This is a genomic window from Hydrogenophaga sp. (genome assembly GCF_018780075.1).
Taxonomy (GTDB): Bacteria; Pseudomonadota; Gammaproteobacteria; order Burkholderiales; family Burkholderiaceae_C; genus Hydrogenophaga.
On the sequence record NZ_JADMKB010000005.1, the window covers coordinates 56,189 to 113,859 of the forward strand.

The window sequence follows — 57,671 nt, forward strand, 5'->3', positions numbered from 1 at the left end:
CGGTAATGCGCAGGCTTGGCTGCAAATAGATTCGTCGAAGGGACTGCCACTCGGGGTGGCAGGGTGAAAAGCTCAGAGGTCTTCGGCGCCCAATGTCATCTCGGTGATGCCCTTGCCGGCACGCACCATGGGGAAGACGTTTTCCGTGGGGTCGGTGCGGAAGTCCATGAAGACGGTGCGGTCCTTGAGCTTGCGCGCTTCGCGCAGAGCACCTTCCACGTCCTGCGGGCGCTCGATCAGCATGCCGACGTGGCCATAGGCCTCGGCGAGCTTCACGAAGTTGGGCAACGCATCCATGTAGCTGTGGCTGTAGCGCCCCTCGTAGTCGAGCTCCTGCCACTGGCGAACCATGCCGAGGTAACGGTTGTTCAGCGCCACGATCTTGATCGGCGTGTTGTATTGCAGGCAGGTGGAGAGTTCCTGGATGCACATCTGCACCGAGCCTTCGCCGGTCACGCAGAACACTTCGCTCTCGGGCTTGGCCAGCTTGATGCCCATGGCGTAGGGAATGCCCACACCCATGGTGCCCAACCCCCCGGAGTTGATCCAGCGGCGCGGCTCGTTGAACTTGTAGTACTGCGCGGCCCACATCTGGTGCTGACCGACGTCGGACGTGATGTAAGCGTCGGCGTCCTTGGTCATGTTCCAGAGCGTTTCCACCACGTGCTGCGGCTTGATCACGTCCTTGTTGCCACGGTCGTACTTCAGGCAGTCGGTCGAACGCCAGCCTTCGATGGTTTCCCACCAGCCCGCCAGCGCCTTTTCTTCGGCCCGGGTGCTGGTCTCGCGCACCATGTTGATCAGCTCGGTCAACACATCTTTCACGTCACCCACGATGGGCACGTCCACCTTGACGCGCTTGGAGATGCTCGACGGGTCGATGTCGATGTGGATGATCTTGCGTTCGTTTTGAGCGAAGTGCTTGGGGTTGCCGATCACGCGGTCATCGAAACGCGCGCCCACGGCCAGCAGCACGTCGCAGTTCTGCATCGCATTGTTGGCCTCCACCGTGCCGTGCATGCCCAGCATGCCGAGGAACTTGCGGTCGGAGGCAGGATAGGCGCCCAGGCCCATCAGGGTGTTGGTGACCGGGTAACCCAGCAAGTCCACCAGCGTACGCAGTTCCTGCACCGCATTGCCCAGCAGCACGCCGCCGCCCGTGTAGATGTAAGGACGCTTCGCGGTGAGCAACAGCTGCAGGGCCTTGCGGATCTGGCCTCCGTGGCCTTTGCGCACCGGGTTGTACGAGCGCATCTCCACCGATTCGGGGTAGCCCGAGTAGGCGGTTTTGTTGAACGACACGTCCTTCGGGATGTCCACCACCACAGGGCCCGGGCGGCCGGTGCGCGCGATGTGAAAGGCCTTCTTCATCACCACCGCCAGGTCGCGCACATCCTTCACCAGGAAGTTGTGCTTGACGATGGGGCGCGTGATGCCGACGGTGTCGCACTCCTGGAAGGCGTCCAGACCGATCGCGGCTGTGGGCACCTGACCGGCGATGATCACCATCGGGATGCTGTCCATGTAGGCGGTGGCGATGCCGGTCACGGCATTGGTCAGGCCGGGGCCCGAGGTGACCAGGGACACGCCCACATCGCCAGTGGCGCGGGCATACCCATCGGCGGCGTGAACGGCGGCCTGCTCATGGCGCACCAGCACATGCTGGATGGTGTCCTGTTTGTAGAACGCGTCGTAGATGTGCAGCACAGCACCACCGGGATAGCCCCAGATGTACTTCACGCCTTCAGCCTGGAGGGCCTTGACGAGGATCTCTGCCCCGCGGAGTTCTTGGGTGGCTGCGCCGGACGCGGCGGCAGCGGAGGCCAGTTCGGCCTTGTTGATTTCCATGATGAACCTTTCGAGAATTTCTCTGACGAAATACCTTGGGTGCCCCTCCACCCACTCTTGTGAAGCGGTGTCAGGACTTGAGGCCAATGGACATGAGCGGACACATACCCCGCCGGACCTTGACCCGTTTGCCTTTTTGAATTGCAGCCTGACATTATCGCACTGCAACAGACGTCGCGATCCGTCTTTGATGGGTCTGACAGACTTGGGGGCAAAAAAAGCCAGGGCCCGCGGTGCGACAATCCGCCCCAGGATCCAACCACCGCCCGATGACAGACCCCGCTTCGCCCCCCCTTCTGACCACCGCAGCCAATCTGACGGCCCCTCCACTGCGGCGCCGAATGGCCTGCTGGTTGTACGAAGGCATGCTGTTGTTTGGGGTGGTCTTCATCGCCGGCTACCTGTTTTCCACGCTCACCCAGACCAGACACGCGCTGGACAACCGCCACTTGCAACAGGCCTTCCTATTTGTGGTGTTCGGGATCTACTTCGCTTGGTTCTGGGCCAAAGGCCAGACCCTGGCCATGAAAACCTGGCACATCCGCGTGGTGGACAACCAAGGTCGGCCACTCACACAGGCACGTGCCCTGTGGCGCTATGTGTTGAGCTGGTTGTGGTTTCTGCCACCACTGGCCGTGGGCGCGGCCTTTTCGCTGCCGGGCGGAGAGCTGGCGTTGATCGTGGTCGGATGGGTGTTGGTCTGGGCCCTGCTGTCGCGGTTTCATGCCCAGCGGCAATTCGTTCACGACGCGTTGGCCGGCACCCGCCTGGTGCACTTCCAGCCCGTCGAAACACCCAAGCGCAACAAACGTTGATGCTCCCTTCATGAACCCCTCCACGCCGCGAGAAGCTCCGGACGCGCAAAAAGGTCGAACGGGTCTGCAGCGCATGTGGCACGCCTTCGGCTATTCCCTGGCTGGCCTGCGCGCCGGATGGCGCGAAACCGCGTTCCGGCAGGAGGCCATGGCAGCACTGGTCATGCTGCCCCTGGCCTTCTGGCTGGGGCGGACCTGGGTCGAAGTGGTGTTGCTGACCGGCGTGGTGCTGCTGGTCATGATCGTCGAACTGCTCAACACGGGTGTGGAATCGGCCGTGGACCGCATCGGGCCGGAATGGCACACCCTGTCCAAACGGGCCAAAGACATGGGCAGCGCCGCCGTGCTGCTGAGCCTGCTGCTGTGCGCGGGCACCTGGGGCGCCGCGATCTGGGCCCGCTGGCTTTGACCCCACCCCTCTCTCCCGACCCATGAGCACTCCCACGTTTTCCTTGTGCGTCTACTGTGGCTCCCGACCGGGAGCCGACCCCGCCTTCGCAGACGCTGCCCGCGCCGTGGGCGAATGGATCGGGCGTCACGGTGGTCAACTGGTGTACGGCGGAGGTCGCAATGGCCTGATGGGCTTGGTGGCCGACGCCACCATGGCAGCCGGCGGACGGGTGATCGGCATCATTCCCAAGGCGCTGGTGGAAAAAGAGTGGGCGCACCACGGTTGCAGCGAGCTGCATGTCGTGGACACCATGCACGAACGCAAACGGCTCATGGCAGAACACGCTGACGCGTTCCTGGCCTTGCCTGGCGGCATCGGCACACTGGAAGAATTTTTTGAGGTCTGGACCTGGCGCCAGCTGGGCTATCACGACAAACCGGTCGGGCTGCTCAACCTGGGCGGTTACTACGACAGCCTGTTGGCGTTCCTGCACACCGGCGTGCGACAGCAGTTCATGGGTGACTGGCAGATGAACCTGATTCGGGTCGACACAGACGCTGCGCGGCTGCTTCCCGATCTGGTTCAAGCCGCCGGTTTCTCGCCGGCGGCGCGGGTGGACGCCATCTGAGCCCGGTCAGACCGCCGTTTCGTCCTCTTCACCGGTGCGGATGCGCACCACGCGTTCGACCGAGGTCACAAAAATCTTGCCGTCGCCGATCTTGCCGGTGCGTGCGGCGCGAACGATGGCGTCCACGCAACGCTCGACATCCGCCGACTTGACCACCACCTCCAGCTTGACCTTGGGGAGAAAGTCCACCACGTACTCAGCGCCACGGTACAGCTCGGTGTGCCCCTTTTGCCGGCCAAAGCCCTTGACCTCGGTCACCGTCAGACCGGTCACACCCTGCTCGGCCAGCGCTTCGCGCACTTCTTCCAGCTTGAACGGTTTGATGACGGCGGTGATTTGCTTCATGGGATGTGTCTCCGGGGCGGTTCAAGAAGGGAAAAGATCATTATGCCCAAGGGTCACGAACCCGGTCATACACTCCGCCGGAACCGGAACCCTCACATGCCCACAACCCCGCCAGCCTTGACCGCCCTCCCTCGCCACATACCCATCACGGTGAGCTACCGCGGCGGTCATCCGGAGAACATCCACCACGGCTCGCTGGCCGTGGTCAATGTCCAGGGCGAGTTGCTGGCCAGCGTCGGTGACGTGGACTCGCCGCTGTTCACCCGCTCCTCGCTCAAACCGTTTCAGGCCATGCCGCTGATCGCCCTCGCCGCCGACCGGCTCGACCTGGACGATGCCGATGTGGCCCTGCTCTGTGCCAGCCACAACGGCGAGCCGATGCACGTGGAACGCGTGGCCAGCCTTCTCGCCCGCGTGGGCGCGTCCGAAGCGACCCTGGCCTGCGGCAGCCATGTGCCCTACTTCTACAGTGCGAACGGGCGCCAGCCCGAACCGGGTGCGATCTTCAACCGCCTTCACCACAACTGCTCGGGCAAACACACCGGCATGCTGCTGCTGGCCCACGCGCTGGGGCAACCGCTGAGCGGCTATCTGGACACGCAACACCCGGTCCAACGGCAGATCGCGCAGAGTGTGAGCCACTTCGCGGGCGTGCCGGTCGAGCAGCTGGTGCGGGGCACCGACGGCTGCAGTGCGCCCAACTACGCCTTGCCGCTGCGCTCGCTGGCCCATGCGTTTGCCCGGCTGACGCTGACCGACCCCGACCCCATCTACGGGCCCGCTCCACAACGCGTCGCGCACGCCATGTGCCGCCACCCCGAACTGGTCAGCGGCCAAGGCCGCAACGACCTCACACTGATGCGCGCGGGCCGGGGTGACTGGGTGAGCAAGGTCGGTGCCGACGGCGTGCAGGCCATGGCCAGCTTCAGCCGCGGCATCGGCCTCGCGGCCAAATGCAGCGAAGGGCAACTGGTGCCGTTGATGGTGGCCCTGGTGTCGGCACTGGACCAACTGGGTTGGCTCGATGCCGAGAGCCACGCCGTGCTGGCCAGCCTGGTCCCGCCACCGCTCAGAAACGCGGCGGGCATCGAGGTCGGGGAGATGCGCGCGGTGCTTCAGCTCAACGGTCCGCTCGCCTGAGCGGTTCCAGCCCAGGGATGCCGCGAACCGGCTGTTCCGGGCCACAGGCTTGGCCCCACTGGGGGCCTGCGAGGCGCAGTGGGGTCATGCCCGGTACTTGCTGGTGATCGGATAACGCCAGTCCTTGCCGAAACTGCGGTGGGTGACGCGAATGCCCACGGGAGCCTGGCGGCGCTTGTATTCGTTGACCCGGATCAGCCGCACCACTTTGTCCACATCGGCTTGCGCGTAGCCCGCGGCCACAATGCTGGCGGGGCTCTGGTCGTTCTCCATGTAGCGCTCGATGATGGCGTCGAGCACCTCGTACTCGGGCAGGCTGTCCTGGTCCTTCTGGTCGGGACGCAGCTCGGCACTGGGAGGCCGGGTGATGATGCGCTCGGGGATCGGGTTGGCGCCCGTGCCATAGGGGTCGTGTGCGTTGCGCCAGCGCGCAAGGCGAAACACCATGGTCTTGGCCACGTCCTTGATGACCGCAAAACCACCGGCCATGTCACCGTACAGCGTGCAGTAGCCAGTGGCCATTTCACTCTTGTTGCCGGTGGTCAGCACGATGCCGCCGAACTTGTTGGACAGCGCCATGAGCAAGGTGCCGCGGATGCGGGCCTGCAGGTTCTCTTCTGTCGTGTCTTCCGCCCGCCCCGCAAACTCCTGGGCCAGGCTGGCCTTGAAGGCCTCGAACTGGGGCGCGATCGCGATCTCGTCGTAGCGCACGCCCATGCGCGCCGCCATGTCGCGCGCGTCGATCCAGGAGATGTCCGCCGTGTACGGCGACGGCATCATCACCGCGCGCACACGGTCCTTGCCGAGCGCATCGACCGCGATGGCGAGCACCAGCGCAGAGTCGATACCGCCCGAGAGGCCCAGGATCGCGGCCGGGAAGCCGTTCTTGCCGATGTAGTCACGAACGCCCAGCACCAGCGCGTGCCAAAGATCGGCCTCCTGGCTGTGCGCTCGGTCCACTGCGGCATCGATCCGCCAGCCACCCGCCTGCAGCTCCATGGCCACGTCGAACAGCGTTTCCTCAAAACTGATGGCACGCCCTGCCAGCGCACCGTCGGCGCCGAGCACGAAACTGCGCCCCTCGAACACGATCTCGTCCTGCCCACCCACCAGATGCGCATAGACCAACGGCAGGCCGGTGGACAATGCGCGCTCACGCATCATTGCCTCGCGTTCGCCCCCCTTGCCAGTGTGGAACGGCGATGCGTTGATGACCGCCAGCACCTGGGCGCCCGCTGCCGCCGCATCGGCCGCTGGCGCATCGAACCAGGCGTCTTCGCAGATCAGCAGGCCCACCCGCACCGCCACGCCCTCGGCGGTCGGCACATCGAACACACAGGGTTCGGTGCCCGGCACAAAGTAGCGGCGTTCGTCAAACACCTGGTAGTTGGGCAGCTCGCGTTTGGCGTAGCGGTGCTTCACCACTCCCTCGAGCAGCACGCTCGCCGCATTGAACAAGCGCGCCACCGAGACGCTGCGCTCGCGCCGGTCTCCGGCGTCCGTCGCGCGCCAAGGGTGACCCACCACGATGTGCAGGCCTTTGAGCTGGATCGTCTCGCTCGCCACGGTTTTCAGGGCATCATCACAGGCTTCGATGAAGGCCGGGCGCAGAAACAGGTCTTCGGCCGCATAGCCGCAGATCGCGAGCTCGGGCGTGAGCAAGAGCCGTGCTCCGCGCGCATGGGCTTCATGCGCCGCGTCGATGATTTTCCGGGCGTTGCCCGGCATGTCACCCACCACGAAATTGAGCTGGGCCACACAGATTTTGAGCGTCATGAAACGGGTCAACCTCAGGAAAAACAAGGGACGCCAGGCCGTCGCGGTGCGCGTTCCCGTGGCATCGGTACAAGCCCTGCTCGGCGCTCGAACGGGCACACCACCATGGCGCTGAATGATTATGTCATCCGAGTCCTCAACACACCCACAGAGGTGCCCGCGGCGGATTGGGATGCGCTGCTCGATCAGGAGGCCGATCCGAGCCCCTTTCTGAAGCACGCCTACCTCAGCGCTCTGCACCACAGCGGCGGCGCGACGGCGCCCACCGGGTGGCAGCCACGCTTCGTGACGCTCTGGAAAGGCGCGCAACTCTGCGCAGCCTGCCCGCTGTACCTCAAGTCGCACTCCTACGGCGAATATGTGTTTGACTGGGCGTGGGCCAATGCCCATGAACAGCACGGGCTGGCGTATTACCCCAAGGCCTTGGTGGCGGTGCCGTTCACACCCGTGCCAGGCGCCAGGCTGCTCGCACGGGATGGCTCAGCGCGCTCGGCGCTGGTCACAGCCCTGCTGCAGTTCACGAAGCAGGCCTCGCTGTCGTCGTTGCACCTGCTGTTCGCTCAACCGCAGGATGTCGCGGCCTGCGAAGCGGCCGGCATGATGCTTCGGCACACGGTGCAATTCCATTGGCACAACGCGACCTACCGCGATTTCGACCACTTCCTGAGCGGCCTGCAACAGGAGAAGCGCAAGAAAATCCGGCAGGAGCGGCGCAAGGTGGCCGAGGCCGGCGTGCACTTTCGACAAGCCCAGGGCCGAGCCATCACGGCGGACGACTGGGACCTTTTTTACCGCTGCTACGAACGCACCTACCGCGAACACGGCAACCCGCCGTACCTGAACCGCGATTTTTTCCAGCGCATGGCCAATGACATGCCCGAGCACTGGCTGCTGTTCGTGGCCCAGCGCGAAGGACGCGACATCGCCTGCAGCCTGATCGGACTCGACACCGAGCACGGCGTGGCCTATGGCCGCTATTGGGGTGCGATCGAACGGGTGGACTGCCTCCACTTCGAGGCCTGCTACTACCAACCCATCGAATGGTGCATCCTTCACGGCATGCGCCGATTCGAGGGGGGCGCGCAAGGTGAACACAAGATGGCGCGCGCGCTGCTGCCCGTCCAGACGACCAGCGCACACTGGCTGGCCCATCCCGCGTTTGCCGACGCAGTGCAGCGCTTTCTGGAGCGCGAGGGAGAAGGGATCGAGAACTACCTCGAACACCTCGCTCAACGCAGCCCGCTTCGGGCGCCCCCGGCCGCGACCGGCAACGCACCCGTCACCATCGACAATCTGCCGAGCGCCCCTCCACGGAATCAGGTGTGACCAGGGCTTGGGCCACGGACAGCGGGTCTTCTTGGCGTGGCCGGCGGCTTTGTTCAGTTACATTTTCATTACACTCTCCCCATGGATGAGACCGACGCCTTTTTCACTCAAACCGTTGTGGGGGCACCCTTCACGGTCATGATGGGTCGCCGACGCTTGCCCGGAACGCCCGGCGCCGAAGGCATTGCCATCGGCCTGCGGACAGGGGAAAGCGCCCTGACCCGCATGTGGCAGGACTGGGTGGTGTTGAGCCATGCCTGTGACCCGGTCGGACACACCCGGCGGCGGCCAGGCCGCGTGCGGCGCGTGCTGGAGCGGCACGCCCTGTGGCTGGCGGTGCTGGGCATGGGCTCGCTCCTGGTCAGTCTGGTGCTGTGGGGAGCGATGCTGTGGAACTGAAGACGCCCCAAGACACCCTGACGATCGACCCGATCGCCATGAACGTGGTCAACCGCGTGGCGGCGGGTTGCCGCCTCAGTGGTGACTTCCAGTTTGAGGGCGGCCTGATCGTGCAAGGCGAGGTGTCAGGCCAGATCAAGGTCAATGGCCGCTTGATCGTCTGGAAAGGCGGTGTGGTGCGTGGCTCCATCCGGGTGCAAGGTGATTTCTACCTTTTCGGTCAGCTGGGCGCACAGGGGGCATCACCCGAAGACACCCAGCTGGAGTGCATTGGGATGGCCTATGTGGCCCAGACCGGTGTTTCCACCGGCACCCTGATGGCGAAGCGCTTGCAGCTGTACGAAGGCGCGGACCTGCGGGGTCCTTTCAAGACGCTGAAGTTGTCGGGCGCCCTGCCCGTGTTGCATGATGTGCAACCCTCGCAGCCCCTGAAAACATCAGGAAGCCGACCATGAAAGCACGCCGCCACTTTCGCCCCGACCGCCCCCCAGAACAGGACGCAGGACCTTCACCCATGAACGACAACAACGACTACTCACCCGAGCAGGAACCCGCACCGGAGTACCAGCAGGACATGCCCCAGACCCTGGAGGTCGATGTGGGCAGGGCCATGCCGCCCACGATGGCCCAGGCCATTCCGATGTTGCAGTCCGATGCCATGCAAGGCACGCCGATCGACGCCACCGAAGCGACCAATTCGCGCAGCATGCTGGCCGAGGGCATCCATTTCGTGGGCAACGCCGTGCTTCGAGGCCCCTTCAGCGTGGCCGGTCAGGTGGATGGCAATCTGGTTCAGGCCGAAGGCGTTCAGGTCTCGGTGGTGGTGACCGAAACCGGGCGGGTCAAGGGCGACATCACGGCTCACAAGATTTCCGTCATGGGTCACACCGATGGTTTGCTGGATTCGGGCCAGGGCGAGGTCTCGCTGCACGACTCGGCCAGCGTGCACGGACTGGTGCGTTACGGCCGCATTCAAGTCAATGGGGCCGACCTCAACGCCACCCTGGAGCGCGTGGCTCCAGCCCGGAAAGCGATCTGACGGTTTCCATGCTGTGGCCAAGCAACACCAGCCCGCGACCGCCCGCCACATCATCGCCACAGGTCCCAGGCGCGGAGACCGTGCGACGGGCTGCACTCGAAGCGAGCTGGCGTCGGGACAAGCGCGTGGCACGGCGCCGGCTGTTCTGGCGCTGGACGCTCTGGTACATCCGGCGTTTTTCCGCTCCCGTTCTGGTGATCTTGGCGCTGGTTTTTGCAGCCCTTCATTTTTCAGACCGTTGGCTGGTCTGGCCGAACGCCGCTGGAACGCCGATCGCTGCGCCCGCCAAGATGCCGGCGGTCGGGCCCGCCACGCCCCCCGAGACCACGGCGCCCCCTTCAGAACAGCGGCCCCCAACGGACGCCCCCGATGGGATGGACGAACCGATGACATTGCATGCCGCTCAACAGCTGGGTGTCCGGACACCCGGAGCGGCAACCCTCCCCAGCAGGCAGACCGATACACTTCCCCTCAAACCCGAAACCTGGTTGCACAGCAAGGAGCCTTGACCCCATGAGCCACAACCCCGCGTCCACCCGTCTCGTCCCCGCTGAGCGCCTTTCTGCCATCACCAGCCTGATCGCCGAAGGCGCTGTGTTCGACGGCAACTTTCACACCACACGCGACCAGGGCATCAAGGTCGACGGCCAGCTCAAGGGCAACATCACTTTTGAAGCCGGGGGTACGCTCCACGTGGGCGCCACCGGCGTGATCGAAAACACCCGCCTGGAAGCGGATTACGTGTTCATCGAAGGCAAGGTCATCGGCACCGTGATCGCCCGCAAGGCGCTGGAAATCACCGGCTCGGCCACCTTGATTGGCGACGCCAGCTACGACGAGCTGATCGACATGCACCCCCGCGCGCGCGTGCGCGGCAAGATCGAATACCGAGGCGACATCGACGCGGTACAGAACTGATCTTCTTCATCGGCTCAAAGAAAAAGCCTGCCAAGTTGCCCTGGCAGGCTTTTTCTTTGAGCAAGACCCGGGCCATGGGCCCGCAGGTCAGTCTTGCTTGGCGTTGTAGGCGGCGATGCCGTCCATGATTTCCTTGTGGGCGGCGTCCTTGCCTTCCCAGCCCAGGATCTTGACCCACTTGCCCGGCTCCAGGTCTTTGTAGTGCTCAAAGAAGTGCTGGATCGTGTTCAGGCGCATCGGGTTCAGGTCTTCGGGCTTTTGCCATTGGGTGTAGATCGACAGGATCTTGTCGATCGGCACCGCCAGCACTTTGCCGTCTTCACCGGCTTCGTCCTGCATCTTGAGGATGCCGATCGCGCGGCAGGGCACCACCACGCCGGGAATCAGCGGCACGGGCGTGATCACCAGCACGTCCACCGGATCACCGTCACCCGACAGCGTCTTGGGCACATAACCGTAGTTCGTCGGGTAGTGCATGGCGGTGCTCATGAAGCGGTCCACGAAGATCGCACCGGTTTCCTTGTCCACTTCGTACTTGATCGGATCGGCGTTCATCGGGATTTCGATGATCACGTTGAAGGATTCGGGCACGTTTTTGCCAGCGGTGACGTTGTCGAGGGACATGTTGTTTGAGGGAGGTTGGTTGAAAACTGAAGCAGCCGGTGCAGGCCTGCTGCCTTCTGGAGAGGCATCTGGCGTGTCTCATGCGACCGGCACGCCTAGGATTTACCCTGATTTTACTGATTCGAAGCTGACTTACCGGCCCGCTTTCACATGCGCACCATGAATTGCCGCTAAATTCGCCATGTTGGCCAATCGCCCTGTTTCAACGCTGTGCAACGCAGCGCAACCGGCAGCGAGGAAGCAACGCAGCGGGGGCACCCCGGAGGCGTTGCCCCTTCCAAGTCGAAACAACGAGGAGCGATTCAATGGTTGGTCAATCAGCGCTGATATTCGTGTTGGTCTGTGGGCTCGTGGCCGTGGCGTACGGTTTCTGGTCACGCAGCTGGATTCTTTCTCAGGACGCGGGCAATGCCCGCATGCAGGAAATTGCCGAGGCCATTCAAACCGGCGCGGCAGCCTACCTGGCCCGGCAATACAAGACCATCGCGATCGTGGGCGTGGTCATCACCATCCTCATCGGATTCTTCCTCGGCGCCACCACTGCCATCGGCTTCGTGCTGGGCGCGGTGCTCTCGGGCGCATGTGGCTTCATCGGCATGAACATCTCGGTGCGCGCCAACGTTCGCACCGCGCAGGCCGCCACCAGGGGCATTGGCCCGGCACTCGATGTGGCCTTCCGCGGCGGCGCCATCACCGGCATGCTGGTGGTGGGTCTGGGCCTGCTGGGCGTGGCCGGGTTCTTCTGGTTTCTGGTCGGCAACGGCAACCTGACGCCCGTCGAAGACCTCGCCAAGTTGCTCAACCCCCTGATCGGTTTTGCCTTCGGCTCTTCGCTGATCTCGATCTTCGCGCGCCTGGGTGGCGGCATCTTCACCAAGGGCGCTGACGTCGGCGCCGACCTGGTGGGCAAGGTCGAGGCCGGCATTCCGGAAGACGACCCGCGCAACCCGGCCGTGATCGCCGACAACGTGGGCGACAACGTGGGCGACTGCGCCGGCATGGCGGCCGACCTGTTCGAGACCTACGCGGTCACGCTGATCGCCACCATGGTGCTCGGCGCCCTGATGGTCGCCGCGGCGCCCATGCAGGCGGTGCTGTACCCGCTGGTGCTGGGCGGCGTGTCGATCATCGCGTCCATCATCGGCTGCTTTTTCGTCAAGGCCAGCCCGGGCATGAAGAACGTGATGCCCGCGCTTTACAAGGGCCTGGCGGTGGCCGGTGTGCTGTCGCTCATCGCCTTTTATTTCGTGACCCTCTGGATCATGCCGGACAACGCGATCAGCGCCACTGGCAGCCAGATGAAGCTGTTCGGCGCCTGCGCGGTGGGCCTGGTGCTCACGGCCGCGCTGGTCTGGATCACCGAGTTCTACACCGGCACCCAGTACTCGCCGGTGCGGCACATCGCACAAGCCTCCACCACCGGCCACGGCACCAACATCATCGCGGGCCTGGGCGTGTCCATGCGTTCCACCGCCTGGCCGGTGCTGTTCGTTTGCGTCGCCATCATCGCGGCCTATTGGCTGGCCGGCCTGTTCGGCATCGCCGTGGCCGCCACGTCCATGCTCAGCATGGCCGGCATCGTGGTCGCGCTGGACGCCTACGGTCCCATCACCGACAACGCGGGTGGCATCGCCGAAATGGCCGAGCTGCCCAAGAGCGTGCGCGACGTGACCGACCCGCTCGACGCGGTGGGCAACACCACCAAGGCGGTGACCAAGGGCTACGCCATCGGTTCGGCCGGTCTCGCCGCGCTGGTGCTGTTCGCCGACTACACCCACAAGCTGGAGTCCTACGGCCACCAGATCAGCTTCGACCTCTCCGACCCGATGGTGATCGTGGGCCTGTTCATTGGCGGCATGATCCCCTACCTGTTCGGCGCCATGGCGATGGAGGCGGTGGGCCGCGCTGCGGGCGCCGTGGTGGTGGAGGTGCGCCGCCAGTTCAAGGAGATCAAAGGCATCATGGAAGGCACGGCCAAGCCCGAATACGGCCGCGCGGTGGACATGCTGACCACGGCCGCCATCAAGGAGATGGTGATCCCCTCGCTGCTGCCGGTGGTGGTGCCGATCCTGGTCGGCCTGCTGCTCGGCCCCAAGGCGCTCGGCGGCCTGCTCATGGGCACCATCGTGACCGGCCTGTTCGTCGCCATCTCCATGTGCACCGGTGGCGGCGCCTGGGACAACGCCAAGAAGTACATCGAAGACGGCCACCATGGTGGCAAGGGCAGCGATGCGCACAAGGCTGCGGTCACCGGTGACACCGTGGGCGACCCCTACAAGGACACCGCCGGCCCGGCCGTGAACCCGCTGATCAAGATCATCAACATCGTCGCCTTGCTGATCGTGCCACTGCTGCCCGTGGCCGCTGGCTCAGGCCCTGCGGTGGCGCCGCACGCGCCTGCTGCGGTGACGGCTGCTGCAGCGCCCGCTGCGAGTGCCTCTGCCACGGCAACGCCGGCCCCTGCGGCGGCAGCGCCTGCGGCCGATGGCGCTTCTGTGGTGGTGGAAGGTGGCGTGGTCAAGTTCTTCTTTGCCAGCGGCAAGGCGGACGTGGCCGAAGGGGGCGGCAAGGCGCTGGAGCAGGTGGTTGCAGGCGTCGCCATGGGCAAGAAGGTGGTGATCAGCGGTTTCCATGACGCCGCCGGCGATCCCGCCAAAAACGCCGAACTGGCCAAGCAACGCGCCATGGCCGTGGCTGCCCTGCTCAAGGGCGCTGGCGTGGCCGACGACAAGATCGAACTCAAGAAGCCCGAGCAGGCGCAAGCCGATGGGCCGGCCCACCTCGCGCGCCGCGTCGAGGTGATGCTGAACTGATCGCCATTTGAGCCTCTGACATCCAAGCCCCGCAGGCTTTGCCTGCGGGGCTTTTCATTGAGCGATCCCAAACAGCGGACTCCAGCCATGCGCTGGATGCGACAGCGATTCAATGCCAACCGGTGTACGGTCCTATTCAAGCGGCGTACCATGAAACCGTGAACACCGACCCACGCATGCCATGACCGAACTCGTCGTCCGACGCCTGCTGATCGATCTGGACACGCCCGTGCCCCGGCACTGGTGCAACGGCGACGCGTTTCTGACCGCCTGGTTCAATGCGCTGTCGATGAGCTTTCCCGTGGGCGAGCAGTTTTTCATCGACTCGGTGCGCAACGGCCTGAAGGCCCTCCCGCCCGAGCAGCAGGCGCGGTACCGCGAAGAGGTGCAAGGCTTCATTGGCCAGGAGGCCACCCACCGCCGCATCCACGCCATGTTCAACGCACAGCTGGAGAGGCACGGTCTGGACAACGCCTGGGAGCCGCGTGCGCGGAAACGCCTGCAGCTCATGGAAGGCAGCGATCCGCGTCACGGTCTGGCCATCACCGCCGCCAACGAACACTTCACGGCCCTTTTCGCCGAATGGATGCTCTCGCATCCGCACCGGCTCGACGGCTGCGAGCCGCGCCTGAAAACCCTGTGGCTCTGGCACAGCGCCGAAGAGGCCGAGCACAAAAATACCGCCTTCGATCTGTACCAGGCGCTGGGCGGCAGCCACGGCTGGCGGGTCAAGTGGATGCGGCGCGTGACGGTGATCTTCCTGTCTGACACGCTGCGCCAGACCGCACACAACCTGAGGCGCGACGGCACGCTTTGGCGCTGGTCCACCTGGGTCAGCGGCACACGGCATCTGCTGGGGCGAGAAGGCCTGCTGCGCCAGAGCGTCAAGCCCTGGCTCGCTTACTTCCGCCCCGACTTTCACCCCCGCCAGCAGCACAGCGAACTCTCGGCCCGCTGGCTGACCGACAACGCCAACGCCTACACCCCCGTGGGTGCGACCTGAACCCATGGCAGCACCCCGCCGAAAGCCTTGTGCGGACAAGGCTCACCGGCCCAGCGGATGTGCAGCGTCCACCATAATGCGGGTATGTCCGATCGCGTGATTCCCCTTGTTGACCAGCGCATCGCTTCGCTGGTGGCCCGCATTCCCTCGATGCCCATTGCAGCCACCGGCCTGCTGGGCGACGCGCTGGGCCGGCCCTTGCGTGACCTGCGCATCAGCGTCACCGACCGCTGCAACTTCCGCTGCAGCTACTGCATGCCCAAGTCGATCTTCGACAAGGACTACCCCTACCTGCCCCACAGCGCCCTGCTCTCTTTCGAAGAGATCACCCGCCTGGCGAGCCGGTTTGTGGACCACGGCGTGCAGAAGATCCGCCTCACCGGTGGCGAGCCGTTGCTGCGCAAGAACCTGGAAATCCTGATCGAACAGCTGGCCGCCTTGCGCACCACCGAAGGCCGGCCGCTGGACATCACGCTCACCACCAATGGCTCGCTGCTGGAACGCAAGGCCACGGCACTCAAGGCGGCCGGGCTGCAGCGCGTGACCGTGAGCCTCGACGGTCTCGACGACGCGGTGTTCCGCGCCATGAACGACGTGGACTTTCCGGTGGCCGACGTGCTGAACGGCATCGAGGCCGCCCGGGCGGCGGGTCTGGGTCCGATCAAGATCAACATGGTGGTCAAGCGCGGCACCAACGAGCATGAAATCCTGCCGATGGCGCGCCACTTCAAAGGCACGGGCATCGTGCTGCGCTTCATTGAGTACATGGACGTCGGCGCCACCAACGGCTGGCGCATGGACGAGGTGATGCCCAGCGCCGAGGTGGTCGCGAAGATCCACGCCGAGCTGCCGCTGGTGCAGCTCGATCCTTCCTCGCCCGGCGAGACCGCCGAGCGCTGGGGCTACGCCGATGGCTCGGGCGAAATCGGCGTCATCAGCAGCGTCACGCAGGCCTTCTGCCGCGACTGCAACCGCGCCCGGCTCTCCACCGAAGGCAAGCTCTACCTCTGCCTGTTCGCCAGCCAGGGCCACGACCTGCGCCACCTGCTGCGCAACGGCACCAGCGACGCCGACCTGGGCAGCGCCATCGCCGCCATCTGGCAGGGCCGCGACGACCGCTACTCCGAGTTGCGCGCCTCCATGCCCCCGGACGCCTCCACGGGTGGGCGGCGGGTGGAGATGAGCTACATCGGGGGGTAGATGACGCCCCCCTGCGGCGTCACCCCCCAGGGGGCGATGCAAGCGGCCCGGCAAAGCCGGTTCCACCGCATCCTGGATTTCTGTCACATCGCTCCGGAGACTTTCATTGAGCCACCCGCTGACACATGTATCTACTTTGCGAGGTCTCCCTTGATCCAAGCTTCTGAAATCACCGCCCTCGTGCTCGCCGGCGGCCGTGGCTCGCGCATGGGCGGGGTCGACAAAGGCCTGCAGAACTTCAATGGCACGCCGCTGGCGCTGCACGCCCTGTTGCGCCTGCAGATGCAGGAAGGCGGCCTGATCGGTGAGCTGATGGTGAACGCCAACCGCAACCTCTCGGCGTACGAGGCCTTTGGCCACCCGGTCTGGCCCGACACGCTGTCCGACTACGCCGGTCCGCTGGCGGGCTTTCTCACCGGCATGGAGCGTTGCGAAACGCCCTACCTGCTCACCGCGCCTTGCGACACACCGCTGTTCCCGATGGACCTGGCCCGGCGCCTGGCCGCCGCGTTCGACGACCCGTCCACCGAGATCGCCATGGCCGCCGCCCGCGAAGAGGACGGCCAGCTGCGCACCCAGCCCGTGTTCTGTCTGCTGCGGGTGGGCCTGCTGGAGAGCCTGGTGGCCTTCACGCAAGCCGGGGGCCGCAAGATCGACCGCTGGACCGATCAGCACAAGACCGTGGTCGTGCCCTTCGACCAGCCCGGCGATCACCCCCGGGCTTTCTTCAACGCCAACACCCTGGCCGAACTGCAGTCGCTCGAAGGCGCCTGAGTTCCCGCCACTTCCAACGCTGTCCCATGTCCACGATCGAACAGATCGCCGCCGCCCTGCAGGGCTACGACCCCAAGGCGCTGGCGGCCGCCAGCGTCAACCAGTTCCTCGCGAAGCTGGTGGATCCCGTGACCGACACCGAGCGGGTGGGCGTGTTCGCCGCGCTCGGCCGCGTGCTCGCGCAGGACGTGGTCTCGCCGATCAGCGTGCCGCCGCACGACAACTCGGCCATGGACGGCTTTGCCTTTGACGGCAGCCAGCTCGTCAAAGGCCAGTCGCTCACGCTGCGCCTGGCCGAAGGCACGGCGTTCGCCGGCAAGGCCTGGACGGGCGTGGCGGGTGTTGGTGCCTGCGTGAAGATCATGACCGGCGCCATCATGCCCACGGGCATGGACACGGTGGTGCCGCTCGAACTGGTGAAGGTCGACGGCGATCAGGTCCACATCCCGGCCGACGTGCTGCAACGCGGCGACAACCGCCGCTTCCTCGGCGAAGACCTCATGGCCGGCCAGCCCGCCCTGCGCCAGGGCCAGACGCTCGGCCCCGCCGCGCTCGGCCTGATCGCCAGCCTGGGCCTGGCCCAGGTGCCCGTGTTCCGCCGGATCAAAGTGGCCTACTTCTCCACCGGCGACGAAATCCTCAGCCTGGGCGAACCGCTGCGCGAAGGCGCGGTGTACGACAGCAACCGCTACACCGTCTTTGGCCTGCTCACCCGCCTGGGGGTGGAGGTGATCGACATGGGCGTGGTGAAAGACGAGCCCGCTGCGCTGGAAGCCGCCTTCCGCGAGGCCGCGCGCGGGGCCGACGCCATCATCACCAGCGGCGGCGTCAGCATGGGCGAAGCCGATCACACCAAGGCCATGATGAAACAGCTGGGCGACGTGGCGTTCTGGCGCATCGCCATGCGGCCAGGGCGTCCGATGGCGGTGGGCAAGATCACGGAGAGTGGCAAGAGCGCCGTGCTCTTCGGTTTGCCCGGCAACCCGGTTGCGGTGATGGTGACCTTCCTGGCTTTTGTGCGCCCTGCCCTGCAGCGTTTGATGGGCAGTGCGGTCACCGAACCGGTGCTGCTCAAGGCCCACAGCGCCGAGGCCCTGCGCAAGAAACCCGGCCGAACCGAGTACCAGCGCGGCACGGTCGCCCGCGGCGCCGATGGTCAATTGAGCGTGCGCACCACCGGTAACCAGGGGTCCGGCGTGTTGAGTTCCATGGTGCAAGCCAACGGCCTGATCGTGCTGCACCACGCCCAGGACAACGTGGCCGTGGGCGACGAGGTGGACGTGATGATGTTCGACGGCGTGATCTGATCACGTTGCCGCGCGCGCGTCCACGCCGCGCCAGAACGCCAGCGCTTCGGCATTGAAGCGTTCCGCGCATTCCACCATGGGCGCATGCCCGCACCGGTCCCACACCTGCACCGACACATCCGGCAGATGTTCTCGCAACACGTCGGCGTGCGCCGCAGGCACGAAGCGGTCGTCCCGGCCCCAGACCACGAACGTGGGCACGAGCAAATCGGGCAAAGCGGCTTGCAAAGCCTGCACCTGCGGTGCGTCAAACCCGCGCAGGTTCACGAAGCTGCGCAGGGTCTTCAGAAAAGCCGCCTGTGCGCCGGGCAGGCGCGCGAGCCGGCATTTGGACGCCACGAGTTCATCGGTCACAAACGCGTCCGGGTCGGCAAAGGCCTTGCGCCACAGCATGCGTGTGCCCCTCAGGTTGGGCAGCGTGGCGAGTTCGCCCAGCAGCGGCACGGAGGCCAGGCGGAACTCCAGCAAGGTGGGCCGCTCGGCCATGCCCGCCGGGTCCACCAGCAACATCGACCTCACGCGCTCGGGCGCCTCCCTGGCGCACTCCAGGGCGAGACGGCCACCGAGCGAATTGCCCGCCAGGTGCGCGTGCTCAACGCCCACGGAGGTCAAAAAATCCAGCGCAAAACGCGCCAGGCGCGGGATGTTGTAGGTCTCGTCCGCCGGCTTGTCCGTCAACCCCGATCCGAGCAGATCGACCGCGAACACCCGGTGGTGGGCCGCCAGCGCTTCGATGTTGCGCTGCCACTCCAGCACCGAACAGGCGATGCCGTGGAGCAGCAGCACAGCGCTTCCCTGCGTCCCCATCTGCCAGAAACGGGTGCGGATGCGGCCGACTTGAACGAACTGGTCTGGGGGTGGAGTCATGGTTTGAACGGCCGACAGGAAGATCGCAGCAATCCTGCCGTCCTCACCTGGGCCGGTCAACCTGCGGTGCCAGGTGTACCGTTGTGGCACACCCGACACATCACCTCACTTCGCGACCAGCACCTCATGCGGTGCAGTGTGCCCGGTAGCGGCGGGACCATCGGCCGGCAGCACCCGCGAGCCATGCCGGTCACGCGCCAGCAGCATGTACATCGTCGGCACCACGAAGACCGTGAGCAGCGTGCCCAGGCTCATGCCGCCGACGATCACCCAGCCGATCTGCTGCCGGCTCTCGGCACCCGCGCCGGTGGCGAGGGCCAATGGCATGGCGCCCAGCACCATGGCACCGGTGGTCATCATGATCGGGCGCAGGCGCAGCGCGGCCGCCTGCTTGACCGCTTCCAGCTTGTCCAGGCCCTGCTCACGAAGCTGGTTGGAAAACTCGACGATCAGGATGCCGTGTTTGGTGATCAAGCCCACCAGGGTGATCAAGCCGATCTGACTGAACACGTTGAGCGTGCCGCCACTGAACTTGAGCGCCAGCAGCGCGCCGAGCATCGACAGCGGCACGCTGAGCATGATGATCAGCGGATCGACAAAACTCTCGAACTGCGCCGCCAGCACCAGGTAGATGAACAGCAGCGAGAGCGCGAACACTATGGCCAGCGACCCCGACGAATTCTTGAACTCACGGCTCTGGCCGTTGAGGTCGGTGGTGTAACCCGCGGGCATGATCTCGGTGGCAATGCCGTCCATGACCTTGAGCGCGTCGCCCAGGGCCAGCTCGGGTGAGAGGTTGGCCGTGATGGACGCGCTGCGGCGCTGGCCGAAGTGGTTCAGCTCGCGCGGCACCACGACCTCGCGCAGGGTCACCAGCGAGGCCAGCGGGATCATGGCCTCGCCCCGGCCGCGCACGAACAGACCATCGATGTCTTCGGGCGCACTGCGGTCGCCCGAGACGGTCTGGACCACCACGTCGTATTGCTCGCCGTCGCGCTTGTAGCGCGTCACGACCCGGCCACCCAGCATGGTCTCGACCGTGCGCGCGATCACATCCACGTTCACGCCCATGTCGGCGGCCCGCTCGCGGTCCACGTCCATGCGGATTTCGGGTTTGTTCAGGCGCAGGTCGGTGTCCACCTGCAAGAAGCCGGCGTGCTTGGCGAGTTCGTCCTGGAACTGACGCACCACGCGCGAGAGGTTCTGGTAGCTGTCGGACGTGACGATCACGTAGTTGATCGGGCGCTCTCGAAAGCCCTGGCCGAGCGATGGGGGTGTGATCGGGATCGCGCTGATGCCAGGCAGGCTGGCGAAACGCGGCGCGAGCTCGCGGGCGATCTCCTGCGTCGTGCGGCTGCGCTCTTCCCACGGGGTGGCGCGCAGGAACACGCTGCCCTGGGCCACGGTGGGGTTGCCGATGTTGGAAAAGATGCGGTCGAACTCGGGGTAGTCCTGGCCGATGCGCTCGATGGCCTCGGCGTAACGCCGGGTGTAGGCCAATGTGGCACCGTCCGGGCCGTTGATGTTGGCGAGGATCACGCCACGGTCCTCCAGCGGCGACAGTTCCTGCTTGGTGGACTGCAGCAGCAACCAGCTGCCCACCGCACTCGCCACCATCACGGCCACCACCGCCCAGCGCGCGCCCAGCGCCAGCGACAGGACCCGGCTGTAGCCATTGGTAATGCCGACCAGGACACGCTCCATGAACCCGTCAAACCGTCCCGGATTCGGGTTGTGACGCAGCAGCCGCGACGACAGCATGGGTGACAGCGTGAGCGCGACAAAGCCCGACACCACCACCGCGCCGGCCAGCGCCAGCGCAAACTCGGCGAACAGCCGCCCGGTGCGCCCCGGCGTGAACGCCAGCGGGGCGTACACGGCCGCGAGCGTCAAGGTCATGGCCACCACCGCAAACCCGATTTCCCGGGCGCCTTTGATCGCCGCATCGAACGGTTTCATGCCCTCCTCGATGTGGCGGTAGATGTTCTCCAGCACCACGATGGAGTCGTCCACCACCAGGCCGATGGCGAGCACCAGGGCCAGCAGGGTGAGCGTGTTGATCGAGAAACCGAAGAGCCCCATGAGCGCGAAAGCGCCGATCAGGCTGACCGGAATGGTCACCAGCGGGATGATGGACGCGCGCAGCGTGCGCAGAAACACGAAGATCACCAGTGCCACCAGCACCACCGCTTCGGCGATGGTCGTGTACACGGCCTTGATCGAGCGGTCGATGAACACCGAGTTGTCGTTGGCGATGTCCACCGTCACGCCCGGCGGCAGGTCGGTCTTGACCTTCTCCAGCAACTGGCGCACACCGGCCGAGAGTTCCAGCGGGTTGGCCGTGGCCTGGCGGATCACGCCCAGCGACACCGAATCGCGGCCGTTGAGCCGCACCGAGGTGCGTTCGTCCTGCGGGCCCTGCACCACCCGCGCCACATCGCCCAGCCGGATCGACTGGCCGTTGACGGTGCGCAGCGTGACCTCGCGGAACTGGTCGGGCGTCTGCAGATCGGTCGCCGCCGTCACGTTGAATTCGCGCAGCGAGCTCTCGATGCGACCGGCGGGCACCTCAAGGTTGGAGCGGCGCAAGGCGTCTTCCACGTCCTGCACCGTGAGCCGGTAAGCGGCCAGGCGGTCGGGGTCGATCCAGATGCGCATCGAGTACTTGCGCTCGCCGTACACCCGCACGTCGGCCGCGCCGGGCGCGGTCTGCAGCACCGGCTTGGCCAGCCGGTTGGCGAAATCGGACAGCTGCAGGGCGCTGTGGGTGTCGGAACTGAGCGCCAGCCAGATCACCGGAAAGGCATCGGCCTCGACCTTGGCGATCACCGGCTCATCGATGCCCTGGGGCAGGCGCTGTCGCACACGGCTGACCTTGTCGCGCACGTCGGCCGCGGCCGAGTCGGGATCGCGCTCCAGCTTGAAGCGCACCGTGATGTTGCTCTGCTCCTGCCGGCTGGTGGAGGTGATCAGGTCCACACCTTCGATGCCCGCCAGCGAATCTTCCAGCGTCTTGGTGATCTGGGACTCCATCACCTCGCTGGACGCGCCCACAAAACGCGTCTGCACCGAGACCGTGGGCTCGTCGATCTTGGGGTACTCGCGCACCGTGAGCGCGTTGAAGGCCACCGCACCCACCAGCAGGATGAGCATGGACAGCACCGACGCAAACACCGGGCGGCGGATGGAGATTTCGGGCAGTTGCATGGAAGGTCTCCTGACAATCAGCCAGCGCTCTTCGCAGCGGGCGCGGCACCAGGCGTTTCAACCGCGGCGGGCGCGCCGGGCTGCGGGGAGGCCCCCGGCTTGGCGCCACCGGGCTGGCCGCCGCCGGGGCGGCTCATGTCCACCACGCGGACCGGCGTGCCGTCTTTCTGAAGGCGCTGCTGACCGGCCACCACCACCGTATCACCGACCGACAGGCCGGACATCACCTGCACCTGCGGGCCGCGCCGAACGCCGAGCTGAACCTCGGTGCGGCGCGACACACGCTTCTTCGCGTCGCCCTCGCCTTCGTCCTCCAGACGGAACACGAACTGCTTGCCCGCCTGCGGCACGATGGCCTCTTCAGGCACCACCAGCGCCGCGTCATTGACCGAGAAGATCGTGGTCACCCGGGCGAACATGCCGGGGCGCAGCTCACCCTTCGGCGACGGCGGCAGCGTCGCGCGAACCGACACCGAGCGCCCGTTGGCATCGAGCAATGGATCCACCGCCTGCACGCGCGCGCTGAAATTCTGGCCCGGCAGGGCATCGAGCCGCACCTGCACCACCTGGCCCGCGGCGATGCGGGTCTGGTAACGCTCGGGCAACCTGAAGTCAACCGTGAGCGCGGACGTGTCTTCCAGGTTCACCAGATCGGCCCCGTCTTTCACGTAGTCGCCCAGGTTCACGCTGCGAAGCCCGAGAGTGCCGTCAAACGGTGCCGTGATGCGCATGCGCGCGAGCCGGGCCTGGGCGAGGGCCACCTGCGCTTCTGCGACCTGCAGACTGGCCTGGCTTTCATCGAGCACGCGCCGGGCCACGAAGTTCTCGGCAACGAGTTCCTGGTTGCGTTTGAGGTTGGCGCGGGCGATGGAGAGCTGCGCCTGCGCCTGGCTGAGTTCGGCGCGCTGAAGGGTGTCGTCGAACTGCACCAGCAGCTGGCCTTTGCGCACCCTGGCACCATCGGCGAACGCGACCTTTGCCACCCGTCCGCTCACCTCGGGCCGCAGCGTCACGCTCTGGCGGGAGCGCAATGTGCCCACCGCCTCCGCATCGTCCTGCAGGCGCATGGTGCCCACCTTCACCACCTCGACCCCGGGCATGCCGCCACCACCGGCTCCGCCCTGCCCCCCTCCTGGCGCACCACCGGCCGGATGGCCCGGTCCGGCGACCGCGCCCCCGGCCGGGGCTGCACCAGGCGAGCCAGCGGCCGCGCCGGTCGCGGATCGGGTGGGCGCTTTGTTCTGGAACCACCACGCGCCGGTCGACGCCAGCGCCAAACCACCGACAGCGACCCAGACGTAGAACTTCTTGTTTGCCATGTGCAAGAACCTGGAGATGAAACGCGGAGGGGTTCACCAGCGGCAGACCCCGGAAAAGTGACAAAAAGCAATGTAGCAGTGCTTGAGCCACAGGCACGCCCACAAGTTCAATACCCGCTTGATGCCCGCGTCACGCGGGCCGGTCCGTCAGCCGGGCACGCCCCGGTTGGCCAGCGCGTCGGCGCGCTCGTTGCCGGGGTCACCGGCGTGGCCCTTGACCCAATGCCACTCGATGTGGTGCACGCCGTCGTGCGCCAGCGCGTCGAGCTTTTGCCACAGGTCGGCGTTCTTCACGGGCTCCTTGGCCGCGGTCTTCCAGCCCTTGGTCTTCCAGCCGTGGATCCACTCGGTGATGCCCTTGCGCACGTACTGGCTGTCGAGGTACACCGACACCTTGCATGGCCGCTTGAGCGCGGCCAGACCCTCGATCACGGCGGTCAGCTCCATGCGGTTGTTGGTGGTTTCTCGCTCACCGCCCCAGAGTTCCTTTTCATGCCCGCCGGCCTTGAGGAACACGCCCCAGCCGCCCGGGCCAGGATTGCCTTTGCAGGCGCCGTCGGTGTACATCACCACATGGTTCAAAAGAGGGTCTCCAGGAGGAAAAAAAGTCAGTGGCGGTTGGCGACCGACGCCGGCGCCGCCATCACCGTGCGGCGCGGGCGCCAGGCCGGCCCGAGCAGGCGCACGCCGCGCACCCGCTTGACCGCCACCACAAAATAGACGGCGCCAAAGATGGGCCACCAGCGGGGGCCGGCACGGTCCATCCAGGCCATGCGCTGCAGCCACTTGTCGCTGCGAACCGCTGGCCTGTAGCAGCCGAAGCGCTCCGACTCTACTTCAAAACTCAGCAGCCGCAGCCAGTCGCGCAAACGCCCCGGCCCGATGAAGTCACCGGCTTCCGGCAGGTACAGACGGGACACGCCCCATGCCGAGAGGCCCATGCGGTCGGCCAGCCGGCCACGGCTTTGTCGCAGGCCCCAGAGGCTGTTGGGATTGAACCCGGAAATCACCACCCGGCCTTCGGGCACGAGCACCCGCTCCACCTCGCGCAACACATGGTGGGGGTCGGCACTCAACTCCAGCGTGTGGGGCAGCACGACCAGGTCGATGCTGGCTTCCGGGAAGGGCAGCGCGGCGGCGTTGGTGACCAGGGCCACACGCGGCGATCCGTTCGATGGGGAGAGCGGGTCTTCATCGCCGCTCGCCCCGAGCGCCGTATCGCCCATGAACTCCTCGGGCAGCGCCAGCCAGCGGTGGGGCATGCGGTTGGCCTCCAGCGTGTGCAGTTCGGACAGCCCCAGCTGCAAGGCGTTGTACCCAAACAGGTTGGCCACCGCGAGATCAAACTGAGCCTGTTCCCAGGCCAGAAGATACCCACCTGGAGCGGTCTGAAACCAGTCGGTCAAACTTATAATCGGAGGGTTCATGTGGGGTGTTGCAACGTCGGTCTGGCAGAGGTCGCCGCCCTCGGCCCCGGTCCAGATACTCTACACGCCCGCTCCCCGGGTTCCGCGCCATGACCTTGTTTCCTGTCCCGGCCTTCAGCGACAACTACATCTGGGTCTTGCACGACGGTCAACGTGCCTTGGTGGTCGATCCGGGTGAGGCCAGCGGCGTGATGGCCTGGCTGGCCCAGCACCGGCTCACGCTCGACACCATCCTCATCACCCACCACCATGCCGACCATGTGGGCGGCGTGGCTGCCTTGCGCGACGCCACGGGCGCTCGCGTGATCGGACCGGCCCATGAACCCATGCCCGAACCGCTTGAACGCGTGGGTGCCGGTGAGGTGGTGAAGGCGCTGGGCCTGAACTTCGAGGTGATCGAGGTGCCCGGTCACACATCGGGCCACATCGCCTACTTTTGCGCCGAGGTGGACGGTGCGCCCCTGCTGTTCTGTGGCGACACCCTGTTCTCTGCGGGCTGTGGCCGCCTCTTCGAAGGCACGCCGGCCCAGATGCTGGATTCATTGAGCCGGCTTGCTGCCCTGCCCGGCACCACCCGCGTCTGCTGCACACACGAATACACGCTGTCCAACCTGCGCTTTGCCCGCGCGGTGGAGCCGGGCAACGCGGAGTTGAGCGCCTACGCGGAGCGCTGCCAACGGTTGCGCGAGCGGAACCTTCCCACGCTCCCCAGCTCCATCGAACTGGAAAAGCAGATCAACCCTTTCTTGCGCGCCCATGTGCCAGCCGTCGAGCAGTCCGCCCGCGCGCACGATCCCCATTCATCCCCTGGTCCGTTGGGCGTGTTCACCGCGCTGCGCGCCTGGAAAAACACCTACCAGTGAGTCCCATGACCTCTTTCACACCCCGCACGGACGGCATCGTGCCTCCCCGCCAGAGACTCAAGCTGGCCGTGCTTGGCCTGGCCCTGCTGCTGGGTGCCTGCGCCAGCGCGCCGCCACCACACCCGACGGCGCCGGTGACCACCGCCCGCCCGGCGTCACCGCCCCCCGCTCCCTCGGTGCGGGCGCCGAGCGCGGACCTGCCCGCTCACGCCCCGCTGAGCGACATCGCGCTGGCATCGGCCACGCCGCCGCCGGTCGTGATGCTGTCCGCGCCGACCGACATCTGGGACCGCATCCGCCGGGGCCTGGCCATGTCCGATCTGGACAACGACATGGTGCGCGACCGCGAGCAGTGGTACGCCAGCCGGCCGGACTACATCCAGCGCATGACCGAGCGCTCCAGCCGCTACCTGTTTCACATCGTCGAAGAGATCGAGCGCCGCAATCTGCCGATGGAGCTGGCGCTGCTGCCCTTCATCGAAAGCGCCTTCAACCCGCAGGCCGTGTCCAGCGCACGTGCGGCCGGCATGTGGCAGTTCATGCCCGCCACCGGCCAGTCGTTCGACCTGAAGCAGAACGTGTTCCGCGACGACCGCCGCGACGTGCTGGCCTCCACCCGCGCAGCACTCGACTACCTGGAGCAGCTTCACGCGCGCTTTGGCGACTGGCACCTCGCGCTCGCGGCCTACAACTGGGGCCAGGGCAACGTCAACAAGGCCATCACGCGCAATCAGCGAGCGGGCCTGCCAGCCACCTACAACGACATCAACATGCCGCTGGAAACGCGCATGTACGTGCCCAAGCTGCAGGCGGTGGAAAACATCGTCGCGCGCCCGGAAGCATTCAGCGCCCAGCTGCCCCTGATCGGCAACCACCCGTTTTTCGACACCGTGACGCTGGAACGCGACATGGACGTGACGCTGATCGCAGGCATGGCCGGCATCAGCGAAAAAGACTTCCGCTCGCTCAACCCCTCGATCAAGCAGCCCCTCGTGATGGCCGCGGGCACGCCCAACATCCTGCTGCCCTGGGACAACGCCAAGGTGTTCGAGGACAAGCTCAAGGGGTACCGGGGCCAGCTCGCGAGCTGGACCGCCTGGGTCGCACCGACCACCATGAGCGTGGCCGAGGTGGCAGACCGGGTGGGCATGAGCGAGTCGGAATTGCGCGAGGTCAACAACATCCCGCCGCGCATGAAGGTGCGTGCCGGCTCCAGCCTGCTGGTGCCTCGCAGTGGACAGCGCAACAACGACGTGAGCGAGTTTGTGGCCGACAACGCGCAACTCAGTCTGGCACCCGACATCATTCTCAAGCGCTCGACCGTGCGCGCCCGCAAAGGTGACAACCTGGCGCGCCTGGCGCAGCGCTATGGGGTGAGCGCCGCGAGCGCGGCCGGATGGAACCGCATGTCGGTCAATGAGCGGTTGAAGACCGGTCAGCGCATCACCTTGATGCTGCCGCGCTCGGTCAAGCTGGCCAGCGGTTCGGCACCATCGCGCAAGAGCGCCGCTGTCTCCGTACGCAAGAAGGGACGCGAGGGCAAGGCCACGGCGCGGGCGGAAAAACGCGCGGGCAAGCCCGTCAAGCAAGCCCAACGAGAAAAGCCCGTTCGGCAAAGCCAGGCAAAAAGCAAGCGCGCCGGGGTCAAGGTCGCTGCCGAAGGCAAGAACGGCCGCAAGGCGCGCAAGAACTGAAGAACGCCCTCTCAGGCCGGTCGGGGTGCCCGCAAGGCCTCAGGCCCGGAACCGGGCTTTGGCCTTCTGAGCCAGGGTGTTGGTGTAGGTCAGCGCCAGGTCCAGCTTCTTGGGCGCAGCGCCTTCGTCGAACCGCTCCAGCACACGGGCCACGTTCTGCGGCCCGCTCTCTGGCATCAGGCCATCGGGTGCCCAGGCTTCGCGCGCCCGGCTGAACGCCGCGAGGTACAGCGCCCGGTCACCCGAAAAATACGACTCGGGCACGGTTTTGTTGATGTCCGACGGCCCTGCCGTCTGAAGCCACTTCAGCGCATGCACCACCGCATTCACCATCGCCTGGCACTCGGATGGGTTGTCGGCCAGGTACTCGGCCGACACACTCAGACAACCCGCCGGCATCGGTCCGCCAAACACCTCGGCGTTGCCGCGCACCGTGCGCGTGTCCGCCACCACCCGCAACCCCCCGTCCTGCTCCAGTTGCGTGATCACCGGGTCGGTGTAGCAGATTGCATCGATCTGACCGCTCCGAAAGGCCGCCACCGCCGCTGAAGGGCTGCTCATGGGCACGTACTGCACGGCATCGCTGTCCAGCCTGGCGTTGGCCAGCAGCACCTGGGTCAGGCGCTGGCTGGCCGAACCCATGGCCGTCACGGCCACCTTTCGGCCGCGCAGATCGCGGACATCGCGGAAGGCGCCCATGGTTTTGCGCGAGACCCCCAGCACCAGTTGCGGGGCCCGCCCTTGCAGCACGATCGAGGGAAAGGCCTGGCCGCGCGCCTGCAGCCTGATGGCGAGGCTATAAGGACCAGACAGGGCCTGGACCGATCCCGACAGCAGCGCCTGGAGCGCGTGACCCGGCTCGCTCAGCTCACGCACCTGAACGTCCAGCCCCTCCGCAGCGAAATAGCCGAGGCGCTCTGCGATGGTCAATGGCAGGTAGCAAAACGCCGACTTCTTTTCGACCGCCAGCTGCACACGTCCGATGGGCGCGCGCGGCAACGCAGGCGGCGCAATGGGTCTGACTTGACCCATCGCCGCAGGCACCCCTGCACCCAGTGCAGCCGATGCCAACCAGCGCGCGCAATCACGGCGACTCCACATGCCACATCCTCTCTTGTCCCTGACTTCATTGAAGCACCGAGACTAGGGGAGGACAGGCACGCGCGCATCGGGGCGACTCCCGAGCGGGTTTTCACCGAGAACAAGTTTGCAAGCAAATGTCAGCGCGGCGCGGGCACGCGCGACGCGATCAGATGAACAGGATCGCGATGTTCACCGCCAGTGCGACCGCCCAGACCAAGCTGCGCAGCGTGGCCATGTCGGCCAGGTAGAACAGGATGTACATCAGGCGCAGCACGATGTAGAGAAACGCCATCAGATCCAGCCGGGTCTGGAACGCGCCGAGCTGGTGCGCAATGATCACGGCCCCGATGTAAAAAGGCAGGGCTTCAAAGCTGTTGGCTTGGGCCGCGTTGGCGCGCGCACGCCAGTCACCTTGCCGTGCCAGCCAGGCGCGCGGGTTGTGGTTGTCGAAACCACCCTCCCGGTGTGGTTTGGCAAACATGCCCCATTTGGCCAGGCCCGCGCACACGATGGGCAGCAACGCAGCCACCGGCACCGTCCAGTAGGCCAGGGTCAATCCGGCGAATGTCATGTCGCGCTCTCCAGGATGGTGGCCGCTCAGCGGCGGTCCACCAAAGCATGGGCAATGGTGCCCAGATCAACGTATTCCAGTTCGCTGCCCACCGGCACCCCTCGCGCCAGCCGGGTCACGTTCACGCCTCGCGCCTTGAGCGACTGCGCAATCACATGCGCCGTGGTTTCGCCCTCGGCGGTGAAGTTGGTCGCCAGGATCACTTCGCGCACCTCGCTCTGCCCATCCACCTGCGCGTCGATGCGGTCAAACAGCTTTTGCAGGCCGATGTCGCGCGGCCCCACACCATCGAGCGGACTGAGCTTGCCCATGAGCACGAAGTACAGGCCCTTGTAGGCACCGGTGCGCTCCATGGCGTCCTGATCCGCGGGTGTTTCCAGCACACACAGCTGGCTGCGGTCGCGCCGCGCGTCCAGGCAGGTGGGGCAGATGTCGTTTTCGGTGAAGGTGTGGCAGAGCGCACAGTGCTTCACTTCGGCACACGCATGCTGCAGCGCCTGCGCCAGGTGCAGCGCACCCTCGCGGTCGTGCTGCAGCAAATGAAACGCCATGCGCTGGGCCGACTTGACACCCACCCCGGGCAGACGCCGCAGCGCCTGCACCAGCAGTTCAAGGGAATGGGCTTCAGCCATGGATTTTTTCTTTCAGTGCCAGCAACGCAGCCTGCGAATGCAGGGCAAGGCGCGGGCATCAGGTCACCGGATGGACTTCAGGTCCATGAGGATCGCCTGATCGGGCCCGCAACGCCGTCCTGCGCCCGAGCGGTGGCTGTCAGAACGGGAATTTCATGCCGCCCGGCAGGCCTGGCATGCCGGCCGTGAGCTTGCCCATCTTCTCGTTCGACGTTTCTTCGGCCTTGCGCACGGCCGCATTGAAGGCCGCTGCGACCAGATCTTCCAGCATGTCCTTGTCGTCGGCCAGCAGGCTGGGGTCGATGGTGACGCGTTTGACGTCGTGTTTGCAGGTCATCAGCACCTTCACCAGGCCCGCACCAGATTCACCGGTGACCTCGATGAACGCCAGCTCGTCCTGGGCTTTTTTCAGGTTGTCCTGCATGGCCTGCGCCTGCTTCATGAGACCAGCGAGTTGTCCTTTGTTGAACATGGTGTTCCTTGTGTTTTGATTGGAGAAAAATGGGTCGTGAGCGCTCAACCAGCGGTGGCCTTGAGCGTGCCGGGCACGATTCTGCCGCCAAAGTCGCGCATCATCGCCTGCACGAAGGGGTCGTCCCGGATGATTTGTTCGGCCTCGCGCTGACGGCGCGCGGCTTCGGCCGCCAGGCGCAGCGCGGCGGAGTCGTTCACCGGGCCGATCTCCACCGCCAGGCGGATGTCGTGGCCCAGGGTTTTCAAGGCCGTGCCGAGGCGTTCCCGGGTGTTGCCCTGGTTGAGCGACTCGCGCTCCACGCGAAGCACCCACTGGTCGGTGTCGCGGGCCACCAGCTGCGACTGCAACCCCAGCTCGCGCACCAGGGCCGTGATCGTCTCGGCGCGCACGAGCTGCATCACCGCGTCGAACCAGACATCGCCTTCGGCACTGGTCACCGGTTCGGGCAGACGCACCGCTTCACCGGGTTCGCGCAGCTGGTCCAGCCGGGGTGAAAGGCCCGCCTCGCGCACCGGGATCGCCACCACGCGGCGGGTGGTCTGCACACCCTCGTCCGTCGGCGCCTCTTCAGGGTCTTCCACCCAGGGAGGGCCATCGTCGTCATCGAGAGCAGCGTGAGGCGTGGCCGCTGGCTGAGCGTGCGCCTCGGTCAAGGGTCGAACGTTGAGGGGGGCCGGTGGTGACGGGGTCGCGGGTGGCGCCACAGACACGGCCGCGTGGCTCGCGATGGCCTGGGCAGGCTGAACCTCCGCAGGCGCGTGTGGGGGCGCCACCGGCGCAGGTGAGGCTCGCTGAGCCGCCGCTGGCGCCTCAGCCGCCGTTTTCAGTGTTTTTTTTTCCGTCGCAGCCACCGTGGCCGTGCCGGACGGCTTGAACGCCAGCAGCCGCAGCAACACCATGGTGAGCGCGGCGTACTCGTCGGGTGCCAGGCCCAGCTCGCCGCGCCCGTGCAGGCACAGGCTGTACAGCAACTGGGTTTCGTCGGCCGGCAGCGCATGCGCCAGGCGCACGATCTCGGGCGTGTCGGGGTCGTCGGACTCCTGCAGGGCCAGCCGTTCGGGCACCGCCTGCAGCACAGCCATGCGCTGCAACAGGCTGGTCATTTCTTCCAGGGTCGAAGCGGCGTTGAGGCCGTTGGTGCGCAGGCTGTCGACCGTGTCCACCACCGTGGCGCCATCGGCCCGAGCGAGCGCGTCGATCAGCCGCAGCACATACGAACGGTCCACCGCGCCCAGCATCTGGCGCACGGTCGCTTCCTGCAGCTGGCCACCGCCAAACGCGATGGCCTGGTCGGTCAGCGAGAGCGCGTCGCGCATGGAGCCGCGCGCGGCGCGCGAGATCAGGCGCAGCGCCTGCGTCTCGGCCGGCACGTTTTCGGCCTTCAGCACCTCGCCCAGATGCTCCAGCACGGTCTCAGGCGCCATCGGGCGCAGATTGAACTGCAGGCAACGCGAGAGCACCGTCACCGGCACTTTCTGCGGGTCGGTCGTGGCCAGCACGAACTTCAGGTACTCCGGCGGCTCTTCCAGCGTCTTGAGCATCGCGTTGAACGCATGCCCGGTGAGCATGTGCACCTCGTCGATCATGAAGACCTTGAAGCGGCCCTGCACCGGCTTGTAGACCGCCTGCTCCAGCAGGGCCTGCACCTCGTCGACGCCACGGTTCGATGCCGCGTCGAGTTCGGTGTAGTCCACGAAGCGGCCCGAGTCGATGTCGGTACACGCTTGACACACGCCGCAAGGCTCGGCGGTGATACCGCCCTGCCCGTCGGTGCCCAGGCAGTTGAGCGACTTGGCCAGGATGCGCGAGACGGTGGTCTTGCCCACGCCACGCGTGCCGGTGAACAGGTAGGCGTGGTGAAGACGCTGGGTCGTGAGCGCGTTCGTCAGGGCCTGAACCACGTGCGACTGCCCCACCATTTCGGTGAAATTGCGCGGGCGGTACTTGCGGGCCAGAACGACATAGGACATGGCGGTGATTCTAAGCGGCGCCCTCACCGGGATCGGTCCGGCAAAGGTGGCCGCCATCGCCTACAATTCACCCCGACGGGCCTTCCCGCATGGTGAAGCGGCCAACCGGGTCAGGTGGGGAACCAAGCAGCCCTAACTGTGGAGTCAGTGCCGGGGTCAAGGCTCGTCACCTTATTCAGCGCATCACGCGCAACAACACAAAAAGGCCGCATCAGCGGCCTTTTTGCTGTCTGGGCCAGCCGGCCCCGATCAGAATGCGTCGATCTTGAGCTTCTGTCGCTCCACCACCCGCTTCCAGCCGTCCACGTCTTTCTGCAGGAACAACGCGAGCTGCGCTGGCGTGCCGGTGGCGGGTTCCAGCGCGTCTTTGGCCAGACGCTCTTTCACATCGGGCATGGTCACCACCTGGGCCAGCGCGGCATTGATCTGCTGCACCACGGCGTCGGGTGTGCCTTTCGGGGCCACCAGCGCAAAGTAGTTCAGCACGTTGACATCGGCAAACCCCGACTCTTGCATGCCGGGCACCTGCGGCAGCGCGGGGCTGCGGCCCGGGCTGGTGACGGCCAGGGCTTTGAGTCGACCGTCCCGGATGTAGGGTGCGAGCGCGGGGATGGTGCCGGTGAGCAGCTGGATCTGCCCGGACAAGGTGTCCACGGTGGCGGGCGCGATGCCACGGTAGGGAATGTGCGTGATGAAAGTGCCGGTGTGCTCCTTGAGCGATTCGAGCACCAGGTGGTTGATGCCGCCGACGCCGGCCGAGCCGTAGTTCAGACGCCCGGGCTGGCTGCGCGCCAGCGCCACCACCTCGGACAGGGTGTTCGCGGGCAGGTCTTTGCTGGCGGCCCAGACCAGGGGACCGTGAGCAAACATGCCCACCGGGGTGAAGCCGGCGATGGGGTCGTAACCCGCTCCGGGCAGCGCGGCGGGCACCGTGGTGAAAGGCGCTGCGGCGAGCAGCAGGGTGTGGCCGTCGGGCGCGGCCTTGGCGACCTCCTGGGCGCCCAGGGCACCGGACGCCCCCGCGCGGTTGTCCACGACGACGCTGACCTTCAGCAGCTCGGCCAGCTTCGTGGCGATCAGGCGGCCCATGGCGTCGGTGCCAGCGCCAGGCGCGAACGGCACGACGATCTTGATGGGCCGATCAGGAAAGCCATTGGCGTGGGCACCCCCCGCGCTCAAGGCGACGAGGCCTGCGGCGAGTTGGTGGCAAAAGCGGCGGCGGTGCAAAACAGACGCGAACATGGGCAAACATCTCCAGAACGGGGCAAAAAGAACCCGTGGAACTCTAGACCCGGGTCTTGACGGCGTGATGACACCGCATCAGGTGGCCCTGAGCCAGCGCGCCACGCCCTGCCCCGCCGTCACGCCGCTGGCCAGGCACGCCGTGAGCAGGTAGCCGCCGGTGGGTGCCTCCCAGTCCAGCATTTCACCCGCGCAAAACAGGCCGGGGCGCTGCTGCACCATCAGCGCTTCGTCCAGCGCTTCGAAGCGGACACCGCCCGCCGAGCTGATGGCCTCGTCGATCGGCCGGGTGGCGGCGAGCGTGATCGGCAGGGCCTGGATCGCGGCGGCCAGCGCGACCGGGTCGTTCATCGTGGCCTTGGGGCACACCTCGTGCAGGATGGCCATCTTGATGCCGTCCAGCCCGAGCCGGCTCTTGAGGTGGCTGGAGAGGCTGCGCGACCCGCGGGGGTGCGCCACCTGTTTGAACACGTCTTCCGGGCTTCGGTCGGGCAGCAGGTTGAGGTGAAAGGTGGCGCTGCCGGTTCGGGCGATCTGATCGCGCAGCCCGCTGGAGGCGGCGTAGACCAGGCTGCCTTCCACGCCGGTGGCGGTGGCGACGAACTCGCCCTTCTTCTGGAAGCTGTGGCCCCGATCGTCGGTGAACCGGATCGAGACCGATTTGAAGGGCTGACCGGCGAAGCGTTCGCTGAACAAGGGCGTCCAGCCTCCCTGCACGTCAAAGCCGCCGTTGGAGGGCCGCAGCGGCGCCAGGTCCACCCCGGCGGCCTGCAACCACGGCCACCAGGCGCCGTCCGACCCCAGCCGTGCCCAGCTCGCGCCGCCCAGGGCCAGCACGGTGGCACGCGCGCTCACCTGCCGTTCGCCCTCGGGCGTCTGAAAACGCAGCGATGTCCCATCTTCAGCCCACCCGAGCCAGCGGTGCCGCATGTGGAACCGCACAGGCGCGCCTTCGGGTGCGGAGTGGCGCAGGCGTTGCAGCCAGGCGCGCAACAGGGGCGCGGCCTTCATGTCGGTGGGAAACACGCGCTGCGAACTGCCGACAAAGGTGGCTATGCCCAGTCCGGCCGCCCAGTCGCGCACCTGCTGCGGGCCGAAGGCCTGGAGCATCGGGCGCAGCGTTTCGACGCGTTCACCATAGCGACCGATGAACGCGTCCAGCGGTTCGGCATGGGTCAGGTTCATGCCGCCTTTGCCGGCCAGCAGGAACTTGCGGCCCACCGAGGGCATGGCATCGAACAGGTCGACGCGCACGCCGGCGCGCGACAGCACCTCGGCGGCCATCAGGCCGGCGGGGCCGCCGCCGATGATGGCGACGTCCACGGGGACATGCAGGGGGGACAGCATCGGGTTCAAAGATTCCATCACTGGGGTTCGGTCTCTGCGGGCAGCTCGATGAGCTGGCCGGTGGCGTTGATGAAGGCGAGGCGCACCACGGCGCCGGGCTGCGCCGTCTGCATGGCGCGGCGGTAGCGGCCCATGTGGGCCAGCAGCTGGGCCTGTTGCTCGGGGCGCTCGGCGCTCTTGTGGTCCAGAACCCACCATTCACCGCTGTCACGCCGCCGCACCAGGCGGTCCAGGCGCAGCAACTGGCCCTCGAACCAGAGCTCGACCTCGTTGCCCCAGTGCAGCAGCTGATCGGCGTCCCAGGCCCAGGCGGCCTCGCCCGCGACGATGGCGCGCGCCATGGTCTGCGCCTGTGCGGCTTGTTCGGGCGACAGCGCGAACTCCCTCGCCACCGCCTGCCGGTGCAGCTCGGTCCACTCAAAACCGCCCAGCGGCGTGGGCCGCCACTGCAGCAGTCGGTGCAGCGCGAGGCCGGTGCGGGCGAGCGCGTCCAGGGCCGCGTTGTCGGTGACGTCCTCGGCTGACAGGTCCTCAGGGGCGGCCGTTGGCACAAAGACCGGTAGCGTGAGCAGTTCGAAGGGCTCGGGCTCGGCCGCCTCGGCATGCACCGACTCGGGTGCGGCCGGCACGGCCATGGCGTGCGGCTGGAGGCGGCGGTACCACGACGGCGAGACGGCCGCCCGGTGTGGCTCGGTGCTGGAGACCACCAGGCGGTGCTCAGCGCGGGTGAGCGCCACGTAGAGCGCGTTGAGTTCTTCCAGCGCGCGGGCCTGTTGTTCGATGGCGAGCACGCCCTCGGCGCAGGCGGGCGGCGACTTTTCGCTGGCGAGAAAAACAAACCGGCGTGGCCCAGGCGCTTCGCCCGGCCAGTCCACCAGCACCCCCATGCTCTCGGCCTTGGGCGGCGCGGCATCGGTGTCGAGCAGGAGTACGGTGTGGGCCTCCAGCCCTTTGGCGCCGTGGATGGTGAGCAGGCGCACCGCGTTGTCCTGCGCGGCCTGCGGGGCCCGGATGTCACCGGCCTTGAACGCGCGCACCAGCCGGTAGGGGCTCAGGAAGCGCCCGCCGTCCTGCGCGAGGGTGTGCGCCAGCAGGCTGTGCAGCTGGGCCAGCACCGCGTCGCGCTGGTGCGGCGGCACGGCCCGGGCGAAGCGCGCGAGCACGTCGCCGTCGCGGTAGATGGCGGTGAGTGCGTCGTGGGGCGGCAGGCTGTCCACCCAGCCGCGCCAGAGCGCCAGGCGCGTCGCGGCAGGACCGAGCGCATGGAGGTCCTGGGCATCGCCACCCTGCAGGCTGGCGGCCAGCGCGTCTTGTTCGTCGGGTTCGAGCGCGGCCCAGCGCTGCAACACGGCCCACCAGGACGTCGCTGAGGGTTTCTCGCCCGGTTCGGCCGCGGGTGTCCAGCGCCTTTGCAGGCGCGCGATCTGCGCCAGCGAACCGTCGCCCAGCCCGAGCAGCGGCGACTTGAGCGCGCGTGCCAGGCTCAGGTCGTGGGCCGGTGAGACCAGCGCGTCAAGCAGCGCCACCACATCCTGCACGGCGGGCGCGTCGGCCAGGTCCAGTTTCTCGGGTTGTTCGCAGGCGATGCCGCGCTCGCGCAGCGCCTCGAACAACCAGCCCAGGCGTTCGCGCTTGCGCGACAGCACCATGATGTCGCGGGGCTTCAGCGCGCCGCCGGCCAGCTCCGCGGCGATCCAGTCGGCCGCCTGCCGTGCCTCGATGGCACTGAGGGTGTCTTCGGGGGTCACCCGCGGCTCGCTCAGGCTGTCGCGCCAGACGGCCTCGCCCTCCGCAGCGCCGTCGTCCCCGCCGCCCGCCGCGCGCGGCACCTGGGGCAACGCCAGCACCTCGCCCAGCGCGTCGCTCTCGGTGGTGTGGGTGCGGTACCCGGCGTAGCCCGCGTCCTGCTCGGCGCTTTGCATGACCGCGTTGAGCGCGTCCACCACGCCGGTGGCGCAGCGGCGCGTGTGGTCGCAGGTGAGCAAGGCACCGTCGAGGCCCTCGACCACGAAAGCCTGCGCCGCCTTGAACACCTGCGGCTCGGCGCGGCGGAAGCGGTAGATCGACTGCTTGGGGTCACCCACCAGAAACACGCGCGGCGCTTCGCCCGGGCCGGCGCCGGCGTAGGCCGAGAGCCAGCCGTACAGCGCCTGCCACTGCAGGGGGTTGGTGTCCTGGAACTCGTCGATCAGCAGGTGGCGCACGCGCGCGTCCAGCCGCTGCTGCATCCAACCCGAGAGCTCGGCGTCGCCCAGCAGGCGCAGGGCCGCACCCTCGATGTCGTTCATGTCCACCCAGCCGCGCTCGCGCTTGAGCGCGGCGTATTCGGCGCTCAGGGTGCGGGTCAGGCGCGTCAGGCGCTGGTGGTGCTGCCAGGCCTGGTGTTGGCGGCGTGCGCCGCACAGGTCTTTCAGCTCGGCCTCGGCTTCTTGCGCGGCGGCGAATTTGGACAGGTGGTTGGTGAGCCGGTCTTCGTCGGCCACGAAAAAAGCCTTGCGCAGCTGGGCGAACCGGGCCGCCATCTGCGCAGGCTCATCGGTCAGGGCGAACGCGTCCACCACCGCGTTGGCGGCCTTCTGTGGCGTCTTGTTGCCCTCCCCGCCCAGCGCCTTGGCCCACGACAGCCAACGCTCGCGGACCGCGCTGCCCAGCAAGGCGTCTTCCGGTGCTTCGAACCGGCCCAGGGACGGGTACAGCGACCCAAAGGGCTCCACCGAGGCCTCGACCACGCCGCTGGCGTCGGCCAGCGCGAACTCGACGCGCTTGTTCAGCGCGTTCTTCAGCGCCTCGCCGGTCTGGTGGCGTCCGTGCAGGGCCACGCTGTCGAGATAGTCCTGCCGCAAGCCGGCGTCGGCCGCCACGGCCGCGTAGAAACGTGGCCACACGCGCTGCACCGCCGGCTGGTCGTCTTCCAGCAGCTCGTAGGGCGCGGGCAGTTCCAGGTCTTGCAGCACCGAGAGGGGGGCATTGCGCAACAAGGCGGCGAACCAGCTGTGGAAGGTGCGGATCTGCACCGGCCGGCCCAGCGCGGTCAGTCGCGCATGCAAGGCCTGCAGATCCCCGGCGCGAACGGCCGCCTGCGCAGGGTCCATGCCGCGCAGGGCCAGTTCCTGCACCAGCTTCTCTGGCGGCAAGCGCGAGAACGCCAGCAACCAGTCGAACAGGCGTTCGCGCATCTCGCCCGCGGCCTTTTTGGTGAAGGTGATGGCCAGGATGTCTTGCGGCGCGGTGCCGTCGAGCAAGGCACGCAGGATGCGCGAAACCAGCATCCAGGTTTTGCCAGCGCCCGCGCAGGCCTCCACCGCCACGCTGCGCGCCGGGTCGCAGGCAATCGCGTAGAAGGCCTCGCGCGACACCTGTTCGCCGTTGAGGCGGTAGGCCGCTTGTTCGCTCATGTCACCGTCCAGAAGTCTTTGCGGCACAGGCCACGCGCGGCGCAGAAGTCGCACACCTTGCCCTCGCCCAGCGCCGGCATGCCGTGCCCCGCCACCACCCGGTCCAGGTCGCGCACCAGGCCTTCGCGCAGCGCATCGCGCGCGGCGATCACCTGGGTCTGCTCGACCAGCAAGGTGGCGCCCGCGTCGCGGCTCTCGGTCACGCTCAGGTAGGCCGCCCGCACCGTCTCCTCGGGCAACAGCGCGGCGTAGTAGGCGATCTGCGTGTCTTCCAGCGGTTGCTTCACGCGGTTGCGGGTGGTCTCGCGTGGCTCGGTCTTGTAGTCGATCACGAAGGGGATCACGCCCTCCGGGCTGTCCTGGTGGTCCACCCGGTCCAGCGTGCCGATCAGCCGGTAGGGCCCCGCCTCGCTGCGCAGCGACAGCTCGGCCTGGGCAAACCTCGGCCCGGCGCGCTCGCCGTTGGCCTCGAATTTCCACAGCCAATCCAGGTAGCCGTCGCGCACCGCGGGCCAGGCCGCCTGGAAGGGCAGGAAACCGGCGCGTCCTTCTGTCTCGTCGTCGGCCGCCGCCAGCGCGTTGAGCCCCATGCCTTCGGCCGTGGTCCGGGCCAGCCGGTCGATGCGCTCGCGATCACTTCGGGGATCCGGCGCCGCGCCCTCAGCTTGCGCCTGGGCACGCTCCTCGTGGAAGACCTTGAGCACCGCGTGCAGCCAGATGCCCATGTCGCGCTTGTCGGGCTCGACCTCCAGCTCGTCGGTGTCCTGCAAGCGCAACTGGCGCAACGCAAAGAAGCGGTAGGGGCAGTCGCGCAGGTCCTGATAGGCGCTGGCCGAGAGTGCCTCGGGCAGCAGGTCGCCCGCTGAGGGGCTGGGCCGAACCACCGCCTCGGGCCTGAGTTGGCGCCGCTCGCGCGGATCGACGGTGGCGGAGAGCGCCGCACCGTCCTGTGCCCTATCGAGCATCAGCACCCAGGGGCTGGGCAAGACGGACTCCCCCTGCTCCTGCGTGCGCCAGAGCAGGTGAACCTCGGGCAACCGGATCAACATCTCCCAGGTCTGCCGGGCATCCAGGGCGAGGTCTTCGCGCTGCGGCAACCCCAAGGCACCGCGCTCCTGCGGCGTCCATGCGCCGGGCGGTTCGGGACTTGCTGGCAGGTGGCGCTCGTCGCAACCGGGCACCACCGTGGCCGCAAAAGAGCGCCCCAACAGTTGCGCCATGGGCAGGATGACCACGTCGGGCGTCCCGGTGTTTGGCGCCTTGAAATTCGTCCCCTCCAGCGCGTCCCGCACCCAGGCCGTGAAGGCGGACAGGCTCATGCGGGGCGTTCTGCGGCGCGGGGTTTCTGTTGCGTCCTCCTGAAGCCCCTGCTCCAGCACCGCCAGTTCGTGGGACGCGCCATCGCCCAAACGCAAGGTCTGCACGATCTGCTGTCCGGCGGCGTCGCTGCACCACCCGTCCCACCAACCGCAGGTGTGCAAGGTCTGCGCCAGATCGGGGAGCCATTGCGACAAAGGCCGTGGCGCCTGGAGCGCAGCGATCAGCTCGGGCAAACCGGGTGGAACGCTGCCGACGAGCTGCGGGTGCTGCAGGGCCGAAGCAGCGTGGGCCAGGCCCAGCGCGCGGGCCCGGCGCTCGAGCGATTGCAGCTGCGCTTCGGGCCAGACCCGGGTCTGTTGCAGAAAATCGAGCAGGTCGTCGGTGCGGGCGCGTGGATCTGCGGCTCGCAACAGACTCATGAGGCTCGCGGCCGCATGGGTGGTCGACAGCTTCCACCCCGTCTCGTCGCGCACCGACAGCCCCGCCCCGTGCAATTGCGCGCTCACCTGCCGCACCAGCACACGATCGTTGGCCACCAGCGCCACCGGCGTGCGACCGGCATTGGCCAGCGAAATCACACAGGCGGCAGCGCGCTGGGCCTCGTCCTGCGCATCGTGGCAGGCGTGCAGGCTGGCGATGGGACATGCGTCAGTCGGGGAATGCAGCGGCAGCACCGTCACACGATCGCCCCACAACGCCACGAGCGCGGTCGCCAGCGGATCGGGCTGAAAACCTTGCAGCACCAACAGATCATCAAACGCGACCCCTGGCGCCGCCAGCGGTGTCCACAACACGTCGGTGGCATAGGCCGATGAGGACGTCCAGGCCAGCGCGAGCGAGGCCACCAGGGCCTCCCATTGCAGCGTCTGGCCCCCGGTGGCCATCGCTTCGCGCATCTGCGCCGCCCAGTCGGCACGGGCTTCGGGGGGACGCGCTGCGGCCAACGGCCCCAGCTGGCGGGCCGCATCAACCAGCCTGGCCATCAGCACCGGCCTCAGGGCAGGTTCCACCCGACCACGGCCCACGCGGTCGATCAGGCTGGCTGCCACGAGACTGTCCCGGGCCACATCGCCGGACAGGTCGTTGATGGACGGCAGGAAGGGTTGCAGCGTCGCGGCCCAGTTGCGGCTGGACTCGAACCGGGGCGAGAAGCCACTGGGGTGGGCTTGCGCCCAAGCCCGGCGCCCCGAGTCCATGAGCTGGGCGTAAGGCACCAGCACCAGTGCTCGCGAAGCGTCGACAGAACGGCTCTTCAGCCGCTGCCCGATCTGCTCGGTCAGCGCCGACCAGCGAACGTCTGCGGGGTGGCTGATCGGGGGAGCAGACGTCATGGAACGGGCGTTTCTGTCACAATTGAGCGGTTGTAGCTGTACGCCGAGACTCGAGGTCCTGCGGCACAGCCCATTGACTTTAACTCCCCCTTTCAACGTTCCTTAGGATGGACCATGGCCAGCGACCTGATCACCCACGTTTCTGACGCAACTTTCCAGGCCGATGTGCTCGAAGCCAAAGCACCGGTGCTGGTGGACTTCTGGGCCGAGTGGTGCGGTCCTTGCAAAATGATCGCCCCCATCCTGGACGAAGTCGCCGGCTCTTACGGCAGCAAGCTCAAGATCACGAAGCTCAACGTCGACGACAACCGCGATGTGCCCGCCAAGTTCGGCATCCGCGGCATCCCGACACTGATGCTGTTCAAAGACGGCCAGCTGGCCGCCACCAAGGTCGGTGCCATGAGCAAGGCGCAACTGACCGCTTTCATCGACCAGCAACTGGCCTGATCGGTCTGCCGGCGAAACCGGCCCGGGTGCAACGCCCGGGCCTCGTGCAGCAGCCGATATTTTTCCTGTCATAATTCTCTCGTCAGCTGGCCAACCACAGCCCAGCCTCTCTCGACAGCGCCAGTCCGCCAACCGGACGTCAGCGCCCCCTCCCCCGGTTTTTTGACTCGACTCCCTCCCGGAGTGAATCCCATGCACCTCAACGAACTCAAGGCACTGCATGTGTCTGAAGTCCTCAAGCAGGCCGACGCGCTTGAGATCGAAAACACCGGCCGCATGCGCAAGCAGGAGCTGATGTTTGCCATCATCAAGAAGCGCGCCAAAGGCGGCGAACTGGTGAACGCGGACGGCGTGCTCGAAGTCCTGCCCGATGGCTTCGGCTTTCTGCGCAACATGGACACGAGCTTCACCGCGTCCACCGACGACATCTACATCTCACCGAGCCAGATCCGACGCTTCAACCTGCACACCGGCGACATGATCGAGGGCGAGGTCCGCATTCCCAAGGACGGCGAGCGGTACTTCGCGCTCAACAAGCTCGACAAGATCAACGGCCTGCCTCCCGAGGACAACAAGCACAAGATCATGTTCGAGAACCTGACGCCGCTGTTCCCCAAGGAACAGATGCGCCTGGAACGCGACATCAAGAGCGAAGAGAACATCACCGGTCGCGTGATCGACATCATTGCGCCCATCGGCCGCGGCCAGCGCGCCCTGATCGTGGCGCCGCCCAAGAGCGGCAAGACGGTCATGATGCAGCACATCTGCCATGCCATCACCGCCAACCACCCCGAGGTGGAGCTGCTGGTGCTGCTGGTGGATGAGCGCCCGGAAGAAGTGACCGAAATGCAGCGCACGGTGCGCGGCGACGTGATCGCGTCGACCTTCGACGAGCCGGCTGCGCGCCACGTGCACGTCGCCGAGATGGTGATCGAGCGCGCCAAGCGCCTGGTCGAGCTGAAAAAAGACGTGGTGATCCTGCTGGACTCGATCACCCGCCTGGCCCGCGCCTACAACAACGTGCTGCCCTCCTCGGGCAAGGTGCTCTCCGGCGGCGTGGACTCCAACGCCCTGCAGCGCCCCAAGCGCTTCTTTGGTGCCGCCCGCAAGATCGAAGAAGGCGGCTCGCTGACCATCATCGCGACCGCGCTGGTGGACACCGGCAGCCGCATGGACGAGGTGATCTTTGAAGAATTCAAGGGTACCGGCAACTGCGAAATCCACCTGGACCGCCGCCTGTACGAAAAGCGCGTGTTCCCGTCGATCCAGCTCAACCGCAGCGGCACACGCCGCGAGGAGCTGCTGCTGGCGCCCGAGATCCTGCAGAAGACCCGCATCCTGCGCCAGTTCATGTACAACATGGACGAGATCGAGGCCATGGAAATGGTCTTGAAGAGCATGAAGGCGACGAAGAACAACTCGGAGTTCTTCGACATGATGCGACGGGGCGGCTGATCCCCCCGCGCCGCCTTCGGCGTCACACCCCCCAGGGGGCACAACACCAGCGGCCCGGCAAAGCCGGTTCCGCGGTGTTCCCGGTTCAAGGCACCTCCTCCGACTGCACTTCTCGGGCTATAATCCAAAGCTTTGCAAATTGCGACAAGTACAGTGGAATGGTTCCGCTGCGGCTGCCGCACCTGAACCCAAGGAAACGTCATGAAAGACGGCATTCACCCCAACTACCGCGAAGTCTGCTTCGTCGACCTGTCGAACAACTTCAAGTTCGTGACGCGTTCGTGCGCGAACACGAAGGAAATGATCAAGATGGAAGACGGTCGCGAGCTGCCGCTCTTCAAGCTGGACACCTCCAGCGAATCGCACCCCTTCTACACCGGCACGCAAAAGAGCGTGGACAACATGGGTGGCCGCGTCGAGAAGTTCCGCAACCGCTTCGGCAAGACCGCAGCCAAGTAATCAGACGGCCCGCGCGCCAGCAGGCCGCGGTCTCTGCACAAAGCAGCCGGTTTTCCGGCTGCTTTTTTTTTCGGCTTGCCATCCCCCCTGTATATTTGCCGCCGTGAACCTTGCCACCCCCGCCATCGTGCCCCAGTCGGCCGTGCGCCGCCTGCCCCGGCTCGCGCTGCTGCTGTTTTGCCTGGCCTATGTGCTGCCCGGCTTCGTCGGTCGGGAGCCATGGAAAAACGCCGACGTGGCGGCCTTCGGCGCCATGCTGGACATGGCGCAAGGGCAGAGCAGCTGGTGGCAGCCGCAGGTGCTGGGCGTTGCAGCGGACGTGGCCGGCCCCCTACCCTATTGGCTCGGCGCGATCTTTATCCGGGCGCTGCCTTTTCTGGATGCCGATATCGCGGTCCGAATCCCGTTTGGGTTGCTGCTGGCGTTGACCCTGGTCTGCACCTGGTATGCCGTGTACCACCTGGCGCGACAGGCCAGCGCGCAACCGGTGGCCTTCGCGTTTGGCGGGGAGGCCGATCCGATCGACTATGCACGCACATTGGCCGACGCCGCCCTGCTGGCCCTCGTCGCCTGCCTGGGCCTGGCCCAGATGTCGCACGAGACCACACCCGACCTCGCACGGCTGGCGATGGTGAGTGCCGTGCTGATGGCAGCCACCCGCATGGCGTTGCCCTCCACACGGCACCCGTGGCGGACGGTGGTCCTGTGGGGTGCGGCGACCCTGGGACTGGTGTTCAGCGGGGCACCCTGGATCGCCATCACCCTGGGCAGCGGACTTCTGGTCGGGGTGTGGCTGGCTCGAACCTCCAGCGACACACGCCCCCCGCTGGAGTTGACCTGGGTCGCCGGCTTGCTGGGCCTGGCCACCGCGCTCGCTGCGCTCACGCAGCAGATCCAGTGGCCAACCGAGCTGGCCTTGCCGGCCATTTGGACCGAATGGCAGCGCTGGGCCCGTCTCCTGATCTGGTTCACCTGGCCCGCATGGCCGCTGGTGCTGTGGACCCTGTGGCGCTGGAGGCGCCAGTTGCTGAGCCCGCACGTGGCCCTGCCCCTGTGGGCGGCGCTGGTCAGTGTGGTCAACAGCGCGATCAACCCGGACTTTGACCGTGCTCTCTTGCTCGCCTTGCCTGCGCTGGCCGCGCTGGCGGCCTTTGCGCTGCCCACGCTCGGGCGCAGCGTGTCGGCCCTGATCGACTGGTTCACCCTCGTCTTTTTCAGTGGCTGTGCGCTGGTGATCTGGGTGATCTGGTTTGCGATGCAGACGGGCGTGCCCGCCAAGCCGGCAGCGAACGTCGCTCGACTCGCACCCGGCTTCGTGCCCGAGTTTTCGCTGGTGCTGCTGGTGCCCGCGCTGCTGGCCACCGTTGCCTGGTTCTGGCTGGTGGCATGGCGCGTCGGCCGGCACCGTCAGGCGCTCTGGAAAAGCCTGGTGCTACCGGCGGCGGGGGCCACGCTGTGCTGGCTGCTTCTGATGACGCTGTGGCTGCCGCTGCTGGATTTCGGCCGCAGCTACGGCCCCGTGGTGCGACGCATTGCCAAGCTGGTGCCTGCGTCCTCGCCATGCGTCCTGGCAGACGGCCTGAGTCAAGCCCAGATCTCGGCACTGCAGTACCAGGGCGGACTGACCATGGTGCGCAGCGGGCTGAAGACCGCCCCCCGCTGCGAGGCGATGGTGGTCCACCCTGACACCCAGCCCACGCTGGATGAACGGGTGCAATTGTTCGAGTGGGCCTACAAGGCCACCGTGCGCCGCCTGAATGACAAGGAAAGCCTGCTGCTGTACCTGCGCGTGGCCGGCTGATCGAATGAACTACCCGATGGCGTGCTGTCGCACCCGCGAGGGGGGCAGCGAAACGACGAAGGTCGACCCTTCTCCAACCACGCTCTGCACCTGCACCTGACCACCGTGTCGCTGGGTCACGTGTTTGACGATGGCCAGACCGAGACCCGTGCCACCGGTTTCACGCGAGCGGCTGCGGTCGACGCGGTAGAAGCGCTCGGTGAGGCGTGGCAGGTGTTCGGCCGCGATGCCGGGCCCACTGTCCCGCACAAAAAACTCCCCCGTACCATCGTCCTGCAAACGCCAGCCCGCACGGATGCTCCCGCCCGCCGGGGTGTAACGCACGGCGTTGCTCAACAGGTTGGACATGGCGCTGAGCAGCTCGGTCTTGACGCCCGACACCCAGAACCGGGGGCCTGGCTCCAGTTCAACGACATGCACAGGCCGGGCGATCGCCGCCGACAGGCCGATCGCTTCCTGCACCACATGCTGCGCGAGTTCGTGAGCATCGACCCACTCGCCAGGCCCCGGCGCGGGACTGCCTTCGAGGCGCGAGAGTGTCAGCAAGTCGCTCACCAGCGTCTGCATGCGCTGGGCCTGCTGGCTCATGAGGCCCAGGTAACGCTGCCGTTCTTCTTCTTCCAGTGGAATGCTCTGCATGGTTTCGACGAAGCCGCTGAGCACGGTCAGGGGAGTGCGGATTTCGTGTGAGACATTGGCCACGAAATCGCGCCGCATCGCTTCGGCCAGCTGCACCGCCGTCACATCGCGGGTCATCATCAACCGGCGCTTTTTGCCGTAGGGGTGAATCTGCAGCGAGATCTTGCTCGGTTGGGAGGGCCGCTGGCCGGGGCCGTCGAACTGGATCTCGTGCATGAAGTCCCCGGCCTCCATGTAGGCGTTGAACACCGGGTGCCGGACCATGTTGCGCACGTACTGGCCGAGATCGCGCTGGGGGTCAAAGCCGAGGTGCTGGGCCGCCGTCAGGTTGCACCATTCGATGCGGGACGACGCATCCAGCAACACCACACCGTTGGGTGAGGCCTGGATCGCGGCGAGGAAGTCTTCGAGCCTGTCGTCGCTGTTCTGGGCCTTTTTCTCCAGCTTCTTGATCAGCTTGCGGCTGCGGTCCGTCAGCTCGCCCCACAGACCTGAGAGGCGCGGTGTGCGGTCCAGATCGGCCTTCGCCAGCCAGCTCATGAGCTGGTAGGCACGCACACTGTCGAACACCAGCCAGACCAGGGCACCCAGCAGCGCGCCCAGCAAGGTTGCCGGCGCAGAGTCGCGGATCCACCCCCAACTGGCGGCCAGCGCCATCAGGAGCAACAGCCCCACCGACCGACGGATCATGCCGACAGATCGCTGCTGCCCAGTCCCACCGCAGGTCGGACCGTGAGGCGGTATCCCGCACCACGCACCGTTTCAATCATGCCGGCTGCTTCGCCCAGGGATTCCCTCAAACGTTTGACATGCACATCCACGGTTCGCTCCTCGATAAAGACATGGTCCCCCCAGATCTTGTCGAGCAGCGTACCACGCGTGTGCACGCGCTCCGAGTGCTTCATCAGGTAGTGCAGGAGCTTGAACTCGGTCGGTCCCAGCTTGAGCTCGGTCTCGCGAAAACTCACGCGGTAGGTGGCGGCGTCCAGCGCGAGGTCTCCCACCTGCACCGAGTCGTTGACGATCTCGGGCGCGCGGCGGCGCAGCACCGCGCGGATGCGGGCGAGCAACTCGTTGGTGGAGAAAGGTTTGGTGATGTAGTCGTCGGCACCCGCGTCCAGACCTTGAACCTTGTCGGACTCGTCGCTGCGCGCCGTGAGCATGAGGATGGGGATGGTCTTCGTGCGGTCCTGCTTGCGCCACTGGCGCGCCAGGGTCGCTCCGCTCTCGCCCGGCAGCATCCAGTCCAGCAGGATCACGTCGGGCAACACGGCATCGATCTCGCGCTGCGCGGCCTGACCATCAAACACCACCGTGGGCGCGAAACCGTTGTGGCGCAGGTTCACCGCGATGAGCTCGGCGATCGCCGGCTCATCCTCGACCACCAGAATACGGGGAAGTCTTCTCACGACCAGGCTCCTGGCAAATGCACGAAAGGAACACTGCCTGTGCAGCAGGCCAGAGCCAGCGCCGAACCGGCTTCGCCGGGCGGCTGCTGGCGCCCCCCTTCCGGGGGGGTGGCGCGAAGCGCCGCGGGGGGGAGTCCAAGTGTCATCCGACCACCGACTCCACCTTGTCCATCGGCGAGTGGCGCACGTCTTCGCCCTTGACGATAAAGATGATCTGTTCGGCGATGTTCTTGGCGTGGTCACCCACGCGCTCCAGCGACTTGGCCAGGAACAGCAGGTCCAGGCTGGGGGAAATGGTGCGGGCGTCTTCCATCATGTAGGTGATCAGCTTGCGCAGAAAGCCGTTGTACTCGGCATCGATTTCGTTGTCGTCCTTGATGATGGTCAGTGCCATGGCGGTGTCCAGCCGGGCGAAGGCGTCCAGGGTCTTGCGCAGCATGCCCGCAGCGAGATCGGCGGCCAGTCGCAGCTCGGAAATCGGCAACGAGCGCGGGGTACCGCCTTCGATGATGGATTTGACCATGCGCGCCACACGGGCCACCTCGTCGCCCGCACGTTCCAGGTTCTGGGTGGTGCGCGAGATCGCCATCAGAAAGCGCAGGTCACGCGCCGTGGGCTGGCGCCGCCCGATCGTGGAGATGATCTCGTGATCGATGTTCACCTCCATCTGGTTGATGCGGTTCTCGGTTTCGAGCACCTGCTCGGCCGTCTCCAGGCTGAGGTGGATCAGCGCGTACACCGCCTGGTGCAGCTGCGACTCCACCAGACCGCCCATTTCGAGCACGTGGGTGGAGATGGAGTTGAGTTCAGCGTCGAACTGGCTGGAGATGTGTTTGTCGCCCATGTCTGGCTCCCTGTGATCAGCCGAAACGGCCGGTGATGTAGTCTTCGGTCTCGGTGCGCTTGGGTTTGAAGAATATCTGCTCGGTGGAGCCGAACTCGATCAACTCGCCCAGGTACATGTAGGCCGTGAAATCGCTGCAGCGCGCGGCCTGCTGCATGTTGTGCGTGACGATGGCGATGGTGTAGTCCTTCTTCAGTTCGTGCACCAGTTCCTCCACCTTGCCGGTGGAGATCGGGTCCAGCGCCGAGGTGGGCTCGTCCAGCAACAGCACCGAGGGTTTCACCGCCACGCTGCGGGCGATGCACAGGCGCTGCTGCTGGCCGCCCGACAGCGAGAGCCCGCTCTGGTTCAGCTTGTCCTTCACCTCGTTCCACAGCGCGGCCTTGGTGAGCGCCCATTCCACCCGGTCGTCCATGTCGCTGGAGCTCAGATTTTCATAGAGCTTCACGCCAAAGGCGATGTTGTCGTAGATCGACATGGGAAACGGCGTGGGCTTCTGGAACACCATGCCGATGCGAGCGCGCAGCAGGTTCAGGTCTTGCTTGGGGTCCAGGATGTTGTCCCCATAAAAATTGATCTGCCCTTCGGCGCGCTGGCCCGGGTACAGGCTGTACATGCGGTTGAGCGTGCGCAGCAGCGTGGACTTGCCGCAACCCGACGGGCCGATGAAGGCAGTGACCTTGTGTTCGGCCACATCCATGGTCACATTCTTCAGGCCCTGAAACTTGCCGTAGAAGAAGTTGAGGTTGCGGACTTCAAGCGCATTTTTTTGCTCGACGTCGATAGCGGTAGCGATGGCGTTCATACAACGGTTCCTGTTGGGAATGGACTTCGGGCTTAGGACGGTGCCCGGTCGCGGAAAAAGACACGGGCCAGGATGTTCAATGCCAGCACGGCCATGGTGATGATCAGCGCGCCGCCCCAGGCCAGGCGAATCCAGTTTTCATAGGGGCTCATGGCGAACTGGAAGATCACCACCGGCAGGTTGGCCATGGGCTCGGTCATGTCGGCGCTGTAGAACTGGTTGTTCAAGGCGGTGAACAGCAGCGGGGCCGTTTCCCCGCTGATGCGGGCCACGGCCAGCAGCAGACCGGTCATCACGCCGCTTTTGGCCGCACGCAGCGTCACCATGGTGGCCACCTTCCAGCGCGGCGCACCCAGGGCGAAGGCCGCTTCACGCAGGCTGCCGGGCACCAGGCGCAGCATGTTCTCGGTGGTGCGAACGACCACGGGCACCGCGATCAGCGACAGCGCCAGCGTGCCGGCCCAGCCCGAAAAGCCACCCACCGTGGCCACCGCGATGGCGTACACGAAGAGCCCCAGCACGATGGACGGGGCGGACAGCATGATGTCGGTCACGAAGCGGGTCAGCTCGGCCGTCTTGCTCGTGTCGCCGTACTCGGCGAGGTAAACACCCGCAAAGATGCCGACGGGCGTGGCCAGCAGCACCGTGAACCCCACCATGAGCAGGCTGCCCACGATGGCGTTGCGCAGACCACCGCCTTCGGTGCCGGGGGCGGGCGTGTCCTGCGTGAACATGTTGAGGTCCAGCGCGGCCAAGCCGTTGCTGAACAGCACCGTCAGGATCCACAGCAACACGGCCAGGCCGAGGACCATGGAACCCATGGACAGCGTCAGGCCCACGGAGTTGGCCAGCTGGCGCCGGCGGTAAAGCATGTGATTGAAGTCCATGGTCAGAGTCCTTTGGCTTTTTCGGCGCGGATGATCATCCACTTGGCCAGCGCCAGCACCACGAAGGTGATGACGAAGAGCAGGAAGCCGAGCGCGAACAGGGCGGAGATGTGGAAGTCGGCCGCTTCGCCGAACTCGTTGGCGAGCGTGGAGGCGATGGAGGTACCGGGCGAAAACAGCGAGGTCGGCATGCGGTTGGCGTTGCCGATCACGAAGGTCACGGCCATGGTTTCACCCAGCGCACGGCCCAGACCCAGCATCACGCCACCGATCACACCCTTCTGGGTGTAGGGCAGGACCACGCGGCGCACCACCTCCCAGGTGGTGCAACCCAGACCGTAGGCCGATTCGCGCAGGATGGGCGGGACGATTTCGAACACGTCGCGCATCACGGCTGCCACGAAGGGCAGCACCATGAAGGCCAGCACGATGCCCGCGGCCAGAATGCCGAAACCGTTGGTGCTGCCCCCGAACAGGGTGCCGATCAAGGGCATACCGCCCAGCAGGTTCTGCACCGGCACCTGGAAGTGGTCGGCGAACAAGGGCGCGAACACAAACAGGCCAAACATGCCATAGATGATGGACGGCACGGCCGCCAGCAGCTCGATGGCGGTGCCCAGCGGGCGGCGCAGCCAGGTCGGGCAGGTTTCGGTGAGGAAGAGCGCAATGCCAAAGGCCAGCGGCACCGCGATCAGCAGCGCGATGGTGGCGCTGGCCAGGGTGCCGACGATGGCGATCGCGCCCCCGAACTCTTCATTGATGATGTCCCACTCGACATACCAGATGAAGTGGGCGCCGAATTTCTGAAACGCCGGCCAGGCGTTGATGAACAGCGAGACGATGATGCCCATCAGGGCGACCAGCACCAGCAGTGAAAACGCTTGCGTCACGCGGTGGAAGAACAGATCCTGCAGCCGCTGCTTTCGCGCAATCGACAGCATGTGAGGGTTGGCCGATGCTGCAGCCTTGTGATGCGAACTCATGGTGATTCCCACGCTCATAGTGATTCCCCTCAGGGCGCGTCCGGATTAAGAAAGGCCTGAGACCTGAGGCACAGTGTGCATCAGCCCCCAGGCCCGAGGGAACGGGAATTACTTGGCGACCTGGTTCCAGACCTTGCTGCGGATCTGGGTGGTCAGGGTGTCAGGCAGCGGCACATAGTCCAGCTCGGTGGCCAGGCCCTTGCCCTTGCTGAAGGCCCAGTCAAAGAACTTCAGGGCTTCGGCCGAAGCGGCCTTGTCGCCGGGCTGCTTGTACATCAGGATGAACGACGCGGTGGACACGGGCCAGCTCTCGGCGCCCTTGGCGTTCACCATCGACACACCCATGCCCGGCACACTGAACCAGTCGGCGCTGGCGGCGGCGGCGGCGAAGGTCTTGTCGTCGGGGCTCACGTACTTGCCGTCGGCGTTCTGCAGCTGCATGAAGTTCATGTTGTTCTTCTTCACGTAGGCGTATTCCACATAGCCCAGCGCGCCCTTGACGCGGTTGACGTTGGCGGCCACGCCTTCGTTGCCCTTGCCACCCACCGACGAAGCAGCCGGCCACTTGACGGCAGCGCCCTTGCCCACGGTGTCGGCCCACTCTTTGCTGACCGCGGCCAGGTAGTCGGTCCAGTTGAAGGTGGTGCCCGAGCCGTCGGCGCGGTGCACGATCGTGATGTTCTGGTCAGGCAGCGATTTGCCCGGGTTCAGGGCGGCCAGCTTGGGGTCGTTCCACTTGGCGATCTTGCCCAGGAACATCTCGGCCAGCACCGGGCCGGTCACGCGCAGCTCGCCGGGCTTGAAGCCTTCCAGGTTAACCACAGGCACGGTGCCACCGATGATGGCGGGGAACTGGACCATGCCGTCCTTGTCCAGGTCGGCACCGGGCACTGGGGCGTCGGAGGCGCCGAAGGTCACGGTCTTGGCGCGGATCTGCTTGATGCCGCCCGACGAGCCGATCGACTGGTAGTTCAGGCCGATGCCGGTTTCTTTCTTGTAGGCTTCTGCCCACTTTGCGTAGATGGGGAACGGGAAGGTGGCGCCCGCGCCGGTGATGTCGGCGGCGAAGGCCGAGCCCATGGCCACGGTGGCCAGGGCAGCGGCGGCAACGGTCTTCAGAAGGGTGCGTTTGGTGTTCATTCGAGTCCTCGGTTGGGGAAAAAAGTTCACAACCGGGACTCTAGGGATGCTCTGTGACAACCTTGTGACAAGCGCATGAAAGGCGGCGCAGTGTCACACCGCGATCACATCAGGCGGGCCAACTCCGCCACGTCTTCCGCGAACATCTGGCCCTTCTCGGCCACCAACAGCCGCCCGTCGACCCCCGCCAGCAGGGTGACCGGCAGGCCTCGGGGCTTGGGGAAGGCCTTGCGCCAGGCCGGCGAGGCCCAGGCCGCGGGAAAGCTGTACCCCTTTTTCAGCAAATAGGCCGTCGCGTCTTCGGGGTGGCGGTCGATCGACAGGGCCAGCATCTGCAGGCCTTTGTCCTTCTGGCTCAGCCAGAGCTGGTTCATGCTGGGGCTTTGCAGCGCACAAAACGGGCAGGTGCTCGACCACCAGTACACCAGCAAAGGCCTGCCGCTGGCCTGCTCAGGGTCAAACCGGGCACCGTCCAGCCGCTGAATCGCGGGCACCGTCAGGCGCGAGCCGAGCGCTGGCAGCGGCGGGGCCAGGGCCTCTTCGGCCGCCGCCGACACCGGTTGGGCCGAGGCAGGCCGAACCAGCGTCCCGAGCACGCCGGCAGTCACACCGGCCATCCAGCGCCGGCGGTCCAGCGGTGCGGGCCGGCGCGGCGCCGCCCCGGCGGGAAACATGGGTGTCATGGTGTCAGGTGCACAAGGGTTGACCACAGCCCGCAAAGCATAAGCGTTTGACGATGGATGGGCAAGCGGGGCTGGCCCGTCCCACGCGGCCGGCCAGAGATGTGCAATGCGTCACAATCCGGGCAAACCCGACGTTCCAACACATACGGCCCGTGAATCCACCGGCCCATTTCCATGCAAAACGGTACCCTCCTCGCCGCCATCGACCTCGGCTCCAACAGCTTTCGCCTGGAAATCGGCCGCTTTCAGTCGGGCCACATCGAGCGCATCGAGTACATCAAAGAGACCGTTCGCCAGGGCGCCGGACTGGACGAAAACAAGGTGCTGAGCCAGGCCGCCATGCAGCGCGGCTGGGAGTGCCTGGCCCGGTTCGCCGAGCGCCTGCACGGCTTCAAGAAGCAGCAGGTGCGCGCCGTGGCCACCCAGACCCTGCGTGAGGCCACCAACCGCGACGAATTCCTGCGCAATGCCCAGGCCATCCTCGGCTTCACCATCGAGGTCGTCTCCGGCCACGAAGAAGCCCGCCTGATCTACCAGGGCGTGTCGCACCTGCTGCCTCAGTCCGACGAGAAGCGCCTGGTGGTGGACATCGGGGGCCGCTCGACCGAGATGATCATCGGCGAGGGCTACGTGGCCAGCAAGATGGAGTCGTACCGCCTGGGCAGCGTGGCCTGGTCCACCAAGTACTTTCCCAAGGGCCAGTTCACCGCCGCCGCGTTCAAGACCGCCGAGGTGGCCGCGAAGGCGGTGCTGGACCAGGCGCTGGACCGCTTTCCGCCCACCGAATGGGACATCGCCTACGGTTCGTCCGGCACGGTGGGTGCCGTGGCCGACGTGCTCTCGGCCAACGGCTGGGCCTCGGGCGTGGTGACCCGATCCGGCCTGGACTGGCTGGTGGAGCGGCTGATCAAGGCCGGCAACGCCGACCAGCTCAAGATCGAGGGCATGAAGGACGACCGGCGCCCGGTGATCGGCGGCGGCGTGAGCGTGCTGCGCGCGATCTTCGATCTGTTTGACATCCAGCAGATGGTGCCGGCGCAAGGCGCCCTGCGCCACGGTGCGCTGTACGACCTGATCGACCGCGACACCGACGGCGGCGACGTGCGGGAGCGCACGGTGCGCTGGCTGTGCGCTCGCTTCTCGGTCGACGAGGCGCAGGCGCAGCGGGTCACCACCGTGGCCACCGCGCTCTTCTCCCAGGTGGCGGCGGTGGACGCCCAGAACGAACGCTATTCGCAGAAGCTCGCCTGGGCCACGCGCCTGCACGAAATCGGCACGCACATCTCGCACGACCGCTCGTACCACCACGGCGCCTACATCCTCGACAACGTGGACGCGCCCGGTTTCTCCTTCCCCGAGCTGCACCGCATGAGCCAGCTGGTGCTGGGTCAGCGTGGCAAGCTCAAGAAACTGGAATCGGCCCTGTCCGACGAGCTGTTCGCCAAGCAGCTCATGTGCCTGCGGCTGGCGGTGGTGTTGTGCCATGCGCGACAGATGCCCGAGCACGAGTCGATCAAGCTCAACTACAAGCCGGGTGCGTTCAAGATCGCGACCAACCCGGGCTGGTCGCGGCGCTACCCGCAGTCGGCCTGGCTGATCGGGGAAGAGGTGCTGGCCTGGCAAAAGTCCACCTGGAAGTTCACGGCAGAGCTCCGTTGAACGGGGCCCACGCCGGGCGGCATTCCATCACGCTACCGGATTGCAAGGCCGCTGGCCCATGGCCTGGCGGCAGGGCGTGATACCCCCTCCCGTTAACATGGGCCCCCTCTCAGTCAGGACAAGTGAGCGGCAATGGCATTGATCGTGGTGGCAGAAGACGACAGCGGAACGCTCAAGCTGATTCAGGTGGTGCTGCGCAACCAGGGTCACGACGTGCTCACCGCAAGCAACGGCCACCAGGCCTGGATGCTGATTCGCGAACATCGCCCGGACCTCGTGGTCAGCGACATCAACATGCCCGGGGTCACAGGTTTCGAGCTGCTTCGTGCCGTTCGCGAGCACGACGAACTGAACCAGATCCCGTTTGTGCTGCTCACCTCGCTCCAGGAACGGAGCAACATGCGCCAGGGCATGACCCTGGGTGCCGACGACTACCTGACCAAGCCCGTGCGCCCCGCCGAGCTGGTGGACGCGGTGTCGGCCCAGATCAACCGGCTCGCGATGCGCTCGGCCTCGCTGAACATGCAGGTCCGCGACGCCGTGTCCGAGGCGCTCGAAGAGCAAGCCTGGAGCCTGCAGGAGCAATACGAAAAACGGCTCGCACGTGAACTCAGCGAGCAGTGGCCCGGCGACACCCGGGGCCAGCAGGAAGACCACCACCCCCAGGCCACCGTGCTGTTCGCCGACATCCGGCACTACCCCGACTGGCTCGCGGCGCTCGACGCCGATCAGCTCGTCACCGTGCTCAAGCGCTTCTACGAAGGCGGTGGCGACACCGTGCACCTCTTTGGCGCCAGCACCGTGCAATTCGTGGGCGACGGCCTGCTGGCCCTGTTCACCGACAGGACCGCCGGCTCCACGGCCCCTCCGGGCCTGCGCGCGATCAAGGCGGCCTTCGGCTTGCGCAACGCGGCCGCGGGCATGCAGGACTTCGTGAAACAGCGATTTCCGGGCATGACCCTGCCACGCTTCGAGGTCGGCGTGGCGGTGCACAGCGGCCCGGTGGCGATGATGCGGCTGGACGGCCTGCTCGGGGGTGCCCAGCAGCTGCTGCCGGTGGGCGAGACGGTGATCGACGCGATCGCCATGCAGCGACGGGCACCCACCACCCACTGCGTCACGGTGTCGATCCCGGTGCTGCGCAGCGTGACCGGTGCGATCCAGCCGATGTCGCGGCATTTCATCACCCTGCCCCACCGCGGCGAGACGCTGGAAGTGTGTGCGGTGGAACCGCTGGCCGCCTGACCCATGGCAGGCCCCGACCCCCGCCCGCCCGCGCCGACCCGCCGCCGCCTGTCGCTCGGCCCCGCGCTGATCGCGGCCCTGGTGCTGACCGCGCTGGTGCCTTCGCTGCTGGTCTCGTGGCTGCTGTCGTCCAACAGCTCGCAGGCCATCGACACGCTGGCCGAAAACGCCATGAGCCAGGCCGCCCACCGCGTGGACGTGGGCGCGCTGGCCCACCTGGGGGAGTCGCACACCGTGGTCAATGCGCTGGTCCCGCCCTTCGCCACCAGCGGCGCCGAAGGCGAACGCACGCGCAACTGGCTCAAGGACACGGCCGCGTTCGAGCTGATGGCACATGCCCTGACCCAGCAGTCCCCCAACGTGCCCTACCTGTATTTCGGTACCGCCGATGGCAGCTTCTTCGGGCTGGAGCGGGAGGACGGCCACTTCATCGTGCGCGAGATCCGGCCGGGTGAAAGCGGTCGGCGTCATTACCGGATCAGCCAACCGGGCGACCGCAGCCACCTCGTCAAGACAGAGACCACGGTGTACGACCCGCGCAAGCGCCCCTGGTACCAGCTGGCCGGGAGCACCGGCCAGCGCGTGTTCACCGACGTGTACCGCTCGGCGGTGAAGAACCAGTTCGACCTGACGCTGGCCCAGCCGATCTTCGACACCGACGGCCGATCGCTGCTGGGCGTGATTGCCGTGGACATGAGCCTGGCGCGCCTGACCGAGCTGATCAGCAACACCCGGATCAGCAACAACGCCGTGACCTACCTGGTGGACGGCCAGGGGCGCATGGTCGCCTCCTCGGTCAATGAAGAGCTGAGCCTGCTGGTCAATGGCAAACACCAGCGCATCACCCCCCTGCAGAGCTCGGACCCGCTGGTGCGCGAGTCCTACGCCCAGCTCAGCGTGCAGACGCGGGGTGCGCCAGGGGGCGTGCAGGGCGGTCTGGTGCGGCTGGAAACCCAGCAAGACTGGCTGCAGCGACTGGGCCTGACCAACAACCGCCTGATGGCTTTGCAGCGACCGTTCGGATCGAAATTCCAGCTCGACTGGCAGCTCATCGTGGTCGCCCCCGAGCAGGACTTCACCCAGCAGGTCACCCAGGCCCGGCAATGGGCGCTGCTGGCCATGGTCGCGCTCATCGGCGTGGGCGTGCTGGTGGCCTACGTCGTGGCGCAAGGCCTGTCGCGGCAGTTCCAGCGCCTCAACCGCTCGGCCACGCTGGTCGGCACCGGCAAGGTGCCGGCGGTGCAGCAGAACGCCCGCTTCCGCGAGGTGCACCTGCTGTCGGAGGTGATGCACGACAGCGCCGTCCAGCTGCGCGACTACAACCAGGAAATCCAGCAGAAGAACACCGCCTTGCAGGAGGCGGCCCAGATGCTGGAGGAACGTGTTCGCCTGCGCACCGCCGAGCTGGCCGCCTCGCGCGAAGAGGCCCTGGCCGCGGTCAAGGCCAAGGCGGGCTTCCTGGCGGTGATGAGCCACGAGATCCGCACGCCGCTCAACGGGGTGGTGGGCATGAGCGAGCTGCTCGGTGACACCGGACTCACCGATGCGCAGAAAGACCTGCTCGGTGTGCTGAAGGTGTCGAGCGAACAGCTGCTCTCGGTGGTCGACGACATCCTGGACTTCTCCAAGATCGAGTCCGGCAAGCTGGCGCTGGAGCACCTGCCGCTCGACCTGCGCGGGACCATCGCCGGCGTCTGCGACATCGTGCGCTTCAAGGCACAGGAAAAGGGGCTGCCGCTGAAGGTCCACATCGCGCCCGAGGTGCCACAGGCGATGACGGGCGACATCACCCGGCTGCGCCAGGTCCTGCTCAACCTGCTGTCCAACGCCATCAAGTTCACCGACCACGGCGAGGTGACGCTGCGGGTCTGGGTGGAACGGAGCGGCGACCCCATGGTGCTGGGCTTCAGCGTGAGCGACACCGGTGTCGGCATCTCGGCGCACCGCCTGGGCGACCTGTTCCAGCCGTTCTCGCAGGGCGACACCTCCACCGCCCGCGTCTATGGCGGCACCGGCCTGGGCCTGATGATCTGCCGCCACCTGGTGGAACTCATGGGCGGGGAGATCATGGTGAGCAGCCAGGTGGCGGTGGGCTCCACCTTCCGCTTCACCCTCCGGGCCACAGC

49 protein-coding genes and 1 other RNA gene (1 of these 50 cut by a window edge) are annotated in these 57,671 nt (G+C 66.4%); 24 read left to right on the plus strand and 26 right to left on the minus strand.

Annotated features, from left to right (window positions below):
• Positions 1-72 precede the first annotated feature (72 nt).
• A complete protein-coding gene (locus IV088_RS02190; RefSeq protein ID WP_291097209.1) occupies positions 73-1,848 on the minus strand; it encodes an acetolactate synthase 3 catalytic subunit in 1,776 nt (591 codons plus the stop codon).
• A gap of 269 nt (positions 1,849-2,117) precedes the next feature.
• On the opposite strand from IV088_RS02190, the gene IV088_RS02195 reads away from it, so the two are divergent.
• The 3 genes from IV088_RS02195 to IV088_RS02205 are packed head-to-tail and all read left to right on the plus strand — an operon-like array spanning position 2,118 to position 3,682.
• On the plus strand, positions 2,118-2,663 hold the full coding sequence (locus IV088_RS02195; RefSeq protein WP_291097211.1) for an RDD family protein: 546 nt from the start codon (positions 2,118-2,120) through the stop codon (positions 2,661-2,663).
• 10 nt (positions 2,664-2,673) lie between these two features.
• Positions 2,674-3,072 carry a diacylglycerol kinase gene (locus tag IV088_RS02200; protein ID WP_291097213.1) on the plus strand — a complete coding sequence of 133 codons (399 nt, stop codon included), beginning with the start codon at positions 2,674-2,676 and terminating at the stop codon, positions 3,070-3,072.
• Positions 3,073-3,094: 22 nt separating this feature from the next.
• Entirely contained in the window at positions 3,095-3,682 is a 588-nt protein-coding gene (locus tag IV088_RS02205; protein ID WP_291097215.1) for a TIGR00730 family Rossman fold protein, read from the plus strand.
• A 6-nt stretch (positions 3,683-3,688) separates the two neighbouring features.
• Here IV088_RS02205 and IV088_RS02210 read toward each other — a convergent pair whose 3' ends face one another.
• Positions 3,689-4,027, minus strand: a complete 339-nt coding sequence (locus IV088_RS02210; protein WP_236965180.1) for a P-II family nitrogen regulator — start codon at positions 4,025-4,027, stop codon at positions 3,689-3,691.
• A gap of 117 nt (positions 4,028-4,144) precedes the next feature.
• On the opposite strand from IV088_RS02210, the gene IV088_RS02215 reads away from it, so the two are divergent.
• Positions 4,145-5,167 carry an asparaginase gene (locus IV088_RS02215; protein ID WP_291097219.1) on the plus strand — a complete coding sequence of 341 codons (1,023 nt, stop codon included), beginning with the start codon at positions 4,145-4,147 and terminating at the stop codon, positions 5,165-5,167.
• Positions 5,168-5,251: 84 nt separating this feature from the next.
• Here IV088_RS02215 and IV088_RS02220 read toward each other — a convergent pair whose 3' ends face one another.
• Complete coding sequence (locus IV088_RS02220) at positions 5,252-6,943, minus strand: NAD+ synthase (protein ID WP_291097221.1); 1,692 nt, start codon at positions 6,941-6,943, stop codon at positions 5,252-5,254.
• A 105-nt stretch (positions 6,944-7,048) separates the two neighbouring features.
• Here IV088_RS02220 and IV088_RS02225 point away from each other — a divergent pair, with 105 nt between their 5' ends.
• The 5 genes from IV088_RS02225 to IV088_RS02245 all read left to right on the plus strand — a co-directional run bounded on the left by IV088_RS02225 (position 7,049) and on the right by IV088_RS02245 (position 10,625).
• A complete protein-coding gene (locus IV088_RS02225) occupies positions 7,049-8,269 on the plus strand; it encodes a GNAT family N-acetyltransferase (RefSeq protein ID WP_291097223.1) in 1,221 nt (406 codons plus the stop codon).
• Positions 8,270-8,350: 81 nt separating this feature from the next.
• The gene (locus IV088_RS02230) at positions 8,351-8,668 is read left to right on the plus strand and encodes a hypothetical protein (RefSeq protein WP_291097225.1); all 318 of its coding nucleotides are present in this window, start codon (positions 8,351-8,353) and stop codon (positions 8,666-8,668) included.
• Positions 8,659-9,123 (plus strand): polymer-forming cytoskeletal protein, encoded by a 465-nt coding sequence (locus IV088_RS02235; protein WP_291097227.1) that lies wholly within the window; start codon positions 8,659-8,661, stop codon positions 9,121-9,123. Before IV088_RS02230 ends, IV088_RS02235 begins: the two co-directional genes overlap by 10 nt.
• 59 nt (positions 9,124-9,182) lie before the next feature.
• A complete protein-coding gene (locus IV088_RS02240) occupies positions 9,183-9,707 on the plus strand; it encodes a polymer-forming cytoskeletal protein (RefSeq protein WP_291097229.1) in 525 nt (174 codons plus the stop codon).
• 513 nt (positions 9,708-10,220) lie between these two features.
• The gene (locus tag IV088_RS02245) at positions 10,221-10,625 is read left to right on the plus strand and encodes a polymer-forming cytoskeletal protein (protein WP_291097231.1); all 405 of its coding nucleotides are present in this window, start codon (positions 10,221-10,223) and stop codon (positions 10,623-10,625) included.
• Positions 10,626-10,712: 87 nt separating this feature from the next.
• On the opposite strand, the gene ppa is transcribed toward IV088_RS02245, so the two are convergent.
• The gene (ppa, locus tag IV088_RS02250) at positions 10,713-11,249 is read right to left on the minus strand and encodes an inorganic diphosphatase (RefSeq protein WP_291097233.1); all 537 of its coding nucleotides are present in this window, start codon (positions 11,247-11,249) and stop codon (positions 10,713-10,715) included.
• Between the two features lie 305 nt (positions 11,250-11,554).
• Between ppa and IV088_RS02255 the strand changes: the two genes are divergently transcribed.
• From IV088_RS02255 to glp, 5 genes are all read left to right on the plus strand, one after another.
• Complete coding sequence (locus IV088_RS02255) at positions 11,555-14,062, plus strand: sodium-translocating pyrophosphatase (protein WP_291097235.1); 2,508 nt, start codon at positions 11,555-11,557, stop codon at positions 14,060-14,062.
• A gap of 181 nt (positions 14,063-14,243) precedes the next feature.
• Positions 14,244-15,065: a metal-dependent hydrolase gene (locus IV088_RS02260; protein WP_291097237.1), complete on the plus strand. Its 822-nt coding sequence runs from the start codon at positions 14,244-14,246 to the stop codon at positions 15,063-15,065.
• Between the two features lie 84 nt (positions 15,066-15,149).
• On the plus strand, positions 15,150-16,265 hold the full coding sequence (gene moaA, locus IV088_RS02265) for a GTP 3',8-cyclase MoaA (protein WP_291097239.1): 1,116 nt from the start codon (positions 15,150-15,152) through the stop codon (positions 16,263-16,265).
• A 150-nt stretch (positions 16,266-16,415) separates the two neighbouring features.
• The gene (gene mobA, locus IV088_RS02270) at positions 16,416-17,039 is read left to right on the plus strand and encodes a molybdenum cofactor guanylyltransferase MobA (RefSeq protein ID WP_291097241.1); all 624 of its coding nucleotides are present in this window, start codon (positions 16,416-16,418) and stop codon (positions 17,037-17,039) included.
• Positions 17,040-17,065: 26 nt separating this feature from the next.
• Positions 17,066-18,346, plus strand: coding sequence for a gephyrin-like molybdotransferase Glp (glp, locus tag IV088_RS02275; RefSeq protein WP_291097243.1), 1,281 nt, complete (start codon positions 17,066-17,068; stop codon positions 18,344-18,346).
• Here the strand turns inward: glp and IV088_RS02280 are convergent, their stop codons facing one another.
• From IV088_RS02280 to IV088_RS02300, 5 genes are all read right to left on the minus strand, one after another.
• Positions 18,347-19,213 carry an alpha/beta fold hydrolase gene (locus IV088_RS02280; protein ID WP_291097245.1) on the minus strand — a complete coding sequence of 289 codons (867 nt, stop codon included), beginning with the start codon at positions 19,211-19,213 and terminating at the stop codon, positions 18,347-18,349.
• A 105-nt stretch (positions 19,214-19,318) separates the two neighbouring features.
• Positions 19,319-22,420 carry an efflux RND transporter permease subunit gene (locus IV088_RS02285; RefSeq protein ID WP_291097247.1) on the minus strand — a complete coding sequence of 1,034 codons (3,102 nt, stop codon included), beginning with the start codon at positions 22,418-22,420 and terminating at the stop codon, positions 19,319-19,321.
• 17 nt (positions 22,421-22,437) lie between these two features.
• Entirely contained in the window at positions 22,438-23,739 is a 1,302-nt protein-coding gene (locus IV088_RS02290; protein WP_291097249.1) for an efflux RND transporter periplasmic adaptor subunit, read from the minus strand.
• A 147-nt stretch (positions 23,740-23,886) separates the two neighbouring features.
• Positions 23,887-24,321, minus strand: coding sequence for a ribonuclease HI (gene rnhA / locus IV088_RS02295; RefSeq protein WP_291097251.1), 435 nt, complete (start codon positions 24,319-24,321; stop codon positions 23,887-23,889).
• A 26-nt stretch (positions 24,322-24,347) separates the two neighbouring features.
• A complete protein-coding gene (locus tag IV088_RS02300) occupies positions 24,348-25,166 on the minus strand; it encodes a class I SAM-dependent methyltransferase (RefSeq protein ID WP_291097252.1) in 819 nt (272 codons plus the stop codon).
• An 89-nt stretch (positions 25,167-25,255) separates the two neighbouring features.
• Here IV088_RS02300 and gloB point away from each other — a divergent pair, with 89 nt between their 5' ends.
• Together gloB and IV088_RS02310 are read left to right on the plus strand one after the other, a co-directional pair.
• Positions 25,256-26,029, plus strand: coding sequence for a hydroxyacylglutathione hydrolase (gloB, locus tag IV088_RS02305; protein ID WP_291097254.1), 774 nt, complete (start codon positions 25,256-25,258; stop codon positions 26,027-26,029).
• A 5-nt stretch (positions 26,030-26,034) separates the two neighbouring features.
• Positions 26,035-27,723, plus strand: a complete 1,689-nt coding sequence (locus IV088_RS02310) for a transglycosylase SLT domain-containing protein (RefSeq protein WP_291097256.1) — start codon at positions 26,035-26,037, stop codon at positions 27,721-27,723.
• Between the two features lie 39 nt (positions 27,724-27,762).
• On the opposite strand, the gene IV088_RS02315 is transcribed toward IV088_RS02310, so the two are convergent.
• The 5 genes from IV088_RS02315 to dnaX all read right to left on the minus strand — a co-directional run bounded on the left by IV088_RS02315 (position 27,763) and on the right by dnaX (position 32,454).
• A complete protein-coding gene (locus IV088_RS02315) occupies positions 27,763-28,755 on the minus strand; it encodes an ABC transporter substrate-binding protein (RefSeq protein ID WP_291097258.1) in 993 nt (330 codons plus the stop codon).
• A gap of 217 nt (positions 28,756-28,972) precedes the next feature.
• On the minus strand, positions 28,973-29,377 hold the full coding sequence (locus IV088_RS02320) for an MAPEG family protein (RefSeq protein WP_291097260.1): 405 nt from the start codon (positions 29,375-29,377) through the stop codon (positions 28,973-28,975).
• A gap of 26 nt (positions 29,378-29,403) precedes the next feature.
• A complete protein-coding gene (gene recR, locus IV088_RS02325; protein WP_291097262.1) occupies positions 29,404-30,009 on the minus strand; it encodes a recombination mediator RecR in 606 nt (201 codons plus the stop codon).
• A 139-nt stretch (positions 30,010-30,148) separates the two neighbouring features.
• Positions 30,149-30,481, minus strand: a complete 333-nt coding sequence (locus IV088_RS02330; RefSeq protein ID WP_236965158.1) for a YbaB/EbfC family nucleoid-associated protein — start codon at positions 30,479-30,481, stop codon at positions 30,149-30,151.
• A 44-nt stretch (positions 30,482-30,525) separates the two neighbouring features.
• Positions 30,526-32,454, minus strand: a complete 1,929-nt coding sequence (gene dnaX, locus IV088_RS02335) for a DNA polymerase III subunit gamma/tau (protein ID WP_291097264.1) — start codon at positions 32,452-32,454, stop codon at positions 30,526-30,528.
• A gap of 74 nt (positions 32,455-32,528) precedes the next feature.
• On the opposite strand from dnaX, the gene ffs reads away from it, so the two are divergent.
• Positions 32,529-32,625, plus strand: an RNA gene (ffs, locus tag IV088_RS02340) — signal recognition particle sRNA small type.
• A gap of 78 nt (positions 32,626-32,703) precedes the next feature.
• On the opposite strand, the gene IV088_RS02345 is transcribed toward ffs, so the two are convergent.
• The 4 genes from IV088_RS02345 to IV088_RS02360 all read right to left on the minus strand — a co-directional run bounded on the left by IV088_RS02345 (position 32,704) and on the right by IV088_RS02360 (position 41,089).
• A complete protein-coding gene (locus tag IV088_RS02345) occupies positions 32,704-33,696 on the minus strand; it encodes a tripartite tricarboxylate transporter substrate binding protein (protein ID WP_291097266.1) in 993 nt (330 codons plus the stop codon).
• A 78-nt stretch (positions 33,697-33,774) separates the two neighbouring features.
• Positions 33,775-35,061 (minus strand): TIGR03862 family flavoprotein, encoded by a 1,287-nt coding sequence (locus IV088_RS02350; protein ID WP_291097268.1) that lies wholly within the window; start codon positions 35,059-35,061, stop codon positions 33,775-33,777.
• Positions 35,061-38,438: an exodeoxyribonuclease V subunit beta gene (locus IV088_RS02355; protein WP_291097270.1), complete on the minus strand. Its 3,378-nt coding sequence runs from the start codon at positions 38,436-38,438 to the stop codon at positions 35,061-35,063. The genes IV088_RS02350 and IV088_RS02355 overlap by 1 nt, the downstream gene beginning before the upstream one ends.
• A complete protein-coding gene (locus IV088_RS02360; protein ID WP_291097272.1) occupies positions 38,435-41,089 on the minus strand; it encodes a PD-(D/E)XK nuclease family protein in 2,655 nt (884 codons plus the stop codon). The genes IV088_RS02355 and IV088_RS02360 overlap by 4 nt, the downstream gene beginning before the upstream one ends.
• Before the next feature lie 114 nt (positions 41,090-41,203).
• Here IV088_RS02360 and trxA point away from each other — a divergent pair, with 114 nt between their 5' ends.
• From trxA to IV088_RS02380, 4 genes are all read left to right on the plus strand, one after another.
• Positions 41,204-41,536 (plus strand): thioredoxin TrxA, encoded by a 333-nt coding sequence (gene trxA, locus IV088_RS02365; RefSeq protein ID WP_077334934.1) that lies wholly within the window; start codon positions 41,204-41,206, stop codon positions 41,534-41,536.
• Between the two features lie 192 nt (positions 41,537-41,728).
• Positions 41,729-42,991, plus strand: a complete 1,263-nt coding sequence (gene rho, locus IV088_RS02370; RefSeq protein ID WP_291097275.1) for a transcription termination factor Rho — start codon at positions 41,729-41,731, stop codon at positions 42,989-42,991.
• A gap of 201 nt (positions 42,992-43,192) precedes the next feature.
• Entirely contained in the window at positions 43,193-43,450 is a 258-nt protein-coding gene (locus IV088_RS02375) for a type B 50S ribosomal protein L31 (RefSeq protein WP_291097277.1), read from the plus strand.
• A gap of 103 nt (positions 43,451-43,553) precedes the next feature.
• Positions 43,554-45,251, plus strand: coding sequence for a hypothetical protein (locus tag IV088_RS02380; RefSeq protein WP_291097279.1), 1,698 nt, complete (start codon positions 43,554-43,556; stop codon positions 45,249-45,251).
• Between the two features lie 9 nt (positions 45,252-45,260).
• On the opposite strand, the gene phoR is transcribed toward IV088_RS02380, so the two are convergent.
• The 8 genes from phoR to IV088_RS02420 form a co-directional block, all read right to left on the minus strand.
• Positions 45,261-46,580, minus strand: a complete 1,320-nt coding sequence (phoR, locus tag IV088_RS02385) for a phosphate regulon sensor histidine kinase PhoR (RefSeq protein WP_291097281.1) — start codon at positions 46,578-46,580, stop codon at positions 45,261-45,263.
• Positions 46,577-47,299 carry a phosphate regulon transcriptional regulator PhoB gene (gene phoB / locus IV088_RS02390; protein WP_291097284.1) on the minus strand — a complete coding sequence of 241 codons (723 nt, stop codon included), beginning with the start codon at positions 47,297-47,299 and terminating at the stop codon, positions 46,577-46,579. Before phoB ends, phoR begins: the two co-directional genes overlap by 4 nt.
• Positions 47,300-47,441: 142 nt before the next feature.
• Positions 47,442-48,143, minus strand: coding sequence for a phosphate signaling complex protein PhoU (phoU, locus tag IV088_RS02395; RefSeq protein WP_291097287.1), 702 nt, complete (start codon positions 48,141-48,143; stop codon positions 47,442-47,444).
• A 16-nt stretch (positions 48,144-48,159) separates the two neighbouring features.
• Complete coding sequence (gene pstB, locus IV088_RS02400) at positions 48,160-48,948, minus strand: phosphate ABC transporter ATP-binding protein PstB (protein WP_291097289.1); 789 nt, start codon at positions 48,946-48,948, stop codon at positions 48,160-48,162.
• 32 nt (positions 48,949-48,980) lie between these two features.
• The gene (pstA, locus tag IV088_RS02405; RefSeq protein ID WP_291097291.1) at positions 48,981-49,835 is read right to left on the minus strand and encodes a phosphate ABC transporter permease PstA; all 855 of its coding nucleotides are present in this window, start codon (positions 49,833-49,835) and stop codon (positions 48,981-48,983) included.
• 2 nt (positions 49,836-49,837) lie between these two features.
• Positions 49,838-50,836 (minus strand): phosphate ABC transporter permease subunit PstC, encoded by a 999-nt coding sequence (gene pstC / locus IV088_RS02410; protein ID WP_291097293.1) that lies wholly within the window; start codon positions 50,834-50,836, stop codon positions 49,838-49,840.
• 90 nt (positions 50,837-50,926) lie between these two features.
• Entirely contained in the window at positions 50,927-51,958 is a 1,032-nt protein-coding gene (pstS, locus tag IV088_RS02415) for a phosphate ABC transporter substrate-binding protein PstS (RefSeq protein ID WP_291097295.1), read from the minus strand.
• Between the two features lie 104 nt (positions 51,959-52,062).
• A complete protein-coding gene (locus tag IV088_RS02420) occupies positions 52,063-52,641 on the minus strand; it encodes a TlpA disulfide reductase family protein (RefSeq protein WP_291097297.1) in 579 nt (192 codons plus the stop codon).
• A 174-nt stretch (positions 52,642-52,815) separates the two neighbouring features.
• On the opposite strand from IV088_RS02420, the gene ppx reads away from it, so the two are divergent.
• The 3 genes from ppx to IV088_RS02435 all read left to right on the plus strand — a co-directional run.
• On the plus strand, positions 52,816-54,300 hold the full coding sequence (gene ppx, locus IV088_RS02425; RefSeq protein WP_291097299.1) for an exopolyphosphatase: 1,485 nt from the start codon (positions 52,816-52,818) through the stop codon (positions 54,298-54,300).
• Positions 54,301-54,432: 132 nt separating this feature from the next.
• Complete coding sequence (locus tag IV088_RS02430) at positions 54,433-55,545, plus strand: response regulator (RefSeq protein ID WP_291097302.1); 1,113 nt, start codon at positions 54,433-54,435, stop codon at positions 55,543-55,545.
• A 3-nt stretch (positions 55,546-55,548) separates the two neighbouring features.
• Positions 55,549-57,671: the 5' portion of a hybrid sensor histidine kinase/response regulator gene (locus IV088_RS02435; protein ID WP_291097304.1), read on the plus strand. Its footprint extends 847 nt past the window's final position; the window shows 2,123 of its 2,970 coding nt (coding positions 1-2,123); it begins with the start codon at positions 55,549-55,551; the stop codon falls past the right edge of the window.

Coding starts and splice junctions, on each gene's coding strand:
- recR (WP_291097262.1), bottom strand. CDS start 30,009: ATGGCTGAAGCCCATTCCCTTGAACTGCTGGTGCAGGCGCTGCGGCGT.
- IV088_RS02300 (WP_291097252.1), bottom strand. CDS start 25,166: ATGAACCCTCCGATTATAAGTTTGACCGACTGGTTTCAGACCGCTCCA.
- IV088_RS02220 (WP_291097221.1), bottom strand. CDS start 6,943: ATGACGCTCAAAATCTGTGTGGCCCAGCTCAATTTCGTGGTGGGTGAC.
- IV088_RS02210 (WP_236965180.1), bottom strand. CDS start 4,027: ATGAAGCAAATCACCGCCGTCATCAAACCGTTCAAGCTGGAAGAAGTG.
- pstA (WP_291097291.1), bottom strand. CDS start 49,835: ATGGACTTCAATCACATGCTTTACCGCCGGCGCCAGCTGGCCAACTCC.
- IV088_RS02420 (WP_291097297.1), bottom strand. CDS start 52,641: ATGACACCCATGTTTCCCGCCGGGGCGGCGCCGCGCCGGCCCGCACCG.
- IV088_RS02255 (WP_291097235.1), top strand. CDS start 11,555: ATGGTTGGTCAATCAGCGCTGATATTCGTGTTGGTCTGTGGGCTCGTG.
- IV088_RS02290 (WP_291097249.1), bottom strand. CDS start 23,739: ATGGCAAACAAGAAGTTCTACGTCTGGGTCGCTGTCGGTGGTTTGGCG.
- IV088_RS02230 (WP_291097225.1), top strand. CDS start 8,351: ATGGATGAGACCGACGCCTTTTTCACTCAAACCGTTGTGGGGGCACCC.
- dnaX (WP_291097264.1), bottom strand. CDS start 32,454: ATGTCCTATGTCGTTCTGGCCCGCAAGTACCGCCCGCGCAATTTCACC.
- moaA (WP_291097239.1), top strand. CDS start 15,150: ATGTCCGATCGCGTGATTCCCCTTGTTGACCAGCGCATCGCTTCGCTG.
- rho (WP_291097275.1), top strand. CDS start 41,729: ATGCACCTCAACGAACTCAAGGCACTGCATGTGTCTGAAGTCCTCAAG.
- IV088_RS02285 (WP_291097247.1), bottom strand. CDS start 22,420: ATGCAACTGCCCGAAATCTCCATCCGCCGCCCGGTGTTTGCGTCGGTG.
- pstB (WP_291097289.1), bottom strand. CDS start 48,948: ATGAACGCCATCGCTACCGCTATCGACGTCGAGCAAAAAAATGCGCTT.
- IV088_RS02330 (WP_236965158.1), bottom strand. CDS start 30,481: ATGTTCAACAAAGGACAACTCGCTGGTCTCATGAAGCAGGCGCAGGCC.
- IV088_RS02260 (WP_291097237.1), top strand. CDS start 14,244: ATGACCGAACTCGTCGTCCGACGCCTGCTGATCGATCTGGACACGCCC.
- IV088_RS02200 (WP_291097213.1), top strand. CDS start 2,674: ATGAACCCCTCCACGCCGCGAGAAGCTCCGGACGCGCAAAAAGGTCGA.
- IV088_RS02320 (WP_291097260.1), bottom strand. CDS start 29,377: ATGACATTCGCCGGATTGACCCTGGCCTACTGGACGGTGCCGGTGGCT.
- IV088_RS02355 (WP_291097270.1), bottom strand. CDS start 38,438: ATGAGCGAACAAGCGGCCTACCGCCTCAACGGCGAACAGGTGTCGCGC.
- IV088_RS02375 (WP_291097277.1), top strand. CDS start 43,193: ATGAAAGACGGCATTCACCCCAACTACCGCGAAGTCTGCTTCGTCGAC.
- ppx (WP_291097299.1), top strand. CDS start 52,816: ATGCAAAACGGTACCCTCCTCGCCGCCATCGACCTCGGCTCCAACAGC.
- IV088_RS02195 (WP_291097211.1), top strand. CDS start 2,118: ATGACAGACCCCGCTTCGCCCCCCCTTCTGACCACCGCAGCCAATCTG.
- IV088_RS02245 (WP_291097231.1), top strand. CDS start 10,221: ATGAGCCACAACCCCGCGTCCACCCGTCTCGTCCCCGCTGAGCGCCTT.
- glp (WP_291097243.1), top strand. CDS start 17,066: ATGTCCACGATCGAACAGATCGCCGCCGCCCTGCAGGGCTACGACCCC.
- IV088_RS02345 (WP_291097266.1), bottom strand. CDS start 33,696: ATGTTCGCGTCTGTTTTGCACCGCCGCCGCTTTTGCCACCAACTCGCC.
- IV088_RS02240 (WP_291097229.1), top strand. CDS start 9,183: ATGAACGACAACAACGACTACTCACCCGAGCAGGAACCCGCACCGGAG.
- IV088_RS02225 (WP_291097223.1), top strand. CDS start 7,049: ATGGCGCTGAATGATTATGTCATCCGAGTCCTCAACACACCCACAGAG.
- pstS (WP_291097295.1), bottom strand. CDS start 51,958: ATGAACACCAAACGCACCCTTCTGAAGACCGTTGCCGCCGCTGCCCTG.
- IV088_RS02430 (WP_291097302.1), top strand. CDS start 54,433: ATGGCATTGATCGTGGTGGCAGAAGACGACAGCGGAACGCTCAAGCTG.
- IV088_RS02315 (WP_291097258.1), bottom strand. CDS start 28,755: ATGGGTCAAGTCAGACCCATTGCGCCGCCTGCGTTGCCGCGCGCGCCC.
- IV088_RS02205 (WP_291097215.1), top strand. CDS start 3,095: ATGAGCACTCCCACGTTTTCCTTGTGCGTCTACTGTGGCTCCCGACCG.
- gloB (WP_291097254.1), top strand. CDS start 25,256: ATGACCTTGTTTCCTGTCCCGGCCTTCAGCGACAACTACATCTGGGTC.
- IV088_RS02280 (WP_291097245.1), bottom strand. CDS start 19,213: ATGACTCCACCCCCAGACCAGTTCGTTCAAGTCGGCCGCATCCGCACC.
- phoU (WP_291097287.1), bottom strand. CDS start 48,143: ATGGGCGACAAACACATCTCCAGCCAGTTCGACGCTGAACTCAACTCC.
- IV088_RS02360 (WP_291097272.1), bottom strand. CDS start 41,089: ATGACGTCTGCTCCCCCGATCAGCCACCCCGCAGACGTTCGCTGGTCG.
- phoR (WP_291097281.1), bottom strand. CDS start 46,580: ATGATCCGTCGGTCGGTGGGGCTGTTGCTCCTGATGGCGCTGGCCGCC.
- pstC (WP_291097293.1), bottom strand. CDS start 50,836: ATGAGCGTGGGAATCACCATGAGTTCGCATCACAAGGCTGCAGCATCG.
- IV088_RS02190 (WP_291097209.1), bottom strand. CDS start 1,848: ATGGAAATCAACAAGGCCGAACTGGCCTCCGCTGCCGCCGCGTCCGGC.
- ppa (WP_291097233.1), bottom strand. CDS start 11,249: ATGTCCCTCGACAACGTCACCGCTGGCAAAAACGTGCCCGAATCCTTC.
- IV088_RS02310 (WP_291097256.1), top strand. CDS start 26,035: ATGACCTCTTTCACACCCCGCACGGACGGCATCGTGCCTCCCCGCCAG.
- trxA (WP_077334934.1), top strand. CDS start 41,204: ATGGCCAGCGACCTGATCACCCACGTTTCTGACGCAACTTTCCAGGCC.
- IV088_RS02350 (WP_291097268.1), bottom strand. CDS start 35,061: ATGGAATCTTTGAACCCGATGCTGTCCCCCCTGCATGTCCCCGTGGAC.